The 55,481-nt window shown below is 71.2% G+C and carries 56 protein-coding genes and 3 tRNA genes (2 of these 59 only partly in view); 31 read left to right on the top strand and 28 right to left on the bottom strand.

Annotation, left to right across the window (positions count from 1 at the left end):
* The 10 genes from HNR73_RS12405 to HNR73_RS12360 all read left to right on the top strand — a co-directional run.
* On the top strand, positions 1–607 hold the 3' portion of the coding sequence (locus HNR73_RS12405) for an IclR family transcriptional regulator (protein ID WP_184787907.1). Its footprint begins 80 nt before the window's first position; only the last 607 of its 687 coding nucleotides appear in the window; the start codon falls outside the window, past its left edge; it ends in the stop codon at positions 605–607.
* A gap of 81 nt (positions 608–688) precedes the next feature.
* Positions 689–760 (top strand) — tRNA-Gln (locus HNR73_RS12400).
* A gap of 325 nt (positions 761–1,085) precedes the next feature.
* Positions 1,086–2,888: a hypothetical protein gene (locus tag HNR73_RS12395; RefSeq protein WP_184787548.1), complete on the top strand. Its 1,803-nt coding sequence runs from the start codon at positions 1,086–1,088 to the stop codon at positions 2,886–2,888.
* 111 nt (positions 2,889–2,999) lie between these two features.
* On the top strand, positions 3,000–3,278 hold the full coding sequence (locus HNR73_RS12390) for a hypothetical protein (protein WP_184787547.1): 279 nt from the start codon (positions 3,000–3,002) through the stop codon (positions 3,276–3,278).
* Between the two features lie 81 nt (positions 3,279–3,359).
* Positions 3,360–3,435 (top strand) — tRNA-Glu (locus HNR73_RS12385).
* Between the two features lie 373 nt (positions 3,436–3,808).
* Positions 3,809–3,979: a hypothetical protein gene (locus HNR73_RS12380; protein ID WP_184787546.1), complete on the top strand. Its 171-nt coding sequence runs from the start codon at positions 3,809–3,811 to the stop codon at positions 3,977–3,979.
* 86 nt (positions 3,980–4,065) lie between these two features.
* Positions 4,066–4,138: transfer RNA gene (locus HNR73_RS12375), tRNA-Glu, on the top strand.
* Between the two features lie 284 nt (positions 4,139–4,422).
* Positions 4,423–5,448, top strand: coding sequence for a Bug family tripartite tricarboxylate transporter substrate binding protein (locus HNR73_RS12370; protein WP_239122263.1), 1,026 nt, complete (start codon positions 4,423–4,425; stop codon positions 5,446–5,448).
* Positions 5,448–6,038: a tripartite tricarboxylate transporter TctB family protein gene (locus HNR73_RS12365; RefSeq protein ID WP_184787545.1), complete on the top strand. Its 591-nt coding sequence runs from the start codon at positions 5,448–5,450 to the stop codon at positions 6,036–6,038. The genes HNR73_RS12370 and HNR73_RS12365 overlap by 1 nt, the downstream gene beginning before the upstream one ends.
* The gene (locus HNR73_RS12360; protein ID WP_184787544.1) at positions 6,035–7,591 is read left to right on the top strand and encodes a tripartite tricarboxylate transporter permease; all 1,557 of its coding nucleotides are present in this window, start codon (positions 6,035–6,037) and stop codon (positions 7,589–7,591) included. Before HNR73_RS12365 ends, HNR73_RS12360 begins: the two co-directional genes overlap by 4 nt.
* Positions 7,592–7,651: 60 nt before the next feature.
* Here the strand turns inward: HNR73_RS12360 and HNR73_RS12355 are convergent, their stop codons facing one another.
* Entirely contained in the window at positions 7,652–8,104 is a 453-nt protein-coding gene (locus tag HNR73_RS12355; protein WP_184787543.1) for a MarR family winged helix-turn-helix transcriptional regulator, read from the bottom strand.
* Positions 8,105–8,217: 113 nt separating this feature from the next.
* Between HNR73_RS12355 and HNR73_RS12350 the strand changes: the two genes are divergently transcribed.
* Entirely contained in the window at positions 8,218–9,288 is a 1,071-nt protein-coding gene (locus tag HNR73_RS12350) for an alkene reductase (protein ID WP_184787542.1), read from the top strand.
* A 99-nt stretch (positions 9,289–9,387) separates the two neighbouring features.
* On the opposite strand, the gene HNR73_RS12345 is transcribed toward HNR73_RS12350, so the two are convergent.
* The 3 genes from HNR73_RS12345 to HNR73_RS12335 all read right to left on the bottom strand — a co-directional run bounded on the left by HNR73_RS12345 (position 9,388) and on the right by HNR73_RS12335 (position 12,215).
* Positions 9,388–9,552: a hypothetical protein gene (locus HNR73_RS12345; protein WP_184787541.1), complete on the bottom strand. Its 165-nt coding sequence runs from the start codon at positions 9,550–9,552 to the stop codon at positions 9,388–9,390.
* Positions 9,553–9,987: 435 nt separating this feature from the next.
* Positions 9,988–10,659: a response regulator gene (locus HNR73_RS12340; protein WP_184787540.1), complete on the bottom strand. Its 672-nt coding sequence runs from the start codon at positions 10,657–10,659 to the stop codon at positions 9,988–9,990.
* On the bottom strand, positions 10,656–12,215 hold the full coding sequence (locus HNR73_RS12335; protein WP_184787539.1) for a sensor histidine kinase: 1,560 nt from the start codon (positions 12,213–12,215) through the stop codon (positions 10,656–10,658). Before HNR73_RS12335 ends, HNR73_RS12340 begins: the two co-directional genes overlap by 4 nt.
* Positions 12,216–12,293: 78 nt before the next feature.
* Here HNR73_RS12335 and HNR73_RS12330 point away from each other — a divergent pair, with 78 nt between their 5' ends.
* Positions 12,294–13,250 carry a Bug family tripartite tricarboxylate transporter substrate binding protein gene (locus HNR73_RS12330; RefSeq protein ID WP_184787538.1) on the top strand — a complete coding sequence of 319 codons (957 nt, stop codon included), beginning with the start codon at positions 12,294–12,296 and terminating at the stop codon, positions 13,248–13,250.
* A 57-nt stretch (positions 13,251–13,307) separates the two neighbouring features.
* On the opposite strand, the gene gltX is transcribed toward HNR73_RS12330, so the two are convergent.
* Together gltX and HNR73_RS12320 are read right to left on the bottom strand one after the other, a co-directional pair.
* The gene (gene gltX, locus HNR73_RS12325; RefSeq protein WP_184787537.1) at positions 13,308–14,777 is read right to left on the bottom strand and encodes a glutamate--tRNA ligase; all 1,470 of its coding nucleotides are present in this window, start codon (positions 14,775–14,777) and stop codon (positions 13,308–13,310) included.
* A complete protein-coding gene (locus tag HNR73_RS12320) occupies positions 14,770–15,564 on the bottom strand; it encodes a fumarylacetoacetate hydrolase family protein (RefSeq protein WP_184787536.1) in 795 nt (264 codons plus the stop codon). Before HNR73_RS12320 ends, gltX begins: the two co-directional genes overlap by 8 nt.
* Before the next feature lie 196 nt (positions 15,565–15,760).
* On the opposite strand from HNR73_RS12320, the gene sigJ reads away from it, so the two are divergent.
* Positions 15,761–16,705 carry an RNA polymerase sigma factor SigJ gene (sigJ, locus tag HNR73_RS12315; protein WP_184787535.1) on the top strand — a complete coding sequence of 315 codons (945 nt, stop codon included), beginning with the start codon at positions 15,761–15,763 and terminating at the stop codon, positions 16,703–16,705.
* 81 nt (positions 16,706–16,786) lie between these two features.
* Positions 16,787–17,962, top strand: coding sequence for an NAD(P)/FAD-dependent oxidoreductase (locus HNR73_RS12310; RefSeq protein ID WP_184787534.1), 1,176 nt, complete (start codon positions 16,787–16,789; stop codon positions 17,960–17,962).
* 44 nt (positions 17,963–18,006) lie between these two features.
* Here the strand turns inward: HNR73_RS12310 and HNR73_RS12305 are convergent, their stop codons facing one another.
* A complete protein-coding gene (locus tag HNR73_RS12305) occupies positions 18,007–18,630 on the bottom strand; it encodes a response regulator (protein WP_184787533.1) in 624 nt (207 codons plus the stop codon).
* A complete protein-coding gene (locus HNR73_RS12300) occupies positions 18,627–19,745 on the bottom strand; it encodes a sensor histidine kinase (protein WP_203686670.1) in 1,119 nt (372 codons plus the stop codon). The genes HNR73_RS12305 and HNR73_RS12300 overlap by 4 nt, the downstream gene beginning before the upstream one ends.
* Before the next feature lie 174 nt (positions 19,746–19,919).
* Here HNR73_RS12300 and HNR73_RS12295 point away from each other — a divergent pair, with 174 nt between their 5' ends.
* From HNR73_RS12295 to HNR73_RS12285, 3 genes are all read left to right on the top strand, one after another.
* Positions 19,920–20,495, top strand: coding sequence for a GlcG/HbpS family heme-binding protein (locus tag HNR73_RS12295; protein WP_239122264.1), 576 nt, complete (start codon positions 19,920–19,922; stop codon positions 20,493–20,495).
* 128 nt (positions 20,496–20,623) lie between these two features.
* Complete coding sequence (gene mdlC / locus HNR73_RS12290; protein ID WP_184787532.1) at positions 20,624–22,195, top strand: benzoylformate decarboxylase; 1,572 nt, start codon at positions 20,624–20,626, stop codon at positions 22,193–22,195.
* A complete protein-coding gene (locus HNR73_RS12285) occupies positions 22,192–23,640 on the top strand; it encodes a cytochrome P450 (protein ID WP_184787531.1) in 1,449 nt (482 codons plus the stop codon). Before mdlC ends, HNR73_RS12285 begins: the two co-directional genes overlap by 4 nt.
* Before the next feature lie 343 nt (positions 23,641–23,983).
* Here HNR73_RS12285 and HNR73_RS12280 read toward each other — a convergent pair whose 3' ends face one another.
* From HNR73_RS12280 to cimA, 4 genes are all read right to left on the bottom strand, one after another.
* A complete protein-coding gene (locus HNR73_RS12280) occupies positions 23,984–25,390 on the bottom strand; it encodes a hypothetical protein (RefSeq protein ID WP_184787530.1) in 1,407 nt (468 codons plus the stop codon).
* A complete protein-coding gene (locus tag HNR73_RS12275) occupies positions 25,387–25,728 on the bottom strand; it encodes a hypothetical protein (RefSeq protein ID WP_184787529.1) in 342 nt (113 codons plus the stop codon). The genes HNR73_RS12280 and HNR73_RS12275 overlap by 4 nt, the downstream gene beginning before the upstream one ends.
* Before the next feature lie 72 nt (positions 25,729–25,800).
* On the bottom strand, positions 25,801–26,127 hold the full coding sequence (locus tag HNR73_RS12270) for a hypothetical protein (protein WP_184787528.1): 327 nt from the start codon (positions 26,125–26,127) through the stop codon (positions 25,801–25,803).
* Between the two features lie 39 nt (positions 26,128–26,166).
* Positions 26,167–27,780, bottom strand: coding sequence for a citramalate synthase (cimA, locus tag HNR73_RS12265; protein WP_184787527.1), 1,614 nt, complete (start codon positions 27,778–27,780; stop codon positions 26,167–26,169).
* A gap of 354 nt (positions 27,781–28,134) precedes the next feature.
* Between cimA and HNR73_RS12260 the strand changes: the two genes are divergently transcribed.
* The 3 genes from HNR73_RS12260 (at position 28,135) to ahpD (ending at position 30,364) form a co-directional block, all read left to right on the top strand.
* A complete protein-coding gene (locus tag HNR73_RS12260; protein ID WP_184787526.1) occupies positions 28,135–29,085 on the top strand; it encodes a ribose-phosphate diphosphokinase in 951 nt (316 codons plus the stop codon).
* 188 nt (positions 29,086–29,273) lie between these two features.
* Entirely contained in the window at positions 29,274–29,825 is a 552-nt protein-coding gene (locus HNR73_RS12255; RefSeq protein WP_184787525.1) for a peroxiredoxin, read from the top strand.
* Between the two features lie 5 nt (positions 29,826–29,830).
* Positions 29,831–30,364, top strand: coding sequence for an alkylhydroperoxidase, AhpD family (gene ahpD / locus HNR73_RS12250; protein WP_184787524.1), 534 nt, complete (start codon positions 29,831–29,833; stop codon positions 30,362–30,364).
* 58 nt (positions 30,365–30,422) lie between these two features.
* Here ahpD and HNR73_RS12245 read toward each other — a convergent pair whose 3' ends face one another.
* From HNR73_RS12245 to HNR73_RS12230, 4 genes are all read right to left on the bottom strand, one after another.
* Positions 30,423–31,385, bottom strand: a complete 963-nt coding sequence (locus tag HNR73_RS12245; RefSeq protein WP_184787523.1) for a hypothetical protein — start codon at positions 31,383–31,385, stop codon at positions 30,423–30,425.
* Between the two features lie 62 nt (positions 31,386–31,447).
* Positions 31,448–31,765 (bottom strand): hypothetical protein, encoded by a 318-nt coding sequence (locus tag HNR73_RS12240; RefSeq protein WP_184787522.1) that lies wholly within the window; start codon positions 31,763–31,765, stop codon positions 31,448–31,450.
* 122 nt (positions 31,766–31,887) lie between these two features.
* A complete protein-coding gene (locus tag HNR73_RS12235) occupies positions 31,888–32,553 on the bottom strand; it encodes an NUDIX domain-containing protein (RefSeq protein WP_184787521.1) in 666 nt (221 codons plus the stop codon).
* Between the two features lie 9 nt (positions 32,554–32,562).
* On the bottom strand, positions 32,563–34,149 hold the full coding sequence (locus HNR73_RS12230; protein WP_184787520.1) for a carboxylesterase/lipase family protein: 1,587 nt from the start codon (positions 34,147–34,149) through the stop codon (positions 32,563–32,565).
* Positions 34,150–34,243: 94 nt separating this feature from the next.
* On the opposite strand from HNR73_RS12230, the gene HNR73_RS12225 reads away from it, so the two are divergent.
* Positions 34,244–34,828 carry a TetR/AcrR family transcriptional regulator gene (locus HNR73_RS12225; protein WP_184787519.1) on the top strand — a complete coding sequence of 195 codons (585 nt, stop codon included), beginning with the start codon at positions 34,244–34,246 and terminating at the stop codon, positions 34,826–34,828.
* Here HNR73_RS12225 and HNR73_RS12220 read toward each other — a convergent pair.
* The gene (locus HNR73_RS12220) at positions 34,825–35,997 is read right to left on the bottom strand and encodes an amidohydrolase (RefSeq protein WP_184787518.1); all 1,173 of its coding nucleotides are present in this window, start codon (positions 35,995–35,997) and stop codon (positions 34,825–34,827) included. The two genes, HNR73_RS12225 and HNR73_RS12220, sit on opposite strands and share 4 nt — an antisense overlap.
* A gap of 102 nt (positions 35,998–36,099) precedes the next feature.
* On the opposite strand from HNR73_RS12220, the gene HNR73_RS12215 reads away from it, so the two are divergent.
* Positions 36,100–36,822 carry a GntR family transcriptional regulator gene (locus tag HNR73_RS12215; RefSeq protein WP_203686672.1) on the top strand — a complete coding sequence of 241 codons (723 nt, stop codon included), beginning with the start codon at positions 36,100–36,102 and terminating at the stop codon, positions 36,820–36,822.
* On the opposite strand, the gene HNR73_RS12210 is transcribed toward HNR73_RS12215, so the two are convergent.
* The gene (locus tag HNR73_RS12210) at positions 36,795–37,421 is read right to left on the bottom strand and encodes a YigZ family protein (RefSeq protein ID WP_184787517.1); all 627 of its coding nucleotides are present in this window, start codon (positions 37,419–37,421) and stop codon (positions 36,795–36,797) included. The genes HNR73_RS12215 and HNR73_RS12210 overlap by 28 nt on opposite strands.
* Before the next feature lie 1,658 nt (positions 37,422–39,079).
* Here HNR73_RS12210 and HNR73_RS12205 point away from each other — a divergent pair.
* Genes HNR73_RS12205 through HNR73_RS12195 form a run of 3 tightly spaced genes read left to right on the top strand, consistent with a single transcriptional unit; the run spans position 39,080 to position 41,800 of the window.
* Entirely contained in the window at positions 39,080–39,862 is a 783-nt protein-coding gene (locus HNR73_RS12205) for a tyrosine-protein phosphatase (RefSeq protein WP_184787516.1), read from the top strand.
* 36 nt (positions 39,863–39,898) lie between these two features.
* Positions 39,899–40,213 carry a DMT family transporter gene (locus tag HNR73_RS12200; protein WP_184787515.1) on the top strand — a complete coding sequence of 105 codons (315 nt, stop codon included), beginning with the start codon at positions 39,899–39,901 and terminating at the stop codon, positions 40,211–40,213.
* 3 nt (positions 40,214–40,216) lie between these two features.
* Positions 40,217–41,800, top strand: coding sequence for a Na+/H+ antiporter (locus HNR73_RS12195; protein WP_184787514.1), 1,584 nt, complete (start codon positions 40,217–40,219; stop codon positions 41,798–41,800).
* Here HNR73_RS12195 and HNR73_RS12190 read toward each other — a convergent pair.
* From HNR73_RS12190 to HNR73_RS12180, 3 genes are all read right to left on the bottom strand, one after another.
* A complete protein-coding gene (locus HNR73_RS12190) occupies positions 41,745–42,389 on the bottom strand; it encodes a Pr6Pr family membrane protein (protein WP_184787513.1) in 645 nt (214 codons plus the stop codon). The genes HNR73_RS12195 and HNR73_RS12190 overlap by 56 nt on opposite strands.
* A 97-nt stretch (positions 42,390–42,486) precedes the next feature.
* A complete protein-coding gene (locus HNR73_RS12185; RefSeq protein WP_184787902.1) occupies positions 42,487–43,338 on the bottom strand; it encodes a haloalkane dehalogenase in 852 nt (283 codons plus the stop codon).
* Positions 43,339–43,343: 5 nt separating this feature from the next.
* Positions 43,344–44,168 (bottom strand): NAD(P)H-binding protein, encoded by an 825-nt coding sequence (locus tag HNR73_RS12180; protein WP_184787512.1) that lies wholly within the window; start codon positions 44,166–44,168, stop codon positions 43,344–43,346.
* Positions 44,169–44,254: 86 nt separating this feature from the next.
* Between HNR73_RS12180 and HNR73_RS12175 the strand changes: the two genes are divergently transcribed.
* Positions 44,255–44,650: a winged helix-turn-helix transcriptional regulator gene (locus HNR73_RS12175; RefSeq protein WP_239122413.1), complete on the top strand. Its 396-nt coding sequence runs from the start codon at positions 44,255–44,257 to the stop codon at positions 44,648–44,650.
* Positions 44,651–44,764: 114 nt separating this feature from the next.
* Positions 44,765–45,199: an ABA4-like family protein gene (locus HNR73_RS12170; protein ID WP_184787511.1), complete on the top strand. Its 435-nt coding sequence runs from the start codon at positions 44,765–44,767 to the stop codon at positions 45,197–45,199.
* Here HNR73_RS12170 and HNR73_RS12165 read toward each other — a convergent pair.
* Positions 45,192–46,478: a DUF2254 domain-containing protein gene (locus tag HNR73_RS12165; protein WP_184787510.1), complete on the bottom strand. Its 1,287-nt coding sequence runs from the start codon at positions 46,476–46,478 to the stop codon at positions 45,192–45,194. The genes HNR73_RS12170 and HNR73_RS12165 overlap by 8 nt on opposite strands.
* 245 nt (positions 46,479–46,723) lie before the next feature.
* Between HNR73_RS12165 and HNR73_RS12160 the strand changes: the two genes are divergently transcribed.
* On the top strand, positions 46,724–48,430 hold the full coding sequence (locus HNR73_RS12160) for an ABC transporter ATP-binding protein (protein WP_184787509.1): 1,707 nt from the start codon (positions 46,724–46,726) through the stop codon (positions 48,428–48,430).
* On the top strand, positions 48,430–50,067 hold the full coding sequence (locus HNR73_RS12155) for an ATP-binding cassette domain-containing protein (RefSeq protein WP_184787508.1): 1,638 nt from the start codon (positions 48,430–48,432) through the stop codon (positions 50,065–50,067). Before HNR73_RS12160 ends, HNR73_RS12155 begins: the two co-directional genes overlap by 1 nt.
* Here the strand turns inward: HNR73_RS12155 and HNR73_RS12150 are convergent.
* Both HNR73_RS12150 and HNR73_RS12145 read right to left on the bottom strand, forming a co-directional pair.
* On the bottom strand, positions 50,054–50,395 hold the full coding sequence (locus HNR73_RS12150; protein WP_239122414.1) for an MGMT family protein: 342 nt from the start codon (positions 50,393–50,395) through the stop codon (positions 50,054–50,056). The two genes, HNR73_RS12155 and HNR73_RS12150, sit on opposite strands and share 14 nt — an antisense overlap.
* Positions 50,392–51,282 (bottom strand): DUF2867 domain-containing protein, encoded by an 891-nt coding sequence (locus tag HNR73_RS12145; protein WP_184787506.1) that lies wholly within the window; start codon positions 51,280–51,282, stop codon positions 50,392–50,394. The genes HNR73_RS12150 and HNR73_RS12145 overlap by 4 nt, the downstream gene beginning before the upstream one ends.
* 59 nt (positions 51,283–51,341) lie before the next feature.
* Between HNR73_RS12145 and HNR73_RS12140 the strand changes: the two genes are divergently transcribed.
* Both HNR73_RS12140 and HNR73_RS12135 read left to right on the top strand, forming a co-directional pair.
* Positions 51,342–51,926, top strand: a complete 585-nt coding sequence (locus HNR73_RS12140) for a TetR/AcrR family transcriptional regulator (protein WP_239122415.1) — start codon at positions 51,342–51,344, stop codon at positions 51,924–51,926.
* A gap of 15 nt (positions 51,927–51,941) precedes the next feature.
* Positions 51,942–52,145, top strand: a complete 204-nt coding sequence (locus HNR73_RS12135) for an FmdB family zinc ribbon protein (RefSeq protein WP_184787504.1) — start codon at positions 51,942–51,944, stop codon at positions 52,143–52,145.
* On the opposite strand, the gene HNR73_RS12130 is transcribed toward HNR73_RS12135, so the two are convergent.
* From HNR73_RS12130 to HNR73_RS12115, 4 genes are all read right to left on the bottom strand, one after another.
* Entirely contained in the window at positions 52,142–53,377 is a 1,236-nt protein-coding gene (locus HNR73_RS12130) for a PrsW family intramembrane metalloprotease (RefSeq protein ID WP_184787503.1), read from the bottom strand. The genes HNR73_RS12135 and HNR73_RS12130 overlap by 4 nt on opposite strands.
* Positions 53,367–53,975, bottom strand: a complete 609-nt coding sequence (locus HNR73_RS12125; RefSeq protein ID WP_184787502.1) for a hypothetical protein — start codon at positions 53,973–53,975, stop codon at positions 53,367–53,369. The genes HNR73_RS12130 and HNR73_RS12125 overlap by 11 nt, the downstream gene beginning before the upstream one ends.
* Positions 53,976–54,095: 120 nt before the next feature.
* Positions 54,096–55,193, bottom strand: a complete 1,098-nt coding sequence (locus tag HNR73_RS12120) for a branched-chain amino acid aminotransferase (RefSeq protein WP_184787501.1) — start codon at positions 55,191–55,193, stop codon at positions 54,096–54,098.
* Between the two features lie 211 nt (positions 55,194–55,404).
* Positions 55,405–55,481, bottom strand: the end of a protein-coding gene (locus HNR73_RS12115; protein WP_184787500.1) for a 3-isopropylmalate dehydrogenase. 964 nt of this gene lie beyond the right edge of the window; 77 of the gene's 1,041 nt are visible here — the last part of the coding sequence; the start codon falls outside the window, past its right edge; the stop codon is at positions 55,405–55,407.

Here is a 55,481-nt window from a genome sequence, read left to right as displayed (position 1 = left end):
CGAGCACACCGGGTTGCCGCGCGCCACGGCGCACCGGCTCGCGCAGGCGCTTGAGGCGCACCGGATGCTCGTGCGCGACCCACGCGGGCGCTGGCACCCCGGCCCCCGGCTCGGCGAGTTGTCGAACGCCACACCCGACGTGCTGCTCACCGCGGCCGAGCCGGTGCTGACCGTGCTGCGCGACCAGACCGGGGAGAGCGCCCAGCTCTACCGCCGCCGCGCCGACGAGCGCGTCTGCGTCGCCGCCTCGGAACGGTCGAGCGGACTGCGCGACACGGTGCCGATCGGGTCGGTGTTGCCCATGTCGGCCGGTTCCGCCGCGCAGATCCTCCTCGCCTGGGAGCCGGCCGAGGCCGTCCTGCCGCTGCTGCCGCGCTGCAAGTTCACCGGCCGCACCCTCGCCGAGGTCCGCCGCCGCGGATGGGCGCAGAGCGTCGCCGAACGCGAGGCCGGAGTCGCCTCGGTGTCGGCGCCGGTGCGCGACCGCACGGGCCGCGTCATCGCCGCGATCTCGGTGTCGGGACCGATAGAGCGTTTCGGTCGCCGCCCCGGCGAACGGCACGCGATGGCGGTCATTCGTGCAGGTCAGCGCCTGTCCGGACTGTAGGGGGAATACCGCTTTGGACGCACCGGAGGTACTCCGGTACAGTCTTGTCCGGTGCGTCGAACGGACTCCGACGACGCGCGATGGGGTATGGTGTAATTGGCAACACGGCTGATTCTGGTTCAGTTGTTCTAGGTTCGAGTCCTGGTACCCCAGCGTTGACGATCCTCCGGCCCACGGCCGGGGGATTTTGTTTTGGTCTCGGGGCCGTGGCGGGTTCATCCGAGGCGACCGTCCGGCCGCCGTTCGCGTGACCCCCGCTCCGCGACAGGGGCGACGTCGCGGTCGACACTCTGAGGCCCGAGGCGCCGGAGACCGCTTCTCATTGCACTGAACGAAACCGTGCCGATCCCAGACCAACAAGGGAAACCCGTGCGGCCCATTCGGGCAAAACGCCAGGGCAATACCCATCCGACCGTGCGGCATTCAGTGAACGATCATTCGATGTCGATTTGCAGAGTTGATCATTACAGTCGGTTGTATGGATACTGAACGAACCTATTCGGAGACCGGAACCGTCGCCATGAGTCTCGGACAGGCGCTCGGTGTCATGCTTCGATTCCCATTCGCCTGCCTTCTCGGGATCGTCACCCTCATCGGATATCCCTGGCCCGCTTCTTTAACGTGGCATCTTCGACCCTTGCTGTTCGCCGGCGCAGCGGCATTGGTCATCTGGGACATCCGGCAGCGATATGTCCGCCCACTCGAAGCCTCACATCGCAAGACGCGTATCATCGACCTTCCCGACGAGCAGCCTGAGATACTTCAGCGCAGCGCTGCGGGCTCGGACGACGAGCATACATTCGACGCGGTTCAATGCAGGATCTTTCTCTACGGACTGCTATACCCGAACCGACTGCGCCAACGGCTGACCGAGCGCTATGCCCTCAGTCCGACGACGCTGAAACAGTCCGTGACGATAGACGTGCACATTCCCGAGATCATGCTCGTCACCGCAGGAAAAGGCGACTCGCCGGAAAAGGAACCCGAGCGGGTCGACCGGGTGCTCTTTCCGGTCCTCGTCCCCGCCAAGGGGGCGATGCTCGACGACCTGCGCGTCCTTGCCGCCGACCACAGCGACCTCCCCGCCCTGGCCCACCGTGAGTACCTGCAACTCGTTGCCCGCACCCTTCGACTCTTGATGGTCGTCGCCTACGGCGGAGGGCAGTTGAGTCCGGCCACTCACTGGTGGGCGTTGCGAGCAGAGCGCCTGGCCCTGCAGACGATCCTCCACCAAGCCGACACTCCGCCCCCGAAGGAGGCCCCCGGGGAGTCCCTCCGTGCGCTGCTGAGCATCCCGCCGGGGCAGAATCCGCCGATCGTCGATCGAGACGCGATCGAGTCGGCGGTGATGCTGGTCAAACTTCTCGCCGAGCACTACGTCGTCGTGACCTCGGTGCCATGCCCTCGCGACGGCCGCATGGTTGTCGCCTACGAGCGGTTGACCACCCGCAAGCCGACGAAGGAGGCCTCGGGCACCCACCTGTTCAGATTGCGGCCGCTGCTGTCGGGAACCGCCGCGAGCTATCACCTCATCGTCGAAGGACCGGAGGGCGTCTACCTCATCAAGCAGGGTTCACCGGGACTCACCGACTACTTCGGCGCACACTGGGCACAGATCGAGCAGGAGAACAAGGCGGCGATGTCAGCTGGTCGCCTCATCGATTCACCTCCTCCGCCCTATTACCGATTCGGCTCTCGCAAAGGCCAACGATTCGCGCACTTCTACACCCGCTTCGCGCCGATGCCGAGCAGCCCCGTCGGCTACGGAGACAATCCACCGAACATCCATCTACTGTTCCGCGAATCTCCCCCGGGTGAATCGTTCCGTGCGGCCATTACCTCCAGCGCGGCGGCCGTACTCATCTGGCTGGTCGGGTTCGTGATGTCGCGGGGCATGCTCACTAAGGTGCCGTTCACATTGGACTCGGATGCACCCGCGATCCTCCTCGTCTTTCCGGCACTCGCGGCCACCTGGCTGGGTGTCGAACAACGGACTCAGAACCTCATCGGACGAACGAAGACCACGTTCACGACAATGCTCGTGACCGTGTTCACGTCCATTGCCGCCAGCGGTGTCTTCATGATGAACAATTCGGCGATCACCTACCTCGCCTGGCGCAATCCCGGGAATGCCAACTTCCTCGGCATTCAGCACCTCCCCTGGAGCCTGCTCGCCTTGGCGGCGATCGTCAACGCCATCGTCGCGATCCGCTCGTGGCAGGGCCATTCGCGGGAGTACCGGCATCTGCGAACCCGCCGCGGGTCCCCCCATACCGACTAACTCACACTTGTCCCCAACCTGCCCATCGTGGTACCTTCGATACAGACTGTGACATGCATCACAGGATCTATCGCGCGGTGCAGCGTTCATCGAGAACGTGAGGAACCGATCATGACCTCCCCCGCCACCTCCGAAGACGCGCAGAGGATTCCATCAGTGATCATCAACAACGACGTCGACGCGGACCTCTGGGGCACCGAACGAACGGCCCTGGTCGACATGCAGGACTGGCCCGTGGAGGTCCTCGCGAAGGACACCCCGCCCAGCGCACGACGGGGTGTCGATCTCGTCATGAAGTTCACGGGCGAGACGCTGGCGACCGCCGTCGACGGACTCAAGACCGCGGGAAGCTGCGCCGGACAGCCCCGCCCGTCCTCCGCGCAGAGCTAGCCCGCCAAGCCCGCACCGCGCATCCAACCCCGCCGAGAAGCGCGTGAGGCCACCTGTAGACTTGCGCAGGTTGTTCCACAAGCCCCCGTCGTCTAGTGGCCTAGGACGCCGCCCTCTCAAGGCGGTAACGGCGGTTCGAATCCGCTCGGGGGTACCAGCAAGAAAGCCCGGACTCAGGTCCGGGCTTTTCTCGTTGGCGTCCGCCCGCGCGGCCCCGTCGAATCGGACGCGCGGAAGCGCCCGAACACTGAACAGCCGTCCACTGTGCACGATCATGCGATGCCGTCGCGCCCCCGGACTCTTACTCTCGGTCACGTGGACGTCGCGTCCGCCGGGGCCGATCTCGACCACGCGTAGCGACGTCGTCGCATAGGCCCCCACATGACCTTGCCCACCACTCGATCGCGTGATACCTTTCGTACCCTGTGAGCCAGCTCACAGAAGGTTTCACGTTCCACCGGACGTGAGGAGCCCCGAAAACGGGCACCCCCACCACCGCAGCATCCCCTGACACGCAGAGGACTCAGACCGTGGGATTCAAGAAGACGCGAGACCGCTCCACCGGCGTGCCGACCCGCACCCGCCGACCGGGCACGCACCTCGGCACCAGGCTCAACACCCTGATCGGAGCCACTGCCTTCCGGCTCGCCGTCGTCGGCCTCGAAAAGACGCCACGGACCCCCGAGACCCCCGGCGACTAGCCCCACCATCCGCGTCGCCCCTCACCCGATATCCCCTTGCATCCCCGCCCGGACGTCCCTGTAAGCTTGCGCAGGTTGCTACGCAAGCCCCCGTCGTCTAGTGGCCTAGGACGCCGCCCTCTCAAGGCGGTAACGGCGGTTCGAATCCGCTCGGGGGTACAAGACCGAAAACTGCATCATGTGAAGGGTTCGGCGACGACTCACATTAAGTCCGGCGCCACCTTCACCCACCCCGCCCGAGGTTGAGACGGACGGGGTAACGGAGAGGCCCACCTGACGCATCAGGTGGGCCTCTCTCGTACCCGCCGAAGATCCGCGAAGATCCGCGACCACAACGACCACAACTAACTCCACGACCACAACCGTGACCACCGTCACCGCACGGCGCGAACATGTCCCGGTAACCCCGCCGCAACGGCCGGGAAACGATCGAGGGAGAAGTCGTGTCACACACCTTTGGCAGGCGGCGAGTGCTCACCCGCGGGCTGGCCCTGGCCTGCGCGTCGCTGCTCGCCGTCACCGCCTCCGCCTGCGAGAAGGCGGGCGACGGCGGGGATGCCGACTACCCCAGCGACACGCTGCAGGTCATGGCCCCGGCGGCCGCCGGCGGCGGCTGGGATCTCACCGCCCGCTCCATCCAGCAGGGGCTCACCGACTCCGGCCTGGTCACGTCGGCCGTCGAGGTCTACAACGTCGAAGGCGCGGCCGGGACACTCGGGCTCGCCCAGCTCGTCACCAAGAACGAGGGCGACCCCCACCAGCTCATGGTCATGGGCCTGGTCATGATCGGCGGCGTCGTCACCAACAAGTCCCCCGTGAACCTCACGCAGGTCACCCCCATCGCGACCCTGACCGCCGAGCAGGAGGTCGTCGTCGTCCCCGCCGACTCCCCCTACGAGAACCTCCAGCAGCTCATGGAGGCCGCGAAGGCGACCCCCGACGCGATCAACTGGGGCGGCGGCTCGGCCGGCGGCACCGACCAGATCCTCGTCGGCCTGCTCGCCAAGGCCGCCGGCGCCGACCCGCGCGCCATGAAGTACCTGCCCTACTCCGGCGGCGGCGAATCGAAGGCCGCGCTCCTCTCCGGCGACCTGACCGCCGCCGTGTCCGGCGTCAGCGAGTACGCCGACCTGGTCGCCGCAGGCGAGGTCCGCGTGCTCGCGGTGTCCGGCCCGACCGGCGTCGACGCCGGCGAGGGCAAGCCCTCCCCGACCATCAAGGAGGCCGGTTACGACGTCGAGCTGATGAACTGGCGCGGCATCGTCGCTCCCCCCGGGATCGACGACGACGAGCGCTCCGCCGTCATCGCCCTCGTCGACAAGCTGCACGCCTCCACGCAGTGGCAGCAGACCCTGGCCGAGCAGGGCTGGGACGACTTCTACAAGAGCGGTGACGAGGCCGCCGCCTTCTTCACCTCCGAGACCGAGCGCATCACCGCCGTCCTCACCGACATCGGCCTGGCGGGCTGATGCCGGAGACGACACCCGAACCGGAGCCGGGCCCGTCCAACACGGACGGGCCCGGCCCCGGCCCGGCGGTGGAATCCCGCCGCCGCGCGCCGATCGGCCCACGCGTCGTCGGCGCCGTCCTGCTCCTGACCGGCCTCTACCTCCTCTGGGAGGCCTGGAAGGCCGTCGGCGACGACGAACTGACCATCATCAGTCCCCGCATCGCCCCGCTCATCGTGACGGGCATGTGGGTCCTGTTCGCCGCGATCTACCTCGTGCGGCAGCTGATCGACCCCACAGCCGACTACCCGGTGCCCGAACCGTCCGACGAGGACGACGACGCGCACGCCGCCACCGACACCGTTCACGACCCCATCGACTGGCGCACACCCGCCCTGGTCGCGGTCCTGCTCGTCGCCTACGTGCTCCTCCTGGAGCACGCCGGGTTCGTGCTGTCGACGGCCGTGTTCTACCTGGCCACCAGCCGCGTCCTGGGCAGCCGCAAGTGGATCCGCGACATCATCGTCGCCGTCGTCCTCGCGCTCGGCGTGTACCTGGCCTTCACCCGCCTGCTCGACATCGTCCTGCCCGAGGGGGTGCTCCCGCTGTGAGCTTCCTGTCCGACCTCCTCGGCGGCTTCGCCACCGTCCTGTCGCCGGAGAACCTCCTCTACGCGGCCATCGGCGTCACCGTCGGCACCTTCGTCGGCGTCCTGCCCGGCATCGGCCCGGCGCTCACCATCGCGCTGCTGCTACCGATCACGTTCAGCCTGGACAGCCCGACGGGCGCGTTCATCATGTTCGCCGGGATCTACTACGGCGCCATGTACGGCGGCTCGACCACCTCGATCCTGCTCAACACACCCGGCGAGTCGGCATCGGTGGCCTCGGCGATCGAAGGCCATCAGATGGCCCGCCGGGGACGCGCGAAGGCGGCCCTGGCGACGGCGGCGATCGGTTCCTTCGTCGCCGGAACCATCTCCACCATCGGCCTGACGCTCTTCGCCGAACCCGTGGCCTCCCTCGCGGTCACCTTCCGGGCCTCCGACTACTTCGCGCTCGCCGTGCTGGCCATGGTGTCGGTGACCGCGCTGGTCGGGCGTTCACTGGTGCGGGGACTGATGTCGCTGTCGCTCGGGCTGTTCATCGGCCTCATCGGCCTCGACCAGCTCACCGGGCAGGCCCGCTTCACGTGGGACTCGATGCAGCTGTTCGAGGGCATCGACATCGTCATCGTCATCGTCGGTCTCTTCGCCGTCGGCGAGACCCTGCACGTCGCCGCCCGCCTCGGCCGCCTGCCGGAGACGGTGGCGCCGCTCGGGCCGAGCGGCAAGGGGTGGATGTCGCGCGAGGACTGGTCGCGGTCGTGGCGGCCGTGGCTGCGCGGTACCGCCGTCGGTTTCCCCTTCGGCGCGCTGCCCGCGGGCGGCGCCGACATCCCGACCTTCCTGTCCTACACCTTCGAGAAGAACCTGTCACAGCGCTCACAGAAGATCAAGAGCGACAAGGCCCAGTTCGGCAAGGGCGCCATCGAGGGCGTCGCCGGTCCCGAGGCGGCCAACAACGCCGCCTTCTCCGGCGTGCTCATCCCGCTGCTGACCCTCGGCATCCCGACCTCGGCGACCGCCGCGGTGATGCTCGCGTCCTTCCAGGGCTTCGACATCCAGCCCGGCCCGCAGCTGTTCGAGAAGTCCTCGACGCTGGTGTGGGCGCTGATCGCCTCGCTCTACATCGGCAACCTCATGCTGCTGGTGCTGAACCTGCCGCTGATCCGCATCTGGATCAAGGTCCTGAAGATCCCCCGGCCCTCGCTCTACGCCGGGATCCTGGTCTTCGCGACCCTCGGCGTCTACGCCGTCTCCGGCAGCGTCGACCAGGTCCTGATCGCCTACGGCGTCGGCGTCCTCGGGTTCTTCATGCGCCGCTACGAGTTCCCGATCGCGCCGGTCATCCTCGGCGTCATCCTCGGGCCGATGATGGAGCTCCAGTTCCGGCGGGCGCTGACGGTCTCCAACGGCGATCTCTCGGTGTTCTACACCCGGCCGCTGACGGTCGCGCTGCTCGCGCTGGCCGCCGTGGCGATCGTGCTGCCGTACCTGCCGCGCATCATCGCCAAGGCGCGCGGGCGCAGCGCGAAACGGCTCGCGTTCGGTGAGGACGACTGAGCCCACCGCCGGCGATCGGGCGCCGCTTCGGGTTTTGTCCCGGGGCGGCGCCCTTTGCGGTCAGCAGGTCTCGGGCCCGGGCCTGGGCGCGTCGGGATCGTGGAGCGTCTCCAGGAGCGGCCCGAGGACCGCGCGCTCCCCGTCGGTGAGGCGGCGCATGATCATGTTCTCCTCGGCGATCGCCCGTGAGATCTCGTCGCGCACGGCGACCCCCGCCTCGGTCAGCGCCAGCAGTTTCACCCGGCGGTCGGTGCCCGGCACGCGCTCGACCAGGCCGCGCTCGTCGAGCCGGTCGGCGAGCGCGGTGATGTAGGAGCGGTCGCAGGCGAGCCGTTCGGCGAGGTCGCGCATCGGCGCGGGTTCGGTGAGCAGCACGATCGCCCGGGCGAGGTGCACCGGCAGGCCGAAACGTGCCACGATCCGCGCGAAGTCGGCCTTGGCCTGCTCGCCGATCTCGATGAGCAGCCGGGCGAGCCGGCCGGCCTCGGCGAGGCGGTCCTCCTGTTCGGTCATGTATCCCACGTTACTACAGAGAGTCAATAGTTGACCCACTCACGCATTTCGGTCTATCGTCGATTACGTGAGCGACTCAACCATTGGCTCGATCAACTAACGCGGGAGCGCACATGACCACCGCCTTCGACCCCGTCCGCATCGGCGCACTGGAACTGGCCAACCGGATCGCCATGGCCCCGATGACCCGCAGCCGCGCGCACGGGCCCGGCGCCACGGCCACCGAGCTGATGGCGACCTACTACGAGCAGCGCGCCGGAGCCGGGCTGATCATCACCGAGGGCGCGCAGCCGTCGGTCGTCGGACAGGGCTACCCCGACACTCCGGGCCTGCACACCGCCGAACAGGTCGAGGCCTGGCGCGCGACGACCGACCGCGTGCACGCCGCCGGAGGCGCGATCTTCGCCCAGCTCCTGCACACCGGCCGCATCGGCGACGCCGCCCTCCTGCCCGGCGAGCTCATCCCGGTCGCCCCGTCCGCGATCCCCGCCGCCGGACAGGTCTACACCCACGAAGGCCCCAAGCCCTACCCGACACCGCGGGCGCTGACCGAGGCCGAGATCGCCGAGACCGTCGACGACTTCGCCCGCGCCGCCCGCAACGCCGTCGAGGCCGGCTTCGACGGCGTCGAACTGCACGGCGCCAACGGCTACCTCATCCAGCAGTTCCTGTCCTCGAACGCCAACCGGCGCACCGACGGCTGGGGCGGCACGGTCGAAGGACGGATCCGCTTCGCCGCCGAGGTCACCGCGGCGGTCGCCGGGGCCGTCGGCGGCGACAAGGTCGGCCTGCGGATCTCACCCGGGAACACACTGCACGACATCGCCGAGGACGACGTCGAGCAGACCTACAAGGCCCTCGTCGCCGACATCGCCGGTCTCGACCTCGCCTACCTGCACATCATGGAGAGCGCGGGCATGCGCGACCTCACCGCCAGCCTGCGCGCGCGGTTCACCGGCCCGCTGATCCTCAACCCGAACACGCTCCCGGAGCCGACCGGCCCCGACGCGCTGTCGCTGATCGAGGACGGGACCGCCGACCTGGTCTCCTACGGCGCGCTGTTCCTGGCCAACCCGGACCTGCCCGCACGACTGGCCGCCGGCGGCCCGTTCAACGCTCCGGACCGGGGCACGATGTTCGGCGGCGACCAGCACGGGTACACCGACTACCCGACGCTCACCTGAGGAAGACCATGGCCTTCACATCCGAAGAGGTCGCCACCGTCTCCGGCGGCGGGCCGGTCAAGCCGCACAAGACCGTCCACGGCTCATGAGCGCCCGCGCTCAGCCGAAGCGCGTGCTCTCGGCGAGCACGCTCGGCACGGCACGCACGAGAGATCCGGTGCGGCGCCACGCGCGCCGGTGGACCAGCGCGGGCATGACGACGAGGTGGCCCGCGAAGAAGAGCGGCTCGTAGAGCCACTCGACGTCGCGGGCGCCTCGCGGCACGACGATCCCCCCGGGAGACGTTCGGACACCGTCGGCAGCCCCACGCACGCGTCCACCGGCAAGCCGAAGGGGTGGACCAGCGCACGCCAGAGGGCCACCGGGGCCGCGACGGCGGCCGGCACGATCACGGCGACGTCGGGGCCGGGTCCGGCGGGTCGCCTAGGGAGCGCGCCCACGCGACCATCCGGCGGCCTTCAGGCCGGCCGGGGCACCCACGACCATCGCGCCGGTCAGTCACCAGACGAACCAGCCGTCGAGGAACCACCAGTTGTCACCACGGTCGGTGGAGCCGCGACAGGTCGCGCCCTGCCGGCTCACCGTGCCGGTCCAGGCCGACAGGAGCGGCTGACCGGCCCCCAGCGAGGCGGCGACGACCGCGGGGCGGTGCCCGTCCCTAAAAGGACTCTCGAACGCATCTGAGGACCGCCAGGCGCGCTACCGCGCCGCCCATCGGTACCGGCGCTCCGGCCTGCCCGCCGAGCCGTAACGCAGCCGCACGGCCGCCTTCCCCTCGGCGACGAAGTGCTCCAGATACCGGCGCGTCGCGACCCTGGAGAGGCCCGCCAGGCCCGCGCATTCGGCCGCGGAGAGCTCGTCCGCGGCCTTCTTGAGCGCGGCCCCGACCAGGTCGGCGGTGTCGGCGTTGAGGCCCTTGGGCAGCTCGACACGGGCCGGGCGCATCGCCACGAAGAGCCGGTCGACGTCGTCCTGCCCGATGTCGCCGTCGGCGGCCAGGCCCTGATGCGCGATCGCGTAACGCTCAAGGCGCTCGCGCATGCTGTCGAAGGTGAAGGGCTTGATCAGGTAGTGCACGACCCCGCCGCGCATCGCCTCCCGCACCGTCTCCACGTCCCGGGCGGCGGTCACGATCAGCACGTCGACGCCGACCTTCCCGTCGCGCAGGCGGCGCAGCACCTCCAGTCCGGTGAAGTCGGGCAGGTAGATGTCGAGCAGGACCAGATCCGGCGCGAGCCGCTCGATCTCGGCGAGCGCACCGGCCCCGGTGTGGGCGAGGCCGACGACCTCGAAGCCGGGCACGCGGGACACGAAACCGCGGTGGACCTTGGCGACCATGAAGTCGTCGTCGACGATCAGGACGCGGATCACGACTGGTCTCCCGTCGCCGGAATCCGGGCGGTGAACACCGATCCGGACACGCTCACGTCTCCTCCACGCTGGGTGCAGATCAATCGGGTCAGGGCGAGGCCGAGACCGTGGTGCCCGTCGGTCGCGGGTTTGGTGGTGTAGCCCTGGCGGAACACCTCCTCGGCGAGTTCGGGCGGGACGCCGGGGCCGGTGTCGGTGACCGTGGCCAGGACGGCTCCGTCGGCGTCGGTGCGGACGTCGACCTCGACGCGTCCGCCGGGGCCGATGGCGGCGAGGGCGTTGTCGACGAGGTTCCCCAGGACGGTGCCGACGTCGGTGGCGAGATGGTCGTCGAGGGACGGGAGGTCGCTGCCGGGTGAAAGGGCCAGTTCGGCGCCCTGTTCGGCGGCGACGCTGGCCTTGGCGATGAACAGCGCGGCCAGGGAAGGGTCGCGGACGAGGCGGGTGACGTCGCGGTTGAGTTCCTCGGCGACCTGACTGACGCGGGTGATGTAGCCGACGACCTCGTCGTGCTCGCCGAGTTCGACGAGCCCGGCGATGGTGTGGAGCCGGTTGGCGAACTCGTGCGCCTGGGCGCGGAGGGTGTCGGTGGTGTGGCGGCTGCGGTCGAGTTCCCGCCGCAGGGCGGTGAGTTCGGTGCGGTCGCGGAGGGTCGTGACGGAGCCGACGCGGCGGCCGCGGACGACGACGGGTTCGCGGTTGAGGACGACGACGCGGTCACCGGACAGGACGACGCGGTCGGCGCCGGTGACCTTGCCGGTGAGGACGTCGCGGAGGTGGGGGTCCATGGGCTGCTGGTGGAGGCTGCGGCCGGTCTGCCCGCCGGGAAGGCCGAGGAGGCGGGCGGCCTCGTCGTTGATGAGGGTGACGCGGTCGGCGGTGTCGGTGCCGACGACGCCTTCGCGGATGCCGTGCAGCATGGCCTCGCGGTGTTCGACGAGTCCGGTGATCTCGACGGGTTCGAGGCCGAGGGTCTGGCGTTTGACACGGCGGGCGAGCAGCAGCGACCCGGCGACGCCGACGGCGGCGCCGATCGCGAGGTAGGTGAGCAGGTCGGAACCGGCCGAGACGAAGCGTTCGGGGAGCGTGGGGTAGGTGTGGCCGACGAGGACGAGGCCGAGCAGGTCGCCGTGGTCGTCGTCGAGGACGGGGACGTGGGCGACGAGGAAGGCCGAGCCGTCGTCGATGACGCCGATCCAGGAGCGGCCGGCGAGGGCGTCGCTGGCACCGAGGGCGGCGGGGCGGCCGGCGTCGGGTCCGGTGAGGAGTTTCCCGGCGGCGTCGGTGACGACGACGTAGGCGGCGCCGGATACCGCGCGGGCGCTTTCGGCCGCGGCGGCGAGCGCCTCGGATTCGCTGTCGGTGCCGAGGCTGAGCCGGACGGTGCTGTTGACGGCGAGGTTCTCGCCGACCGAGCGCAGCCGGGCGCCTTCCTGGGTGCGGAAGTCGGCGTCGGATTCGGCGAGGGACACCGCGGCGACGGCGCTGACCACGAGCAGGACGATGCCGAGCTGGAGGACGAGCAGCTGACCGGCGAGGGTGAGGCTGCGGCGCACGGTAGTCTTCCTCCTCCGGTGGGACCCTGGTGACCTGGCGCACAGGCGATGGGTTTGGAGACTACGCGGAGGTGCGCGATGCGGCGAAGGCTGTCCGTGGTCCTCGCCGCCGCGCTGGTCCTGAGCGGCTGCTCGGCGGGCGAGACCGAGCCTTCCGAGCTGCGGGTGATGGTGCCCAACCCGCCCGGGAGCGGTTACGACGTGACGGCCCGGACGGCGGCGCGGGCACTGGGGGACGCCGGTATCGAGCGTGATGTCGAGGTGTTCAACCTGCCCGGGGGCGGTGGCACGGTCGGGCTGCGCAGGCTCATGTACGAGGAGGGCAACGCCGATCTGCTGATGCTCATGGGCCTCGGCGTCGTCGGCAGCGAACAGACCTCCGGCGCGCCGGTCTCCCTGGCCGACACCACGCCCATCGCGCGGCTGATCGCCGAGCCGGGGATCATCGTCGTCCGCGCCGACTCCCCCTACCGCGACCTCGCCGAACTGATCGCGGCCTGGCGCGCCGACCCGGCCGCGGTCGCCGTCGGCGGAGGGTCGTCGCTCGGCGGCCCCGACCACCTCGCGCCCATGCTGGTCGCCGACGAACTCGGCATCGAACCGTCCGATGTGGACTACCAGCGCTACGACGGCGGCGGGGACCTCCTCGCGGCCATCCTGAGCGGCCAGGTCGCCTTCGGCGTCTCGGGCGTCAGCGAGTACCCCGACCAGGTGCGCTCGGGGCAGCTGCGCGTCCTGGCGGTGACCGGCGAACAGCGCGCCCCGGGCATCGAGGCGCCGACGCTGCGCGAGTCGGGGATCGACGTGGTGTTCACCAACTGGCGCGGCATCGTCGCGCCGCCCGGCCTGACGGCCGAGCAGGTCGAAGAGCTGACGTCGACGGTTTCCCGCCTGCACGACTCCGACCAGTGGCGGGCGGCGCTGGACCGGTACGGCTGGGCGGATGCGTACCTGGAGGGCGACGAGTTCGGGAGCTTCATCGCCGAGGAGTCGACGCGGCTGTCGGAGACGCTAACGGGCCTGGGGCTGGGTTAGGCGCACAACGGAAAAGGCCCGCCCGGTCACCCGGGCGGGCCGCACTTCCCGACGCGGCTAGAGCGTCGCCCGCGCCGCCCGCAGACGGTCGAGCGACACCTCGCGCCCCAGCAGCTCCATCGACTCGTACAGCGGCGGCGACACGGCCTTGCCCGTCGCCGCGACGCGCAGCGGGCCGAAGGCCTTGCGCGGCTTGATGCCCATGTCGTCGATGAGGGTCGCCTTGAGGGCGGTCTCGATCGCCTCGGTGGTCCACTTCGGGAGCGCTTCGAGGGCCGTGATGGACGCGTCGAGGATGGCCGGCGCGTCGTCCTTGAAGTTCTTCGCGGCGCTGTCGGCGTCGATGGCGAAGTTCTCGCCGGCGAACAGGAACCGCATCATCTCAGCGCCCTGCACCAGCGTGCCCGTGCGCTCCTGCACCAGCGGCGTCGCCACCGACAGCACGTGCAGCTGCTCCTCGGTCGGCTCGGCGCCGAGCAGGCCCATGTCCTGCAGGAACGGCAGGATGCGACCGGCGAGGTCCTCGGGCGCGAGCATCCGGATGTGGGATCCGTTGATCGCGTCCATCTTCTTCTCGTCGAAGCGCGACGGGTTGCTGTTGACGTCGGCGATGTCGAAGGCCGCGACGAGCTCCTCGGGGCTGAACACGTCCCGGTCGGGGCCGATCGACCAGCCGAGCAGGGCGATGTAGTTCAGGATCCCCTCGGGCAGGTAACCCTTGGTGCGGTAGGCGAGCAGGTCGGAGCGCGGGTCGCGCTTCGACATCTTCTTGCGCGTCTCGTCGACGACGAGGGGCGCGTGCGCGTAGGCCGGGACGGCCTCGGCGACGCCCAGCTCGATGAGCGCGCGGTACAGCGCGATCTGGCGCGGCGTCGAGGAGAGCAGGTCCTCACCGCGGATGACGTGCGTGATGCGCATCATCGCGTCGTCGACCGGGTTGGTCAGCGTGTACAGCGGCGTCCCGTCGGCGCGGGTGATCGCGAAGTCGGGGACCATCCCGGCACGGTAGGTGACCTCGCCGCGGACGAGGTCGGTGAAGGTGATGTCCTCGGCGGGCATCCGCACGCGCAGGACCGACGTGCGGCCCTCGGCGCGATAGGCGGCCTTCTGCTCCTCGGTGAGGTCGCGGTCGAAGTTGTCGTAGCCGAGCTTCGGGTCGCGGCCGGCGGCCTTGTGCCGGGCCTCGACCTCGGCGGGCGTCGAGAACGCCTCGTAGGCGTAGCCGCCGTCGAGGAGCCGCTTGGCCACGTCGAGGTGGATCTGGCGGCGCTCGCTCTGCCGGTAGGGCGCGTGCGGGCCGCCGACCTCGGGGCCCTCGTCCCAGTCGAAGCCCAGCCACGCCAGCGCGTCGAGGAGCTGGTCGTAGGACTCCTGGCTGTCGCGGGCGGCGTCGGTGTCCTCGATGCGGAACACGAAGGTCCCGCCGTGGTGGCGCGCGTAGGCCCAGTTGTACATGCAGGTACGCGCCAGCCCGATGTGTGGGACGCCCGTCGGGGACGGGCAGAAACGGGTGCGGACTTCAGTCAAGATCGATCACCTGGTTCGTGAGCGTGCCGATCCCCTCGATCGACACGGATACCTTGTCACCGGCCACCATCGGCTCGACGCCTTCGGGGGTTCCGGTGAGGATGATGTCGCCGGGGAGCAGCGTCATCACGTGCGACACGTACGACACGAGCGTCGCCGGGTCGAAGACCATGTCCTTGGTGCGGCCGAGCTGGCGCACCTCGCCGTTGACCTCGCAGCGGACCTCGACGTCGGCGACGTCGACGGCCGTGTCGATCCACGGCCCGAGCGGGCAGAAGGAGTCGAAGCCCTTCGCACGCGTCCACTGGCCGTCCTTGGCCTGCAGGTCGCGGGCGGTGACGTCGTTGGCGATCGTGTAGCCGAAGATGGCGCGCGCGGCGGCGCTGCGCTTGATCCGGCGCGCGCCGGAGGCGCCGATCACGATGGCCAGCTCGGCCTCGTGCTCGACCTGACGGGACACCGGCGGGATGCGGATGGCGTCGTCGGGACCGATGATCGACGTCGACGGCTTGAGGAACAGCAGCGGCTCGGCCGGGACCTCGGCGCCGTGCTCGGCGGCGTGGGCGGCGTAGTTACGGCCGACGCACACGACCTTGCTGGGCAGGATCGGCGACATCAGCCGCACGTCGGCGAGGGCCCAGCGCTGGCCGGTGAAGGTGATGTCGCCGAAGGGGTGACCCTCGATCTCGGCGACAGTGAGGCCGCCTTCCCCGCCGTCGGCGCCCATTTCGCCTTCGATGACGCCGAACGACATGCCCCTGGGATGGGCGACACGCGCGATACGCAAGATGCTCCCCTTCTGCGGCCCGGGCCGTCGGGCCGTGTGACGCTCGATGCGTCCACCGTCACGGATGAGGCGGCCCGCGGCCAACCTCTTTTCGCCAACGAGCCTAGTCGTGGGCGAGGTGACGGCTGCGCCACACCTGGAGACCCGCGCCGAAACGAGCGGCACCCGCCCCAGCGACATGGCTAACCTTCGATGCATGGCGTTGAGCACCCACGAGGTCGACCTTTTCGAGGGCGAGCGAGCGCGCCTTGAGGCGATCGCCTACCGGCTGCTCGGTTCGGCCGGCGACGCCGAGGACGTCGTGCAGGACACCTTCCTGCGCTGGCAGTCCGCCGACCGCGAGCACGTCGAGGTCCCCGCGGCGTGGCTGACGAAGGTGCTCACCAACATCTGCCTCAACCAGCTCACCTCGGCGCGCGCCAAGCGGGTCAGCTACGTGGGCCAGTGGCTGCCCGAGCCGGTCCTGTCCGGCGACCGCATGCTCGGCCCGGCCGACACCGCCGAGCAGCGCGAGTCGGTGTCCTTCGCCGTGCTCACGCTCATGGAGCGGCTCTCGGCCAACGAACGCGTCGTCTACGTGCTGCGCGAGGCCTTCGGCCACCCGCACGCCGAGATCGCCGAGATGCTCGACACCAGTGAGGCGAACTGCCAGCAGATCTACCGGCGCGCCAAGCAGCATCTGGCGACCCGGCGCGCGCGTGCCGAGGTCGACCGGGCCGCCGCGCACAAGATCGCCGAGGAGTTCCTCGCGGCGGCCGTCAGCGGGCAGACCGCACTCCTCGTCCGGCTGCTGACCGACGACGCCCGGAGCATCGGCGACGGCGGCGGCAAGGTCCCGGCGCGCACGACCCCGATCATCGGCGGCCTGACCGTCGCGCGCTTCCTGCGCGGACTGTTCAAGCCCAGCGCGGCCAAGCGCGCCATGACCGGCGGAAGCCCCGCCGCCTACGCCGAGGTCGTGAACGGCGAACCGGCCGTGGTCGTCCTCGTCGGCGAGCACGTCATGGGCGTGGCGACGCTGGAGCTGACCGACGAGGGCATCACCGCCGTCCACCTGCAGGTCAACCCCGACAAGCTCGCACGGATCACGCGGCAGTGGGCCGCGACCGAGCATGAGGAGCCCGTCCACATCCTCTGGTGACTCAGGTCACACTCCACTTCTGTCAGGAATCGCGCCGCCGTCCGGTTCAGGAGGCGAAGCCACGCCAGACAGGAGCACACCATGAAGCACCGCATCGTCGTCCTCGGAGCCGGATACGCCGGAGCGAGCGCCGCCGGACGCCTCGCCAAGCGCCTGCACGCCGACGACACCGAGATCACCATCGTCAACGGCGACGCCGACTTCGTCGAGCGGGTCCGCATGCACCAGCTCGCCACCGGGCAGGAGCTCAAGCACCGCCCGCTCGCCGGGATGTACAAGGGCACCGGCGTCGCGGTCCGCGTCGCGAAGGTGGCCGCCGTCGACGTCGAGGCCAAGACCGTCGCCCTCGACGACGGCGAGATCGCCTACGACACCCTCGTCTACGCCCTCGGCAGCGCATCGACCGACCACGGCGTCCCCGGTGTCGCCGAGCACGCCCACGACATCGGCGGGAAGGGCTCGGCCCTGCGCCTGCGCGAACGCCTCGCGGCGCTGCCCGCGGGCGGGACCGTGGTGGTCGTCGGCGGCGGGCTCACCGGCCTGGAGGGCGTCACCGAGATCGCCGAGAGCCGTCCCGACCTCGACGTGGCGCTGGCCGCGCGCGGCGAACTCGGCGACTGGCTCAACGACAAGGCCCGAACGCACCTGCGCGGGGTCTGCGAGCGGCTCGGCATCACCGTCCACGAGCACACGAGCGTGACGGCCGTCGAGACCGGTGGTGTGATCACCGGCGACGGTGAGCGGATCGCCGCCGACGTGACGGTCTGGACCACCGGTTTCGCCGTCCACCCGATCGCCAAGGCCACCGCCCTTGAGGTCTCCGACACCGGCCGGATCGTCGTCGACGGGACCATGCGCTCGGTCTCGCACCCCGACGTCTACGCGGTCGGCGACGCCGCCCTCGCCCCCGGCGCCGGCGACAAGCCGCTGCGGATGTCGTGCGCGTCGGGCGTCCCGATGGCCTGGCGGGCCGCCGACACGATCGCCGCGCGACTCACCGGCGGCAAGATCGACACCGCCCCGCTCGGCTACACCCAGCAGTGCGTCAGCCTCGGCCGCCGCGACGGCGTCATCCAGTTCGTCACCGCCGACGACAAGGCCAAGCCCGGCCTGCTCAAGGGCAGGTTCGCCGCCCGCTACAAGGAGCTCATCTGCAAGAGCGCCGCCTGGGGCGCCGCCAACCCGACCCTGGGCATGCCGGTCCGCCGCCGCCGGGTCACCGCCGAGGGCACGGCCCTGCGCGAGGCGACGGCGTGACGTCGGGGGCGAAGGGGCGGGAGCCGCGGCTCCCGCCCCGGCCCCTACGTGATCCGGATCAGTTTCCGCTCCACCGCCGTGGTCACCGCGGCCGTGCGCGTCTCCACGCCCAGCTTGGCGTAGATCCGCTGAAGGTGCGTCTTGACCGTCGCCTCGGTGATGAACAGCCGCTTGCCGATCTCGCGGTTGCCCGCCCCCTCCGCCAGCAGCCCGAGGATCTCGACCTCGCGCGGCGACAGCGCCGGGAGCGGGTCGCGCATCCGGCGCATCATGCGGCTGGCGACCTGCGGCGACAGCACGCTCTCGCCCCTCGCGGCGGCGCGGACGCCGCGGAACAGCTCCTCGGGCGGGCCGGCCTTGAGCAGGTATCCGGTCGCGCCGGCGTCGATGGCGCGGGCGATGTCGGCGTCGCTGTCGTAGGTGGTCAGGACGAGGACCTGCGGCGGTTCGGGAAGCGCGCGCAGGCGCCGGGTGGCCTCCACCCCGTCGACGCCGTCGCCGAGCTGGAGATCCATCAGCACGACATCGGGCCGCGCCACGGCCACCGCCCGCAGGGCCGTCTCGGCGTCCCCGGCCTCGCCGACGACCTCGATCCCGTCCTCACCGGCGAGCAGCGCCTTGACCCCGGCCCGCACGACGGCGTGGTCGTCGACCAGATAGACCTTCATTCCGCTCCCCCCACCGGCGTTCCCACGGGAATCGACACCGACACGGCCGTCCCGTCGCCGGGCGCGGTCTCCACGGCGAAGTAGCCGTCGAGGGCGGCGGCCCGTTCCCGCATCGCCGACAGGCCGTAACCCCGGCCGGGCTCCGGGGCCGTCGCGGCCGGGTCGAAGCCGGTCCCGTCGTCGCGGACGTCGAGATTGACGTGGTCGCCGATCCGGGAGACCGTCACCACGGCGTTGCGCGCGCGGGCGTGCTCGCGGACGTTGGCCAGCGCGCCCTGCGCCACCCGCAGCAGCGTCGCCGAGGTCTCCGGCGGCAGATCGCCCAGGTCACCTTCGACGTGCACCCGGACGTCGGCGCCGCTGACCGCGCCGGTCTCGGCCGCGAGCGCGGTGAGCGCGTCGAGCAGCGGGACGTCGACGCTGAGGTCGCGGACGAAGGCACGCGCCTCGGCGAGGTTGCGGGCCGCCATGTCCTCGGCGAGGCGGACGTGTTCGCGCGCCTTGCCGGTGCCCCACGAACGGTCGGCGTTCTGGAGCAGCAGGACGATGCCCGACAGCCCCTGCGCGAGCGTGTCGTGGATCTCGCGCGCGAGTCGCGTCCGCTCCTCCAGCACACCGGTGCGGTGCTGGGAGGCGGCGAGCTCGCCGCGCGTGTGCTTGAGCTGGAGGACGGTCGCCACGGTCATCCCCGCGATGGCGATGGGCACCAGGACGAGACTCGGGTCGACGACCTCGTTGAGCGCGAGCAGCGCGACGATCACCGCCGCGGTCAACAGGGCGCCGACGATCACGGTCGCGCGCGGGGAGAGCAACCGCAGGCACAGGAACAGCAGCGGCACGGCGACGACCGCGAAAGAGGGCGCGCGGTAGGTCAGCGCGAGCCAGCAGATCAGGACCGCCGCGAGCCAGCTAAGCGACCAGACGCGCCCGAGCCGGGACCAGCCCCACACGCCGGTGGCGTAGACGACGGCGGTGACGGCGGCGAGGGTCAGGTCGATGACCATGACGTGGTCGAAGGGGTGGCGGATCAGCAGCCTCGACGCGCCCGCCGCCATGAGCAGGAAGAAACCGGCGTGCATGGCCACGTCGAGCAGGTTCGGTTTCTCCCGGGGCATGCACGCACCATATCGGCCGGTCAGTGCCCCCGTGTCGGTCAATCGGATGACAGCGGGGGACGTCCACACGGATCGCGGGGTTCACGCCCGTGCCGGACACCGCCGACCCCGAGGACGCGGAGTGTGGAGGACGTAAGCGAGAACGCCCCGCACCACTTTCGGTTGGAGAACCCCGTGAAGAAGCCGCTGCTCATCAAGACCATCGCCGCCACCACCCTCGGCCTGAGCGTCATCGGCGGCCTCGCCGCCACGGCGAGCGCCAACGTCGACGATTCCGCGACCACGGTCGCCGCCGCCGAGGCCGCCGCGAACAAGCCCGGCAAGGACGACGGCGTCGTCGAGACCGACACCATCTCGGCCAAGACCGCGATGAAGGCCGCCCAGGCCGCCCTCAAGGAGGCCGAGAAGCAGGGCCAGCGCGTCACCATCGCGATCGTGGACCGCTCCGGCGCGACCCGCCTGATCATCCACGGCGACCAGGCCGGCCCGCAGACCGAGGAGTCGGCGGTCCGCAAGGCCTTCACCGCGGTGTCCTTCGGCCAGCCGACCAGCAAGCTCACCGGCGGCGCGACCGGCGACGCCCCCAACATCTCCGACATCCCCGGCACCCTGTTCCTCGCCGGCGGCGTGCCGGTGGCCGTCGACGGCCTGGCCATCGCCGGGATCGGCGTCGGCGGCGCCCCCAGCGGCGACATCGACGAGTCCATCGCCAACGCCGGCCTCGCCGCGATCGCCGGGGACCTGAAGTAACCCATCGCCTCCCCCAGCAGGGCCGGGACACCGTCGTGTCCCGGCCCGCAAGGCGCGAAAAGGCTGCGGACCCGGCCCGGCGTTGACCATGATGGGACGAGGTCGCGCCGACCGTGAGGGGGACGTTCATGGCCACGATCCGCGAGCTGGTGCTCGGCCAGCTCCGCCGGTGGAGGATGACCACGATCTTCGGCGACCCCGGCTCGACCGAGGCCTCCTTCGCGCACGACCTCCCCGCGGACTTCCGCTACGTCCTCGGCCTCCAGGAGGCCGTCGTCGTCGGCATGGCCGACGCCCACGCCCAGGTCACCGGCACCCCGACGCTCGTGAACCTGCACGGCACCGCCGGGCTCGGCGACGCCATGGGCGCCATCGTCAACGCCGCCCGCAACAAGAGCCCCCTCGTGATCACCGCGGGAGGGGAGGGCACTCCGCACTCGGAGCCCCTGTTCGCCCCCACCGCCGTGAAATGGGTCCACGAGCCGCACCGCGCCGAAGACGTCCCCGCCGCGCTCGCCCGCGCCCGGCTCATCGCCGACACCCCACCGCGCGGCCCGGTGATCCTGTCGCTGCCCGCGCACGACCTCGACACCGAGGTCGACGAGGCCCGAGCACGGGCCGCCGAGACCCTCGCCGAACGGCACGTCGCGGTCGCCGCCGCCGGAGACCCGCAGGCCCTCGCCGCGCTCGCCGAACGCCTCACCCAGGCCGAGAAACCGGCCCTGATCTGCGGTTCCGAGATCGACGCCGACGGGACCTGGGAGGACGCCGTCGCCCTCGCCGAACGCCTGCGCACCCCGGTCTGGTCGGCCCCCGCCGAAAGCCGCGCCACCTTCCCCCAGGACCACTGGCTGTACCAGGGCGCGCTGCCGCCCGACATGGGCCCGCTCGACGAGACCCTCGACGGCCACGACCTCGTCGTCGTCCTCGGCGCGCCGGTCTTCCGTCGCCGGCACCCCGTTCCCGGCGACTACCCGCCCGCCGGGACCACCCTGGTGCAGCTCACCAGCGACCCCGGCGAGGCGGCCCGGGCACCGTTCGGCGACGCCGTCATCGCCGACGTCGGTTACGCCCTCCAGACCCTCCTCGACCTGATCGAGGACCCCAAGCAGCCGAACCCGCGCGCCGAACCGGCCGAACGGCGGCCCCTCGACCCGGGCGGCACGAAAGGCTCCCCGCTGGACCCGGCGGCGGTCTTCACCGCGCTCGCCCGTTCCGCGCCGGCGCACACGCGCTGGGTGCACGAGGCGCCCACGCACGCCGATTTCTTCCCCCGGCACGTGAAACTGACCAGGCCCGGCTCGTACTTCGCCGCCGCCGACGGCGGCTCCGGCTTCGGACTGCCCGCCGCCGTCGCCGCCCAGCTCGCCGACCCGTCGCGCCCCGTCATCGGCCTCATCGGCGACGGCCCCGTCCAGTACGCCGTGTGCGCGCTGTGGACGGCCGCGGCCTACCGGGTGCCGGTCACGATCGTCGTCACGGTGGACGGGGAGAGCGCGTTCCCCGGTGCGCCGGGGCGCGGGATCGACGTCTCCGCCATCGCCACCGGCTACGGCGTGCGCGCCCACCGCGCGGTCGACGCCGTGCACCTCGCCTCTCTCCTGGAGGAGGCCACCACGAGCAAGGACGGGCCGACACTCATCGAGGTCCCGGTACGGACCGTTTTCCCCGGCACGCAGAACGGAAGGGACGAGCGATGAACGACCCCACCTTCCCGCAGGTGTCCACCTTGGACCAGTTGCGGCTGCTGTTCCTGCACAACGCCAACAACCTCGGCCGCGGGGTCGTGCTCGCCCGCCCGCGGGTCAACGCGCTGTTCACCAGGCTCCAGGCCGACCGGCGCCTCGTCCGGCTGCTCGACCGGCTCCACGAGGACCACGCCGGCCAGCCGGTGTGGACCAACGGGATCACCGGCGCGACGCTGCTGGTCCTGTCCCGCTCGGACGTGCGGCGGGTCCTGTCGGGCTCCGACCGCCTCTACGCGATGGCCACCCCCCTCAAACGGCGCATGATGGGCCACTTCCAGCCCGACGGCGTGATCCTCACCGAAGGCGAACTGCGCGAGAGCCGCCGCCGCTTCAACGAGGTCGTCCTCGACTGGGGCCGCGACGCCCACCGCGAGGCCGCGCGCTTCGCCACGGTCGTCAACGAGGAGGTCGAGGCACTGCTGACCGGGCCGCGCGCGACCGGGCGGCCGCTGAGCTGGCGCGCGCTGCGCCGGGCCTTCCAGCGCGTCGGGCGGCGCTGCGTCCTCGGCGACGTGGCGGCCGAGGACGTCGAGGTCAGCGAGCTGCTGGAGACGCTGCGCCGTGAAGGCAACTGGATGGGCCTGCGGGTCTGGCGGCGGGGACGGATGCACGCCCTGCGCGCCCGCTTCGACGACCGCGTCCACCGCTACATCGACGTCGGGCAGTCGGGGAGTCTCGTCGGGCGCTTCGCCGACCTGCCGATCGAGGCCCGCGTGCACCCCTCGGGACAGGTCGCGCAGTGGCTCATGGGCTTCGACACGATCGCCCCGCTCGCCGCGCGGACCCTCGCGCTGCTGTCGACCCACCCGTGGTTCCTGACCGCGATCGAGGAGGAGATCGCCGACGCCGACCGCTTCCACCACGCCGGTACCGCCGACTCCGTGCTGGCCATGCCGCACCTGAAGGCGACCGTGCTGGAGTCGGCGCGGCTGTGGCCGATCATGCGCGACCTGGCCCGCGTCGTCACCCGCGACACCGACTGGGACGGCGCGCTCGTTCCCGAGGACGCCGAGGTCGCGATCTCGCTGGTCTACCACGGCAGGGCCGCCTATCGTGGTCGCGCCGCCCACCGCTTCACACCACAGCAGTGGCTCGACGGCAGCGCCGACAACGACTGGGCGCTGTCCCCGACGAGCCGCGGCCCGGCCGCCTGCCCCGGCGGTGACCTGGGCGTCTTCATCGCCACCACCGCGATGGCGGCCTTCCTGCGCGAGGCCCGGTTCCGGCTGCTGACGCAGGAACTGCGACCCGACCAGCCACTGCCGTACGGCTTCGACCCGTTCCGGATCAAGTTCGCCGTCGCCGACCGGCCCGACACCCCGCCGACGGTGATGGTGCCGATGGGGCCCGGCGGCTTCGGGGACTTCGGGGACTTCGACGAGGAAGGCGAGGACTAGGCGGCGTCGTCTGGCGGAACGCCCCGGCGTTCCGCGAGCACCAGTCGGCGAAGGTCCCCGGGGCGCGGCCGAGTAGCCGTCGCACGGTGTCACCGCGCACGCCTTCGGTGTCGGCGCGCATGAGCGTCAGACCCTCGACGATCGCCGCCGCGAGTGCCGGCGGAGCACCGTCGGGGTAGCGAAACCGGACCGCCTCGGCCGGGGTGGCGATCTCACGGACGGCGATGTCGCGGCCGGTCGCGGCGGCCAGGTCCCGACCTGTTTTGCGAGGGTGAGGGGCCTCCTCACCGGGCAGCGGGAAGCCCCCGGCCAATCCTGCCCCGAACCCAGGAGACCGAAGCCCTCAGTCGCTCAACCTGAACGCCCGCGTCTCCACGATCTCACCCCGGTAGCGCGCGAGCTGGCGGTCGATGTGCGCCGCCGCCTCCGGAATGTCCGTCTCCAGGTTCTCGGCGTAGCGGGCGGCGCCGTGGCAGGCCGGGAAGCCGTGCCGTCCGTCGGCGTAGTCGACCTCGTACCAGTCGGGGTGCGGGTCGTAGGGCGAGCCGAAGCCGCGGCCGTCCAGGGTCGGCACGATGTCGTGCTGGTTGGTCACGCTGGCCACCCACAGGGACGCGTCCAGCGGGCTGCGGTAGTCGATGGGGGCGCCGACGGCGACGAGGTGCGTGAACCGGTAGCGCTCCACGAGTTCCTCGTCCTCGACCAGGTTCATCGCCACGACGCCGCCCTGGCTGTGGCTGATCAGCGCGACCTCGGCGCCGGCGGGTACACCGGCCTGCGCGAAGAGCGAGCGCATGGCCCGCGTGTAGGCCGCGTCGGTCAGCTGGGTGTTGCGGATGGCGCCGACGAGGTCCATGGCGGCGTCGCCGTCGACGGTGTCGGCGGTCAGGCCGGGCAGCACCAGGACGAAGCGTTCGGCGCCGTCGCGGCCGCGGATCCGGTGCAGCAGGGCATACCCGAAGGGCCGCATCAGCCTGATGTTGCGCATGTGCGCCACGATCGTTCCGTCGTCCTCGATCAGCGAGGCGACCGCGGGCGTCAGCTCGACGGGTTCGGCGCTGCCTCCGCCGTGCTCCAGGGCCGAGCCCCAGGTCAGCGGCATTCCCAGGACCGGTTCGCAGGTCATGGGCTTGCCGGTGGCGAAGTTCCAGCCGACGGCGTCGTTGAAGGGGTTGTCGTCGAGCAGCGCGATCAGCCCGGACAGCTCGATGAAGACCGGCGCGATCGCCCCGAGCGCCTCACCCGTCCCACGTTCGGCGAGCATCCGGCGGAAGCGTCCGACGGCCTCGGCCTGCCGGTCGCCTTCCACGGCGTCGATCAGCGCGGCCATGTCGTGGTCGGCGAACAGTTCGGGGTGCATGCGCGCCAGGCCCCGGATGCGCGCCTTCAGCGCGGTGGCCGCGACCAGCGCGGGCAGGCTCTCGCCGCCGCCGGCGCCGGTCAGCATGGCGACGACCTTGCCCAGCTTCGTCGTCTCGGTCCCGCAGCCGAGGCCTTCGGCTCCGGCGATGATCCTGGTCAGCAGCGCGGTGACCCGCGCTCCCGTGCGGGGACTGGCCGCCAGCGAGCGCAGCAGCGCCGGGTCGCCGAGCAGCGCGGTGAGGCGGCCGGCGGTCGTCGCGATCTGTTCGGCGCAGACGCCCAGGTCGCGGGCCAGGAGCATCAGCTCCTCGGTCTCGTGCGGCGCCGACTCGCCGGGCTCGTGGCCGTGCAGGTGCCGGGTGTGGACGTGCGCGTGGCCCTGGCTCATCGGCTTCCCCGGCTCTTCCGCCGTGAGCGGTGAAGCGCGAAGGCCCCCGCCCCGAGGACGGCGCCGATACCGGCCACCGCGGCCAGTTCGGGCAGGTGGCGCCGGTAGGCGGGTTCCTCGATCGCGCGGGAGTGCTCTTCGAGCACCTCCGCCAGCCGGTCGAGCTGCCGGGCCACCGACTGGCAGCGGGCGCTGTGGGCGTCGAGTTCGGCGCTGAGCACCGGGTCGGGCGCCGCGGCCGGCATCTCGGTGAGCGCCACCGCCTGCCGGAGCATGCGGTCGGCCTCGGCCGAGACGAGTTCGGACATGGTGAGCACGCGTCTCGGATCTGCTGGCATGGCTGTCCCCCCGGGTCGCCGACCATCGGCCTAGGGTGACGCTAATGCCCCACCCGCCCGGTTCACCCTAGTTCACCCGAAAGCGGCGCATCCTCCGGCGAGCAGGAGCGTCCCGACGACGGCGCCGACGAGGACGCCGACGCCGAGCTGGCGGGTCTTCGGGCTGAACATCAGGCCGAAGGCCGCGGCGAAGCACAGGGGGGTGGCGACGAGGCTGGAGAAGGAGCCCATCGCGAAGAAGTCGCCGATCGTGCCGCCCGAGACGGCCAGGAGGCCGAGGATCGTCGCGAGCACCACCTGGGCGATGAGGCCCAGGAGGGCGCCCGCGACGATCCGGCGACGCGCCAGGGTCGGGTCGGGGCGTGCGGCATAGCCGTAGCGGCTGTCGTTGTGGACCACCCGCCTACCGTACTCAGCGCCGCCAAACCCGCCCTCGCCTCAACGGGCGGCGGGAGCCGGCGCCAGGGCGTAGGTGAGGGCGTCGACGAGGGCGTGCCAGCTGGCCTCGACGACGTTCTCGTGCACGCCGACGGTGGTCCAGTCGCGGTCCTCGGCGCTGGAGTCGATCAGGACGCGCGTCACCGCGGCCGTCCCGTGCGAACCGGCGAGGATGCGCACCTTGTAGTCGGCCAGTTCGACCTCGGCCAGCGCCGGGTGGTGGCGCTGGAGGGCCTGGCGGAGCGCGGAGTCGAGGGCGTTGACGGGACCGTTGCCCTCGGCGGTGGCGATGACGCGTTCGCCGCGGACACGGACCTTGACGGTGGCCTCGCTGACCACGGCGCCGTCCTCGCGGTGTTCCACGATGACGCGGTAGGACTCCAGGGAGAAGGGCGCGGGGACCGTGTCGTCGAGTTCCTCGCGGACGAGGAGTTCGAAGGACGCGTCGGCGGCCTCGAAGGACCAGCCGGCGGCCTCCAGCTCCTTGACCTTGCTGGTGACCCGCGCGGTGACGTCGGGACGGCCGGTCAGGTCGAGACCGAGCTCGGCGCTCTTGAGCTCGATGCTGGCCCGACCGGCCATCTCGGTGACGAGGACCCGCATGTCGTTGCCGACCACGGCCGGATCGACATGGTTGTAGAGCTCCGGGTCCACTTTGATCGCGCTCGCGTGCAGTCCCGCCTTGTGGGCGAAGGCCGCGTGTCCCACGTACGCCTGATGGGTGTCGGGGGCGAGGTTGGCGATCTCGGCGATGGCGTGCGATACACGCGTCATCTTGGCCAGGCCGCCGCCGGGTAGGACGGGCAGCCCGAGTTTGAGCGCGAGGTTCCCGGCGACGGCGAACAGGTCGGCGTTGCCGGGACGTTCGCCGTAGCCGTTGGCGGTGCACTGGGCGTGCATGGCACCGGCCTTGACGGCGGTGACGGTGTTGGCCACGGCGCAGGAGGTGTCGTTCTGGCAGTGGATGCCGAGCCGGACGCTCTTCCCGGCGGGCAGGGTCCCGTCGAGCGCGGCACGCAGTTCGGTGACGATCTCGGTGACGTCGTGCGGGAGCATGCCGCCGTTGGTGTCGCAGAGGACGACGACGTCGGCGCCCGCCGTCAAGGCGGTGCGGACGACCTCGGTGCCGTGGCCGGGGTCGTCGCGGTAGCCGTCGAAGAAGTGCTCACAGTCGAGGAAGACCTTGCGGCCCTGGGCGACGGCGTAGGAGACGGTGTCGGAGATCATGGCCAGGTTCTCTTCGACCGTGGTGCGCAGGGCCCGCCGGATGTGGCGGACGTCGGACTTGGCGACCAGGCACAGTGCCGAGGTGCCGGCGTCGAGGAGGGCCTTGACCTGCGGGTCGTCCTCGACGGCGCGGCCCGCCTTGCGGGTGGCGCCGAAGGCCACCAGGGTGGCGTTCTTCAGGTCGAGTTCGTGGCGGGCCCGGCGGAAGAACTCGGTGTCGCTGGGCAGCGCTCCCGGCCAGCCGCCTTCGATGTAGTCCACGCCGAGGTCGTCGAGCAGCCTCGCGACGGCGAGCTTGTCGGCCACCGAATAGCCGATCCCCTCGCGTTGTGCGCCGTCGCGAAGGGTCGTGTCGTAGAGATGGAACTCGTCGGCGGGCTCGCTCATCAGGGGGCCGTCCTTTCGTCCGCTGCGGCCTTGCCGCGTTGACTCGTGCTTGCCTGAACCTGGAAAACAAGAAGACCCCCCGTGGTCACGGGAGGTCTGCGCGCTGTGGGTCTGTTCGACAGCGCGCTAAGGGCCGATAATGAGGTGGAGGCTCACGGCGACCACTATGCCAGCGGCTTCCAGATCTTGGCGAGAATTCCCACATCGCGGTATACGCGGCGTGTCGGGAACCCAACGCTTAGATCTTCCCGGGCATGCGATGATCCTCAGCGTGGCCGCGAGGATGAATGACGAAGCCAAACCCCCACGAAGAACAAGCCCGGGCGACAACGGGTCGCAGGGAGGCGGTGCGCGATGACACGCGATGACGATCTTCTGGTTTTCGGCGGCTCGGCGAGCCCGGTACTCACCGAGAACATCTGCCGGCACATGGGCATCCAGGCCGGTCTCGGGGAGGTCCTGCAGTTCTCCGACGGGAACCTCTTCGTCAAGGTCGGTGAGAACGTCCGCGGACGGCACGCCTATCTGGTGCAGTCGACGGTCTTCCCCGCCAACGACCACTTCATGGAGCTGCTGTTCTGGGTGGACGCCCTCAAGCGCGCGTCGGCCGCTTCGGTGACCGTGGTGATGCCGTACTTCAGTTATGCCAAGGGCGACAAGAAGGACGAGCCGAGAGTCTCGATCAGGGCCAGGGTCTGCGCCCAGTCCATCGAGGCCGCCGGAGCCGATCGCGTCGTGACCCTGGACCTGCACGCACCGCAGATCCAGGGTTTTTTCGGCATTCCGGTCGATGACCTCTACGCCCTGCCGACCCTGACCGAGGCGATCTCCGCCGAGGGACTCACCGACCTGGTCGTCGTCTCCCCCGACGCCGGTTTCGCCAAGAAGGCCCGCATGTTCGCCCGCAGGCTCGACGCCCCGCTGGCGATCGCCGACAAGGAGCGGGTCGACCACAGCGAGGCCGCGCGGGTGATCGACCTGATCGGCGACGTCCGCGACCGGCACGCGCTGATCGTCGACGACTTCACCATCACCGCCGGCACCCTCGCCGAGGTCGCCGAGTGCCTCATCGACAAGGGCGCCAAGTCGGTGCGTGCCGCGGTCTCGCACGGCGTGTTCACCGGCAAGGCCATGCACCGTTTGGACATGAGCCCGATCGAGACGCTGTGGGTGACCGACACCGTCGAGAACCAGCCGGTCGAGTTCTCCCCCAAGGTGCGCGTGGCCTCGGTCGCGCCGCTGTTCGCCGAGGCGATCTCCCGGATCCACCGTCGCGAGAGTCTGAGCGTGCTCTTCGACCAGTGACCCGACGACCGAGGGGCGCGGTGCCGGCCGGTGCCGCGCCCTTCGGCGTTCCCGGTGATCTCTCCCACTCGGCCCGACCGCGCCTTCGGCCGCGTCCCACCTTTACGGCATACTTTGGAACGACTCCAGAAAGCGACTTAACGCGCTGGCGTCTTCACCGATCGTCACCTTCCAAGGAGTGCCACAACGTGCTTACCGTCGGCGACCACTTCCCGGCCTACGAGCTGACCGCCTGCGTCTCGCTCGACCCCGAGAAGGCCTTCGAGACCATCGACAACAAGTCCTACGAAGGCAAGTGGCGCGTCCTGTTCGCGTGGCCGAAGGACTTCACCTTCATCTGTCCGACCGAGATCGCCGAGTTCGGCCGCCTCAACGGCGAGTTCGCCGACCGCGACGCCCAGGTGCTCGGCTGGTCGGTGGACAACGAGTTCGTGCACTTCGCGTGGCGCAAGGACCACCCCGACCTGCGCGAACTCCCCTTCCCGATGCTCTCCGACGTCAAGCGCGAGCTGACCGAGGCCGCGGGCGTCCTCGGCGAGGACGGCGTCGCCCAGCGCGCCACGTTCATCGTCGACCCGAACAACGAGATCCAGTTCGCCATGGTCACGGCCGGTTCGGTCGGCCGCAACGTCGCCGAGGTCCTGCGGGTCCTCGACGCGCTGCAGACCGACGAGCTGTGCCCGTGCAACTGGAACAAGGGCACGGACACCCTCGACGCCCAGAAGCTGATGGCGGGCTAGGTCCCATGGGCATCGACACGATCAAGGAATCCCTCCCCGCCTACGCCAAGGACACGCGGCTGAACCTGGGCTCGGTGACGACCACGTCGTCGCTGACGCCGCAGCGGCTGTGGGGCGCACTCGTCGCGACGGCCGTCGCGGCCCGCAACGCCGTCGTGCTGCGCGAGGTCGTCGAGGAGGCCGCCAAGAACGTCTCCCCCGAGGCGATCGAAGCGGCGAAGGCGGCCGCCTCGATCATGGCGATGAACAACATCTACTACCGGGGCAAGCACCTCATCGGCGATGAGGCCTACCAGTCCCTGCCCGCGCGGCTGCGCATGCAGGTGATCGGGAACCCGGGCGTCGACAAGGTCGACTTCGAGCTGTGGTGCCTGGCCGTCTCGGCCGTCACCGGCTGCGGGGTCTGCCTGGAGTCGCACGAGAAGGCGCTGGTCAAGGCCGGCGCCTCCCGCGAGCACGTGCACGACGCGCTGCGCGTCGCCGCGGTCGTGCACGCCGCCGCGGTCACGCTCGACGCAGAAGCCGCACTGGCCGGCTGAGAGGCCTTAGACGCACCGACGGCCCGCGTCCCGTGAGGGAGGCGGGCCGTCGGCGTGTTCACTGCATCGCGTTGCTGATGGCGGGATTGGACATCCCCGTGTTCGAGCCCGCCTCGGTCACGGCGCTGTTGACGACGTTGGGCAGGGCCTTGATGACGGCGAAGCCGTTGCCGAGCGCCTGGACGGCGATCTTGGCCTTGTCCAGGATCTTGGCGATCGCCTGGAAGATCTGGCTGCCCCGGCGCATCGCCGAGGTCACCTGGAGTACCGCGCGACTGTAGGACATCAGGCTCTCGGCGACGAAGACGCCGATGGAGCCGCCGAAGGAGATGCCCGAGGTGGCGGCGGCCACCATCCAGGCGATGATCCGGCCCGAGACCCACGAGCTGATGATGCCCTTGATGACGTCCTGGGCGACACCGGCGAGGGCCTTGGCGAGTTCGAGGACGCTCTCCAGGGAGGCGATCTGGCCGCCGACGGCGGCGATGGCGTCGCCGAACTCGTCGAGGCGCTTCTTGGCGATGGTCGCGGCCTCGCCGACCCAGCCGGGCATGTCCTTGGCGCCGACCTCCTTGACCTTCTCGGCCATGGGTTCCAGCGCGTCGCGCACGCGGCCCCACTTGTCGATCTCGGCGCCCATCCGCTCGGGGTTGCCGGTGACCATGCCGAGCATGTCCTCAAGGGGCTGGATGAAGTCGATGAGGAAGCCGATGCCCGCGTTGACCAGGAAACCGATCGGGTCGACCATGAGCAGGCCGATGTTGGCCGCCATGTCGGTGATCTGGATGCCGACGTCCATGACGCTGCCGGAGATGTCCTCGCCCTTGGCGAGGTTCCCGAAGGCGCTGCTCATCCCGTCGACGTTGCTGTACAGCGGGACGCTGTCCTTGAGGTTGTCGCCGCTGGTGTCGAAGTAGCTGTTTCCCGACCCGAAGTCACCGCCGAGCAGCGAGGGGGACGAGTCGCCGTGGCCCTCGTCGTTGGTGACGTCGGTGTCCTTGCTGGTGTCCGGTTCTCCCATGGCGGTTCCTTAGATGCGTTCGCGCGTGCCGGGTACGCGAGGTTCAGGCGGGGGCGGGGGTGTCACTTGCCGTCGAGCCGACGCTGGATGGCCTCCATCGTCGTCGTGTTGTCCTCTTCCTTGGTCCGGTAGGAGTCCGCGCAGATCTTGATGCGCTCGGCGTGGGCGTCGAGGGCCTCGTGCATGTCCTTGAGGTGCCCGTGGACGTCGTCGGCGGTCTGGAAGTAGGACGAGGCCAGGAACGACCCGAGCGCTCCCCAGACGAACCAGTCCGGGTTGGAGTCGGCGGCGAGGGCGGCGGCGGCCTCACCGTCCTTCGAGAGTCCGCGCAGGTTCGACTGCGCGGTGGCGAGCTCGTCGAGCTTCACGTGGAAACTCATGTGTCAACTCCGCTCTCTCGCGCGCGGCCGGCGCGCGGCGGGGGACGGCGCCGGGGGTACGCCGCACTCGGAACACCGTAGTGCTCCAAGACCATTTACGCACGCTCGGGCTCACGCGGATTTCACCAGCGGCATTCGCCCGAGAGGTCCTCGTTGCGGTCGGCGAGGTCGACGACGGTCTCCGGCCAGCCGTGCTCCCACCAGTGCGCGATCCGCCAGCGCAGGCGCCTCGGCCACACGGGCAGCCTCGCGATCTCGCCGACGGGCACCCATACCGGTTCCCCGCCGTCGAGGTCGAGGTCGGCGGGGTCGCCGAACTCGCCGCTGACCTCGGCGAGGAAGTAGTGGTCGAGGAAAAGGCCGGGCAGGCGCGCGCTGGTGCGCCAGACCCGGGCGATCCGCCGGCCGGGCACCGCGACCAGGCCGGTCTCCTCGGCGAGTTCGCGGCGGACGGTCTCTTCGAGGGTCTCGCCGTCCTCGACGCCTCCACCGGGGATCTCGTAGACGAGTCCCTGCTCGGTGGGGAGGGCGACGAGCAGCATCCGCCCGTCGCGGACCACGACGGCTCCGGCGCGCACGCGGGTGGGCGGCATCGGCTCGGGGTCGTCGGGGATGCCGTCGACGGCCGGTCCGCCGACGGCCTCACGGAGGAGCCGTTCGGCGGCGCCGAGGGGGCGGATCGCGGCGTGCAGGGCTTCGGTGAGGGGGACCCCGACGGCCTCGGTGAGACCGTCGGGGACGAGGTAACCGTCCCCGGTGGGGACGAGGTGAACGGTCGTTTCGGGCATCGGGCCAATCTAACCCTCGGCCGCGGCCCAGATCTCGCGCCAGAATCCGCAGCCGTGCCGGGCGTCCTGGTCGACCGGGGCGATCGCGCCCGGAGCGAGTGCGACGGGGCCCCCGTCGTCGTACACGGGCCAGGCGGGCAGTCCCCGGCCGTTGGGGTCGCCGTGGCGCGCGAAGTTCGACCAGTAGGCGACCATCCGCGCCGACAGCTTCTCCTGCGCGGGCGTCAGGTGGGGGTCGCCGGGTGCGGCCCACAGGTAGGCGAGGTCGGAGGCGTGGGCGGCCCCGAGCGGGAAACTCGGCGTGGTGGGCAGAGTCGAGGGCGCGTTTTCGTCGGCGAACTCGTAGGCGTAGAGCGTCCCGCCGAACATGTCGTGGCGCTCCAGGACCGGACAGGCCCACATCGCGGCGGTCATGGCCGCCGACCAGGCCAGCGGCGGGCTGTCGTAGTCGGCGAGGGGGTAGCGGTCGAGGACCTTCGGTGCGGCCGCGCCGAAGCCGAGGGTCATCAGCTCGCGATAGTTCCCGGCGGTGATCGGGTTCCCGGCGAACTCGTAGAAGGCGGCGGCGACGTAGCGGCTCTCGTCGCGCGTCGTGCCGGAGAGGACCGGCACGGGTTCGCGCCCGCCTTCGGCGAACACGACGCGCGGGTCCTCCGGCAGGGCAGGGGTGCCGTAGGCCGGGCTGGCGTAGGCGAAGAACTCGCCGGTGGTCACCAGTCGATCGGGAGTCTGCTGGCGGAGGCAGGTCACGGCGTCGGCGCGGCCCGGGCAGAGCCGCTCGGCGGTCGCCGCGCCTCGCGCCGCGACGGCCTCCTGCGGTGACCAGGGCGGGAGCGGCGGCAGTCCGGGCAGCAGCGCCCCGCCGGGCAGGTCGCGGGTGCACAGCCCGCTCTGGATGATCGCGCCCTGGTAGAGACCCGAGGCCGCCGGTGAGGCCAGGTGCCCGCAGACGCTCTGGCCGCCCGCGGACTCGCCGACGATGGTCACGCGCCCCGGGTCGCCGCCGAAGGCGCGGATCTCGCGTTGCACCCAGCGCAGCGCGGCCTGCTGGTCGGCGATCCCGAAGGAACCCGAGCCGGGCAGTCCGGGATGCGCGAAGAAGCCGAGCATCCCCAGGCGGTAGTTGACGGTGACGACCACGACGTCGCCGCCGACGGCGAGGCGGCGCGGGTCGTAGTCGCCCGCGGACTCCTGAATGAAACCGCCGCCGTGGAACCAGACCATCACCGGCTTCGGACGGCCCGTGGAGCGCGGTGTGGCGACCTCCAGGTAGAGGCAGTCCTCCGTGCGGCTCGCCTTCCCGCCGGCGCCCGGTTCCTGCACGCAGCGGGCGGTCTCACCGGTGGCGTCGCGCACGCCGGACCAGGAGCGCGCCGGTCGCGGGTCCTCCCAGCGCAGGTCGCCGACGGGCGGTGCGGCGTAGGGGATCGCGCGGAACCAGCGGTGGTCGGCGCCGGCCTCCCCGCGCAGCCATCCGGCCGAGGTCCGCACCACGGTGGAGCGGCCGGTCTCCGTCGTCACGTCCGCCACGGCCGTTCCGGCGAGCACCGCCGTGACCGCGAGCAGCGCGGTCACGAGGAAAGTTCGTCGTCTCATCCTGTCCTCCCAGTTTTACAATGCGATCGCATGGTAAACCGGGCGAGCCTAGAATGGCAATGCGATTGCATGGTGAAGGTCGAGGGAAGGCGGCATGATGCCCAAGCAGGTCGACCACGCCGAGCGTCGGCGTCACCTCGCCGGGGCCGTGTGCCGGATCATCGCCACGCGCGGGCTCGACGCGGTCAGCCTGCGCGACGTCGCCACCGAGGCAGGCGTGTCGATGGGCGCCGTCCAGCACTACTTCAAGACCAAGGAGGACATGCTGGTCTTCGCCCTGGAGGACGTCAACGAGCGCGGTGCCGCGCGGGTCGCCGCCTACCTCGCGGACATCCCGGACGCCACCCCGCGCGACACCCTGCGCGGGGTCCTGCTGCAGATCATCCCCGTCGACGAGGAGAGCGCCGAGGCCGTCGCCGTCGGTCTGGCCTTCTGGACGAAGTCGACGAGCAGCCCGCGCCTGGCGGAGCACCTGCGGGAGGGCTACGGGAAACTGCGCGACCTCATCGTGTTCCTGCTCGAACGGTCGGGAACGGCCCCCGGCGTGAACGTCGCCGACGAGGCCGACGCGCTGTTCGCCCTCGCCGAGGGCCTCTCCTCACATGTACTGGTGGGGTTGCGCGACCAGGAGACCGCGGTCCGGATCCTCGACGCGCAACTCGCGCGCGTCCTGACCTAGACCAGTTCGCCGTCGCGGGCGACGATCCGGCCCGCCTTGACGACCAGCGAACGCACCGGCCGCAGGACGACGGCCTCGGCGGCGTTGCGCACGTCGACGACGACGAGGTCGGCACGGGCGCCTTCGACGATGCCGTAGTCGCCGAGACCGGTGACGCGAGCGCCGCCGAGAGTGGCGGCGTCGACGGCGAGGGCGATGTCGGCGTCCTCGGCGAAGCCGGAGTGCTTGGCCTGGAAGAGGGCGCGCTCCAGCATGTCGCCGGTGCCGTACGGGCTCCACAGGTCGCGGACGCCGTCGTTGCCGAGGGTGACCGGGACGCCCGCCTCGTACAGCGCCTTCAGCGGGAGCGCCGGGGAGGGCGCGGTCGTGGCCAGGCTGATCCCGGCACCGGCGAGCCCGGCGACGAGGCGGTCGCGGGTCTCGGGGTCGGCGCCCGCGAGGGCGAAGCCGTGGCTGATGGTGACCTTCCCGGCGAGCCCCAGGGCGCGCGTGCGCTCGATGATCAGCTCGAACTGGAAGACGCCGAGCGTCCCGCGATCGTGCAGGTGGATGTCGACGCCCGTGCCGTGCCGCGCGGCCAGCTCGAAGATGACGTCGAGGTGCTTGACCGGGTCGCGGTCGACACCGGCCGGGTCGATGCCGCCGATGTGCTCGACGCCCTGCTTGAGGGCCTCTTCGAGGAGTTCGGCGGTGCCGGGGCTGATGAGCATGCCGGTCTGCGGGAAGGCGACGAGCTCGGCGGTGATGCGACCGTCGAGGCGTTCCAGGGCGGCGCGGACGGCGACGACCGAGCCGAGGCCGACCTCGGGGTCGACGTCGACGTGGGAGCGCACGTGGGTCGTGCCGAGCGTGACCATGTGGCTCAGCAGAGCGGTGATGTAGTCGGCGCTGGGGATGCCGAGCTCGGGGCGGCGGACCTGCCCGTTGCGGATCTTGTTCATCAGCCCGGGCGGCGCCGAGTGCGGCACCCACGGCCCGCCCCACAGGGTCTTGTCGAGGTGGGCGTGGCCGTCGACGAAGCCCGGCAGGACGAGACGTCCGCGCAGGTCCTCGACGGTCGCGCCGGGCGCGTCGATGGACGGCGCGATGGAGGCGACGCGGCCGTCGCGGAGCAGGAGGTCGGTGCGGACACCGTCGACGGTGGCGTCGCGCAGGAGCAGCTCGGTCATGGTGGTCCTCTCGCGGGGGTCGTAGAGTTAACGGTATACCACTATCCTCGGGGTGTGGACTAGTAGCGTCGACCCCCTCATCCGCCGGCAGCGAGGAACGACGTGACCGACAACGGACGACCGGGGGCACTGCGCGACCGCGTGTACGAGACCCTGCGCCGCCGCATCATCGAGGCGACCGCGCCGCCGGGGCTCCGGCTCGTCGAACGCGATCTGGCCGCCGAACTGGAGGTCTCCCGCATTCCCCTGCGCGAGGCGCTGCGCTTGCTGGCCGCCGACGGTCTCGTCGTCACCGTCCCGGGCCGCGGCACGATCGTGAGCCCTTTCACGCCCGACGACGTCCGTGATCTCTTCGACGTCCGGGAGAGCCTGGAGGCCCTCACCGCGCGGCTGGCCGCCGAACGCGCCGACGGCGAGGGCCTCGCCCGGCTGCGCGGTCATCTCGACGGGGCGCGGGCGGCCATGGCCGCCGGTGATCGCGCCGGGGTCACCGAGGCGAACGCCGACTTCCATGACGAGCTGGTCGCGATCGCGGGAAACGCCCTGCTCAGCACGCTCGCCCGGCCGCTGTCGGGCCGTTTGCGCCGGCTGTTCCATCTCACCGCCGACCGCGACCAGGCCGTCCAGTGCACCGAGCACGAGGAGCTGTACGCGGCGATCGCCGCCGGGGACGCCGGGCTGGCCGCGGATCACGCCGCGCGTCATGTCGCCGGTGGTCGTGAGCATTCGCTGGCGGCCGCGGCGGACTGGTCGCGTCTGGACGCGGAGAGCCTGACGCGCACTCGCCGTCGCCGGGCTCAGCCTTCGACGGGGATCTCGACGTAGGTCGAGGCGCCTCGTGTGAGGACGGCCTGTCCGGCGGTGGCTTCGGCGGCCCAGGTCGTGAAGGCGTGGAGTTCGTCGTCGGGGACGTAGACGTCTTGTGCGACGCCGGTGCCGTAGCGGGTGTCGCCGAGCCGGTGGCCGCGTGCGTGGAGGTCGCCGATGAGGCGTCCGGCGCGGGTGTGGTCGACGTCGATGGTCACGATGGTGACGGGGACGCGTTCGACGGCGCCGACGTCGTCGAGGGCGGCGGTGACGGATTGGCCGTAGGCGCGGACGAGGCCGCCGGCGCCGAGTTTGACGCCGCCGAAGTAGCGGGTGACGACGGCGACGGTGTCGGTGAGGCCGCGCCGGTGGAGGACTTCCAGCATGGGGACGCCGGCGGTGCCGGCGGGTTCGCCGTCGTCGTTGCTCTTGCCGAGTTCGGCGTGTTCGCCGAGGACGTAGGCGGTGCAGTTGTGGGTGGCGGCGCGGTGTTCGCGGCGTCGTGCGGCGATGAAGGCGGCGGCGTCGTCCTCGGTGGAGACGCGGGCGACGGCGCAGATGAAGCGCGAGCGCCGGATCTCGATCTCGGTGACGCCGCCGCGACTGATCATCCGCATGGCGCCATCATGCCGTGAGGCGACGGCGACGGTCGAGCGGTAACAGGGATGGGCTGGGGCGTGGCGGGGACCTGGCGTTGGTGCGAGCGCGAGTCGCACCGACTTCCGCCCGCCGACGCGGGGGGCCTCGCGCGTGGAGGCCCGGGCCGGGGATCCGGCTTCGCCGAGGCACCACGTCGGGGCCCGGCCGCAGGGGTCTCCTGTCTGGCGAGTCTCGCTTCGCTCGCGCACCCTGGCCGGGGACGCGGCACCGGCGGCGGGCCGCAGCCCGATCCCATGCCCGGCAGGCGGTTTCGTTCGCGCCGCCCGAACAGGCACAGGCCCTTAAAAGCCCACCCCCCAAGGCCGGGGACCCAAGACACACCCCACAAGCGTGAGCCTCGCTTCGCGGCCCACTCGGGCCCGGGAACCTAAGACGCGGCCCGGCGAGCGCGAGCCTCGCTTCGCTCACCCGCCCACCCACGCGGAGAACACAGCCACGTGTCCCACTCACGCCGAGACCCACCCGAACGCCCCCACTCAGGGCGAGCCTCGCTCCGCTCGCCCACGCAGGCCGGGAACCCGGCGGCGTTTCCGCGCCCTGGCCGGGGACGCGGCACCGGCGGCGGGCCGCAGCCCGATCCCATACCCGGCAGGCGGTTTCGTTCGCGCCGCCCCAACAAGCACAGGCCCTTAAAAGCCCACCCACCAAGGCCGGGAACCCAAGACGCCGATCCCACGAGCGTGAGCCTCGCTTCGCTCGCCCACGCAGGCCAGGGAACCCGCGCGCAGCAGTCTCACCAAGGCCGAGTCTCGCTTCGCTCGCCCGCCCACACAGGGAACCCGGCCGCAGCGGCCCCGCCAAGGCCGAGCCCCGCTTCGCGGCTCACCCACGCCGGGGACCCGGCACCGGCGGCGGGCCGCAGCCCGATCCCATGCCCGGCAGGCGGTTTCGTTCGCGCCGCCCAAACAAGCACAGGCCCTTAAAACCTCACCCACCCAAGACCAGGAACCCAGACACGGCCCCCGCGAGCGCGAGCTCCACTGCACGACCCACGCACGCCGGGAACCCGGCCGCAGCGCCTCCTCGATCGGCGAGTCTCGCTTCGCTCGCCCACCCAGGCCGGGTACCCGGCCGCGTTTCCGCATCCTGGCCGGGGACCCGGCACCGGCGGCGGGCCGCAGCCCGATCCCATACCCCTCAGGCGGTCTCGTTCGCGCCGCCCAAACAAACACAGGCCCTTAAAACCTCACCCACCCAAGACCGGGAACCCGGCCGCAGCCATCCCGCCAGGAGCGAGTCTCGCTTCGCTCGCCCACCCACGCCGGGAACCCGGCCGCGTTTCCGCACCCACGCCGGGAACCCGGCACCGGCGGCGTGCCGCAGCCCGATCCCACGCCTGGCAGGCGGTCTCGTTCGCGCCGCCCAAACAAGCACAGGCCCTTACAACCTCACCCACCCAACACCGGGAACCCACGACACGCCCCCACAAACCCGAACCTCGCTTCGCTCGCCCCCACCCCGGGAACCCGGCCACGCTTCCGCCCCCGCGCCGGGAACCCCGCACCGGCGGCGGGCCGAGCCCGATCCCATACCCTTCAGACGGTTTCGTTCGCGCCGCCCAAACCAGCACAGCCGCCCAAATCAGCACAGCCGCTCACATAGGCAAGGAGTTCCCATGCCCCGCCATTTCCCGCTCGAAGGCTCCCCCAATGTCCGTGACCTCGGCGGTTACCCGACTTCCAATGGCCGGGTGGTGGCCGAGGGTCGTCTGTTCCGTGCGGGTGCCCTCAATGCCCTCACGGATGACGACGTCATGGCTTTGGCGGGTCTGGGGTTGGCGTCGGTGGTGGATTTCCGTACTGCGGGTGAGATTCACGCGGCGGGTCCGGATCGTCTCCCTGATGGTCTGGAGGTCACGGCGTTGCCTGTTGGTGGTGGTGACCTCGACCGGTACTACAACGCGGCTTTCGATCCGGCTGAGCGCGCGCGGCTCTTGGAGGGGGGCCGCAATGTGGGGGCGCTGGTGTCGATCAACCGCTCGTTCGTGGCCGATGACGCGGAGCGCGCGCGTTTCGGTGACGCGGTGCGTCTGATCGCGGAGTCCGGTTCGCTGCCGTTGCTGTTCCACTGCACGGCGGGCAAGGATCGTACGGGTTGGCTCGCGGCGATCGTGCTGACGATCCTGGGTGTCGATCGGGAGACGGTCATGGCGGACTATCTCCTGTCGAACGAGTACTTCCTGCCGGCCGGGGAGAAGCTGATGGCGAAGTTCGCCGCTTCGGGTGTGGAGGTCGACACCGGGCTGTTCCGTCCGCTCATCGAGCAGCGTCCGGCGTACCTGGAGGCGGCGTTCGCCGAGGCGGAGGCTCGTTTCGGCTCCTTCGACGAGTTCCTCTACAAGGGACTCGGGCTCGACGACCGGACTCTCGGCGTGTTGCGCGCGGCTCTGCTCGACTGAGGGTCGCGCGACCGGTCGCTGACCTAGAGTGACCTCATGTCGTGGTTCCTGCTGGTGATCTCGGGTTTCCTGGAGACGGCCTGGGCGGTCGCCCTGGAGCGTTCGCAGGGCTTCACGAAGCCCGTGCCCAGCGCGGTCTTCGCGGTCGCGATCGTGTTGAGCATGCTGGGGCTCGGCCTGGCGCTGCGGGAGATCCCGGTCGGCACCGGCTACGCCGTGTGGGTCGGGATCGGCGCGGTCGGCACGGCGCTGATCGGGATGATCTGGCTGGGCGAGCCGGCGAACATCGCGCGCATCGTCTGCCTGGTCCTCATCGTGGCCGGCGTCGTCGGCCTGAAGGTCTTCCACTAGACCGTGAGCCAGTTGTCGGTCGTCTTCATCCTGATCCTGGGCGGGATCCTGCTGACGCCGGTCGCCGAGCGGCTGCGGGTTCCCGCGCCGGTGCTGACGACCGTCTTCGGTCTGGGGCTCGGTCTCGTGCCGTCGATGCCGGATCTGGCGATCCCGCCGGACGTGATCCTCCCGGCGCTGCTGCCGCCGCTGCTGTACGCGGCGGCGCGCCGGTCCTCGTGGCGTGAGTTCGCCTCGAACGTCAGGCCGATCCTGGTCTTGGCTGTCGTGCTGGTGTTCGTGACGACGGTGGCCGTCTCGCTGGTCGCCGCTTCGGTGCATCCGGCGCTGCCGATCGGCGCGGCGGTCGTGCTGGGGGCGATCGTGTCGCCGCCCGACGCGGCCGCGGTCACCACGATCGCCGGTCGTCTCGGCCTGCCCCGGCGGCTCGTCACGGTGCTGGAGGGCGAGGGTCTTTTCAACGACGTGACGGCGCTGACGTTGTATCAGGTCGCGGTCGCCGGGGTCGTCGCCGGATCCTTCTCGGTCTGGCGGGCCGCCGGGGAGTTCCTCTACGCGGGCATCGCGGCCGTGGCGATCGGGCTGCTGGTCGGCGTTCTCGCCAAGGTCCTCTTCGACCGGCTCTCCGACTCGCGGCTGACGACCGCGCTGAGCCTGCTCGTCCCCTATGTCGCCTACATCCCCGCCGACGAGATCGACGCCTCGGGTGTCCTGGCGGTCCTGGTGACGGCCTTCTACCTGGGCGCCCGGTCCACCGATCCCGACGACATCGAGGGCCGTCTGGTGCGCGGCTCCTTCTGGGACGTCACGGAACTGATGGTCACCGCGATCACCTTCGGGCTCATCGGCCTGGAACTGGTCGGGGTGTGGAAGGCGGTCGGGACGGCGGCGGCCTCGCTGATCTGGGTGGCGATCCTGATCGGCGTCGTGGTCATCGGCGTCCGGGCGCTGTGGATGGCGCTGGCCTACCTCTTCACGCGCGCCGGGCGGCTGTGGAGCGGGCGGGCGCTGGGGTGGCGGGACGCGGTCGTCGTCGGCTGGTCGGGGATGCGGGGCGTGGTCACGATCGTGACGGCACTGGCCCTGCCTTTCACGACCGACACCGGTGAGCCCTTCACCGGCCGGGACCAGATCCTCTTCGTGTCGATGGTCGTGGTCGTGCTGACCCTGCTGCTCCAGGGTTTGACGCTGCCCTGGCTGATCGGGCGGATCGGGCTGCGCGTCGACGCCGTGAAGGAGGCCGCGGCCACCCGCAAGGTCTACGACGTGGCCCGCCGGGCCGCCGAGGAACGGCTCGACGAGCTGCTGGCCGAGTACAAGCTCCCCGCCGAGGCCGTCGACCGCTTCCGCGCCCGCTACCGGCTGATGTTCGCCGACGAGGAGGAGGAGCTGCCCGATCCCGCGCAGCGCGACGAGCGGCAGGAGATGATCGCCCGCCGCGACAAGCTGCGCACGGTGGAGCGCGAACTGCTGTCGGCGGCCCGGCACGCCCTGGTCGCCGCGCGGGCCCGGCCCGGTTTCGACCCGACGGTCATCGACCAGGTGATGTCGGAAGTGGACGTCCGGTCCGCGGCGCTCGGTTCCTGAGCAGGTTCCCGATCCGGACGAGGGCGGCCGCGAGCGCCACGAACCACACGGTGATTCCGGCGCACATGACGGCGACGTGGCCGTAGCCCTTCTCGCGCGGGTCGATGAACGGGTAGGGGTACCAGTCGGCGAAGGGCCCGCGGATCAGCGTGTAGGCGGCGTAGGCGAGCGGGTAGATCAGCCAGGTCGCGGCGTCGGTGACGCCGAGCCGGTTCGCCGGCGGGACGATGAGCCAGTCGATGAGCATGACGACGGGCAGGATCTTGTGCATGACCACGTCGACGTAGCCGGGGGTGTCGAGGCCGGCCGGGTCCACGTCGGACAGCAGGACGACGACGACCACGCCGGTGGTGATCAGGTAGGTCGCGGCCGCCCCTCGCAGGGAGGAGAGGCCGCGGCTCTCCTCGCGTCCGCGGAGGATCGCGACGGCGCCCCAGACGAGCACGGCGCCGCCGATGACGTTGCTCTGGATGGTGAAGAAGGACAGGAGCCTGCCGAGGTCGGCGCCGGCGAACAGGCGCTCGACGAACACGCCGAGGGTGAGCAGGCCGAACAGCAGCCGGTAGGAGGCGACGAGTTTCCCGTACATGTTCACCCTCCGCTGCCGTCACCTGACACTGTGTCGCATCAGGGTAACCGCGACTTCCCCGCCCGCGCGGAGGGCGCGAGCGGGGAGATCGTCCCGGTCAGAGTGAGTGGCGGCCGAGCCACGCGTTGATCGAGGCGGCGATGGCGCCCGGCTGGTCCTCGGGCGAGTGGTGCCCGGCGACGAGGTCGTGGCGGTCGACGTCGAGGGCGGCGATGTTCGCCTCGCACCAGGCGATCATCTCCGGGTGCATCATCACGCCCGGCCCGGGCTTGAAGGCGATGAGCAGCTTGGGGACCTCCGGGGTCGTGGCGAACCACTCGCCGTAGGCCTCGGCGCGAGCGACGACGTCGGCGGGATCGCCGCCCAGCGGCATCGATCGCGCCCATTGCAGGATCGGCACGCGGCTCTCCCGGGTCGGGAAGGGCGCGCGGTAGATCTCGGCGTCCACCGTGGACAGCGGGTGCGCGACCGTCCCGTCGAGGTCGAGGAACAGGTTCCGGTCGAGCAGCATCTCCTCGCCGACGCCCGGCGTCTTGATGGCGGCGAAGAGCTCGCGGCCGCCGTCGGGGAACTCCTCCCAGGCCATCGGTTTCACGATGGTCTCGGTGAAGGCGACGCCCTTGACCAGCCCGGGTCGCCGGGCCGCGAGGTCGAAGGCGAGCGCGCCGCCCCAGTCGTGGCCGACGAGGACCACCTCGCCGAGGCCGAGGGCGTCGAGCCAGGCGTCGAGGTGGCGGGCGTGGTCGGCGAAGGTGTAGGCGAGGTCGGGTTTCCCGGACTCCCCCATGCCGATCAGGTCGGGGGCGAGGAGGCGGTGGCCGTCGACGGCGGGGAGGACCTCGCGCCACAGGTGCGAGGAGGTGGGGTTGCCGTGCAGGAAGACGACGGGGGCGCCGTCGCCGCGTTCGCGGTGGGCCATCGTCGTGCCCAGGACGGGGACGGTCCGCACGGCGCTCACCGGAAGGCCACGACGTTGCGGGCGACCCAGCCGGCGAAGTCGCCGGGTTCGCGGCCGAGTACGGCGGCGATGTCGGGGCTGACGGCCTGCTCGGCCGGGGTGGGCGAGCCGATGATGTCGAGGGTGGACTCGACGACCTCGGGCGGCATGAAGGTGAGCATCTGGGCGCGGGCCTCGCCGGGGGTCTGCTCGACGAGGCGGACGGGTGCGCCGACGGCTTCGGCGATCACGGCGGCGCGCTCGCGCGGGCTGAGGGCGGCGGGTCCGGTGAGGACGTAGGTCCTGCCGTCGTGGCCGGGTTCGGTCAGGGCGGCGGCGGCCACGGCGGCGATGTCGGCGGGGTCGACGAAGGGCAGTGCCACGTCGGCGAAGGGTGAGGGCGCCAGTCGCGCGGTCCGGACCGGTTCGGCCCAGGCGAAGGCGTTGGAGGCGAAACCGCCGGGGCGCAGGACGGTCCAGGACAGGCCGGAGGAGGTGACGGCGGCCTCGAAGGCGCGCAGACCGTGGTGGCCGGGGTTCTCCGGGCGGGTGCCCGCCCCCTGGGAGGAGAGCAGGACGACGCGGGTGATCCCGGCGGTCTTCGCGGCGGCGACGACCTCGGCGGGCCGGTCGCCTCCGCCGAAGAGGAAGAGCGCGTCGGCGCCGTCGAAGGCGGTGGCGAGGGTCTCGGGTCTGCCGAGGTCGGCGGCGCGGTGTTCGACGCCTTCGGGGAGGCCTTCGGCGGCGGTCCGCGACACGGCGACGATCTTCTCGCCGGTGTCGGCGAGGAGGCCGACGAGGACGCGGCCGACGTTTCCGGTGGCTCCGGTGACAACGATCATTGCTGGCTCCTTGGTGGCTTGTGGAGGCCAAAGTTAGGAAGCACGAGCGTTTTCCGGAAGGACTTACGTCGACGTAAGCTCACGACGTGGATGGCGGAGAACAGGTCATGGCGTGGGCGCCGCCGTCGGTGAGTGGCGCGTCTCACGCGAACTGCCCGGCACGTAAGGTGCTCGACAACGTCACCAGCCGCTGGGGCGTGTGGGTGCTGATCGCCCTGCGGGGCGGGGCGATGCGGTTCCACGAACTCCGCGACGAGATCCCCGGCGTGAGCGAGAAGATGCTGTCGTCGACCTTGCGGGCGCTGGTCCGCGACGGTCTGCTCTGGCGCGAGGTGGAACCGGCGACGCCTCCGAAGGTGACCTACGGCCTGACCCCGCTGGGTGTGGGGACGGCGGCGCCGTTGTCGGAGATGTTCGCGTGGCTGCGCGACAACGCGCTGGACATCCGCGCGACGCAGGAGGAGTACGACAAGGCGGGCTGAGGCCGAAGGCCGGCTCGGCGCGGATCAGCGTGACGCGCATATGGATAGCAGGTAGTATCAGTATCCACTCGCCATTCCGCTGTCCCATCCCATCCACCCCACCCGGAGCGCCCCATGGCCGAGCCCCTCTTCTCCCTCGTCTTCCTCACCGCCGCCCCCTTCTGGCTGCTCATGATCGTCCTGCCGACGTGGTCGTGGACCCGCCGGATCATCTCCTCACCGCTCATCGCCGCGCCCGCCGCCGTGATCTACGCCGTGCTCGCGCTCCCCCGGCTCGGCGAGCTGCTACCCGCCGTCGCCCAGCCCACCATCGACGCGGTGTCGGAACTCCTGGCCACGCCTGACGGGACGGCACTGGGGTGGGCGCACTTCATCGCCTTCGACCTGTTCGTCGGCCGCTGGATGTACCTCGACGCACGCGATCGCGGGGTCAGCGTCCTGCTGATGGCGCCGATCCTGGTCCTGACGATCCTGCTCGGCCCGCTGGGCTTCCTCGTCTACCTCGCCGTCCGCCACCTCCCGTTCTGGAAGCCGCGCGAGGTCAGCTGATCCCCTGCCGGTCCGGCAGCAGCGCGAACATCCGCTCCTCGACGCCGCCGACCGACGCCGCGACCCCCTCGGCCAGCAGCCGCTGCTCGCGCCGCAGGGGTTCGAGGTGTTCGGGCAGCGCGATCGACGCCAGATCCCCCAGGGCGGCGGTCAGCCGCCGCGTCACCTGCGGCGCCTCGATCCCGCAGCGCCGGATCTCGGTGAAGGCCTGCGCGACCATCCCGGCGAAACCCGGTTCGCTGATCACCACCCGCACCCGCCCTCGCCGGTCCCGCCACACGCTCGCGCTGTCCGGTTCGGTGGCCACCCGCGCGAGGACCTGGTGCAGCCGGTCGATCGCGGCGACGGCCGTCGTCGGGTCGTTGACGGCCGGGGAGAGCGCGCGGATCGCGATGTCGGTGAGCTGCCGCAGCCCGAAGCCGACATCCTGGTGCATGCTCCGTTCGGTTCCGACGCTCAGGCACCGCCCGAGCCCGCGCACCCTGAGGGCAGCGCCGTGCACACGGAACACCGGCGTCCCCGTGGTCAGGAAGTCGCCGACCTCGGGCAGGACCTCGACCACGGCGCCCGCCCGCCGTGCGACGCGGATCAGCCGCGGCAGGTGCACGTCGCGCAGGACCCCCGAACGGCCCGCGTGGCGCACGACGGTCCCGGTACCGGCCGGCGGCGAGGCGAAACCGGTGTCGAGACGCCAGTAGCGCAGGACCCGCATGGTCTCGCCGACGATCCGCTCCAGCACGAAGGTCACGCGCATCAGCCGCAGCGTCGCGTTCACGTACAGCACGAACAGCACCAGGCAGACCTGCACCAGGGCCAGTGCGACGGCCGCCGAGACGACCGGCACCGACACCACCAGCGCCGGATCCTTCTCGTCGTCGTATCCCAGTTGCGCGTACAACGCGAAGACGAAGGTCGCCAAGGTGACCGACAGCGTCGCCTTGGTGATCCGGCTGCGCACGTACAGGCGCAGCACGCGCGGCGAGAACTGACTCGACGCCATTTGCAGCGCCACCAGGGAAATGGAGAACACCACACCGACGAAGGTCAGCATCGCCGCGGCCACACCGGAGATGATCCCGCGCGCGGCGTCGGAGAAGGACTGCAATGAGGCGACCGCCTCCGCGCCACCGGAATCGCGGGCGGCGTCGACGAGCAGCTCGTCGGCCGAGATCGCGATCCCGACCAGGATCCAGGCCAGGGCCATCGTCGCCAGCGGCGCGAACCAGAACGTGTCACGCAGATGCTCGCGGATCGGCGAGCGCGGACGGCGGGACCACATGATCGAAAGGCTATGCGGCACCGGGCCGGGAATCAGGGTGAACGCCGCAGATTCGTCGGTGCGGCACAACGCGCGAAAGGCGCTCCGAAAACTCCCCCGATAAGTCAACGATAGCAGCGGATTCCCGCCCATGACAGGCTATCTTTCCGCAGGTCAGAGCCTTAAAGTTGGCATCGACGATTCCTTTAGCGCAGCCACCGCCGCAATCGCGGTGGCTTCCGCGTGCCCGAAAACCACGGAGGATCATGCTCACGCGACATATCCGTCCACATTGGCCGCTGGCCGCTCTCCTCGCCGTTCTCCTGCTCACCGCGACCGCCCTGCAGCTGGCCGGGCCGCGACTGCTCGGCGCTTTCGTCGACGGCGCCACCGGCGGCGAGGCCCTCACCGGCCTGATCGGCCTCGGCGTCTTCTACCTCGTCTCCGTCGCCCTCACCGGAGGTGTCGAGGTCGCCGCCGAGGCCATCGGCGGCCGGCTCGCCTGGCGTACCACCAACGAACTGCGCGCCGACCTGCTCGCCCACGCCCTCGACGCCGACCTGGAGTTCCACAGCGCCCACTCCCCCGGCGAACTCATCTCCCGCATCGACGGCGACACCGGCAGGCTCGCCGACTTCGCCTCCCGCCTGCTGATCCTCCTGGCCGTCAACGCGCTGCTCCTGCTCGGCGTCTGCGTGATGCTCCTGCTCGTCGACTGGCGGATCGGGCTCGGTTGCACCGCCCTGGTCGTCGCCGGACTGTCGCTGGTCCGGCGGATGGTCGGCTCCGCGGTGCCCGCCTCGGCGGCGGCGAGCGCGGCCGAGGCGGAGGTGAGCGGCTTCGTCGAGGAGCGGGTGCGCGGCGCCGAGGATCTGGTGCCCAACGGCGCGACCGCGCACACGCTGCACGGCCTGGTCACCCTCAACCGCGCGCTCTTCGAGGCCCGCAAGCGGGCGACGCTGGCACAGGTCCGCTGGCCGCGCACGGCCCAGCACCTCAACGCGACGGCGGTCGTGCTCGGGCTGGCGGGGGCGATCGCGCTGTACCGGGCGGACGCGGTCACGGTCGGCGAGGTGTACTCGGTGGTGGCGTTCCTGACGCTGATGCGGATCCCGCTGTTCGTCATCTCCAACAACATGTCCAAGGTGGACGACTCCCTCGCCGCGATCCGCCGGTGCCGGGAGCTGCTGGCCGAGCGGCCGACGATCACCCCCGGCGAGCGGGAGCTGCCGGACGGGCCGCTTCCGGTGGAGTTCGACGGTGTCGACTTCGACTACCCCGACCGGCGGGTCCTGCGCGGGGTGTCGCTGACGGTCCCGGCGGGCCGGCAACTGGCGCTGGTCGGCGTGTCCGGCGGTGGGAAGACCACGATCGCGCGACTGGCGGCGCGGATGCTCGACCCCGGCGCGGGCGTAGTCCGGGTCGGGGGGATCGACCTGCGGGAGACGAGCGCGGAGTCGCTGCGCCGGTCGGTCACCTACGTCACGCAGGAGGTGCGGGTGCTGGCGGTCTCGGTGCGCGACAACGTCGCGATCTTCGACGCCTCGGTGCCCGACGCGCGGATCGTCGAGGTGCTGACCGCGGCCGGTCTCGGCCGGTGGCTGGCGGGCCTGCCCGGGGGGCTCGACACCGTCCTCGGCTCCGGGCACGGCCTGTCCGCCGGGCAGGAGCAGCTCCTGGCGATCGCGCGGGTGCTGTTGCGCGACCCCGGCCTGGTGGTCCTTGACGAGGCGTCGTCGCGGATCCCGCCGGCCGACCGCGCGGCGGTCACGGCGGCCCTGCGCACCCTCCTCGCCGGGCGGACCTCGATCGTCATCGCGCACCGGCTCGACACCGTCGAGTCGGCCGACGAGGTCGCCGTCATCGAGGACGGCCGGGTCGCCGAACGCGGTGCCTACGCCGCACTCGCCGCCCGGCCGGACTCGCGTCTGTCCCGTGCCCTGCGCTCGGTGGGAAGCGAGGTGCGGGCCTGATGCCGGCGACCACCGCGCGTCTCACCCACCTGTTCACCCGGCACTGGCCGCGCTTCACCCTCCAGGTCGGCTTCGCGCTGCTCATCCGCGTCGCCGTCATCTCTTCGGGACTGCTGCTCAAAGTCGTCTTCGATCGCCTCGCCGGCGGTGGGGCGGTGTGGCTGCCGCTGGCCGCGCTCGCCGCCGTCAACCTCGCCTGGACGACGCTCTGGTTCGACCTGTCCATGGCCCGCTTCGAGGTCCGCTACATCGAGCGCGTCGCGGCCGGGCTGCGCACGAGCACCCTCGCGGGGATCCTGCGGCGCCCGGCCGCGGCGGCCACCGAGCACGAGATCGGCGACGTCGTCGACCGCTTCGGCCGCGACGTGAGCGAACTGCGCATCCTCCCGGCCTGGACGGCGAACAACGTGGGGCGGCTCGCCGGGGTCCTGCCCGTCCTGGCGATCATGCTGGCCATCAGTCCCGTCGTGACCCTCGGCGTGGCACTGCCCTTCGCGCTGGTCGTGGCCGTCGCGCGCATGTTCGACGGCCGCGTGCGCCGCCAGCGCGGAGCCAGCCGCGAAGCGGCCGCCGAGGTCGGCAGCATCATCGGCGAAACGGTGCGGGCCGCGGCGACCGTCCGCGCGCTCGGGCACCGCGAGCACGCCGTGGCGCGCCTGCGCGAACTGGGCCGGCGGCGGGAGCGGATCGCGGTCAGGGAGCAGACCTCGACGCAGATCCAGTCGGTCGTCTACCACTTCGCGATGAACGTCGCGGCGGGCCTGGTGATGGTCCTCGCGGCGAAGGAGCTGGCGGCCGGGACGCTGACGATCGGCGACATGGCGCTGTTCGTCTTCTTCGCCGCCGAACTCGGCGAGGTCGTCGCACTGGGCGGCGTGCTGCGTCAGCGGTTCCGGCAGGCGCGGGTCTCCCTCGACAGGCTCGCCGAACTCGCCGCACCGGCGCCGGTGACCGCCCCGACCCGGACCTGGCTGCGGACGCCCCCACCGGAGCCGCGCCGGGACACCGGGCCCGCCGAACCACTGGGTTCCCTCCGGGTCAGGGGACTCGCCTGCCGCCACGCCTCCGGCGGCGGTGTCGACGGCCTCGACCTGGATCTCACGCCGGGCTCGCTGACGGTCCTCACCGGGGCGGTCGGGACGGGCAAGACCACGGCCCTGCGCGCGATCCTCGGCCTGCTGCCCCGGCAGTCGGGCGCGGTCCGCTGGAACGGCACCGAGATCGAACCCGCCGAGTTCCTCATCGCGCCCCGCATCGGTTACGTGCCACAGGTCCCGCACCTGTTCACCGGAACCGTCGCGGACAACGTCCGGCTCGGCGCGGGCGGCGACATCGAACAGGCCGTCGGCGTCGCCGTCCTGTCCGCCGACCTCGACACCCTCCCCGAGGGCGCCGACACGCTCATCGGCGTCGGCGGGCGCAGGCTCTCCGGCGGACAGGCGCAGCGAGTCGCCCTCGCGCGCGCCTTGCAGCGCGAACCCGCGCTGCTCGTCCTCGACGACGTCGACAGCGCGCTCGACGCGGTGACCGCCCGCGAGCTGTGGGAACGGCTCCTCGGTGGGGACCGCACGATCCTCGCCGTCAGCCACAACCCCTACGCCCTCGGGCGGGCCACGCGGGTGATCACTCTGGGCTGACGTCCTCGGTGTGCCACCGGGCGCGGGCCAGGTCGAGCCTCGGCGCGTGCCCGGTGCTCGCCCGGTTCGCGTACCGCAGCGGCGTGCCCTCCTCGCGGTAGTGGGCGAGGGCGCGCTGCTCGTGGCCGGGGAGGAACCTCCCGTCGGCGCGCACGACCCGCCACCACGGGACGGCGGAGCCGTAGAGGGTCATGACGCGGCCGACCTGGCGCGGCCCGCCCTCGTCCAGCCATTCGGCGACGTCGCCGTAGGTCATGACCTTCCCCGGCGGGATCAGCTCGGCGGCGGCCAGGACCCGTTCGGCGTACTCGGGAAGCTCCTCGATCACCGCACCATCATGCCGCGCGCGGGGGCGTCCGGCCGCACGGGCGCGACGCACGCGCGGGCGACCGCGCGCCGCAGCATCGCCTTGACGAAGGCGCGGTGGAAGAGGGTCACGAAGCGGAAGTAGAGCCGCTCCCACGGGCCGCGCAGCCGCACCAGCGTGGACATGTGCAGGCGCTCGCCGTCGACAAGGACCGAGACCCGGAAGTCGACCGGCGAGGTGTCGCCGATGAGGACCTCACCGTCGGCGGCGGCGAACGTCGGGAACGGGCGGTGGAAGAAGATCGCCGACGCCCAGGCCGCCGGGTCCTCCGGCATCCCGGGGCGCAGCCGGATGCTGAACGAGTCGGTGTAGTCCGGCCGTGGGAAGGCCCCGTGGGCCAGCGCGGCCCGCTCGGGAATCGCCGTCGCGACCGGCTTGTCCCGCAGGAGGTAACGGCACAGGCGCACCCAGGGGCTCATCCGGTGAGGGCGGGCGAGGCGGCCGGTGGCGGCGTGTTCGGCGTTGTCGAGGGACGCCTGGATGAGGGCCTCGTGGCACCAGCGGATCATCAGCGGCCAGGTGACGCGACCGCTGCCGATGGCGCGGCCGGTGAGAGTGTGGGTGAGGACGCAGCGTTCGGGGCCGTCGGGGGTGACGGTGTACTCGTGCTCGCCTTCGAGGCGGACGGGCCGGAAGGCGAAGCGGACGAGGCCGGGCTCGCGGGCGGTGACGGTGTAGCGGACCGGGCCGTGGCCGCCGGACGAGCCGGGCGCGAGCGGGCCGTCGAGTCGCAGCGGCCACCAGGCCGGGCTCGGCCAGATCCGGTCGCCGGGAGTGGCGAGCGTGTCGAGGAGGGCGTCCACGACGTGGGCGGGGGCGTCGATGACGCGGGTCTGAACGTTTCGCATGAGGACCTCCCAGGTTCCATACGCGACCGTATGGTTTGACCGTACGCTAGCGTATGGTCATGTCGCAACGAGCTTCCCGTCTCACCGCGGGCGACTGGGCCGACGCCGCCCTCGACGCCCTCGCCCGGGGCGGCCTGGCCGCCGTCGCCGTCGAACCCCTCGCCGCCCGGCTGAACACGACCAAGGGCAGCTTCTACTGGCACTTCCGCAACCGCGACGCCCTCATCGAGGCGGCGCTGCTGCGCTGGGAGGAACGCGGCACCACCGAGGTCATCGCCGCCATCGAGACCGAGCCCGACCCGGTCGTGAAACTGCGCCGCCTCTTCGCCACCGTCATCGAACACGGGACCACCCACCGCATCGAACTGTCCCTGCTCGCCTCGGCCGGGCACCCCGCCGTCGGGCCGGTCCTGCGCCGCATCAGCGAACGCCGCGTCGACTACGTCGCGCGCCTCTTCGGCGAGGTGGGTTTCCCGCCCGGCGAGGCCCGCCGCCGCGCGGTCATCGGCGTCAGCGTCTACCTCGGCCACACCCAGCTCGCCAACACCGCGCCCGCGGCCCTCCCCGAAAGCGACGGCGAACGGCTGGCGCTGATCTCCTCGACGGTCGACGCGCTCCTGACGGGTGCGCCGGCCGCTCCGTGACGATACGATCGCCGCATGCCTCGCTACGACTACCGCTGCCGCGCCTGCGGAGCCACCTTCGAGCTCACCCGCCCGATGAGCGAGTCGAGCGATCCCGCGCCCTGCCCGCAGGGCCACGAGGACTCCGTAAAACTCCTGTCCACGGTCGGCCTGACCGGCGCCGCGGCCGCGCCGGCCGGTGGCGGCGGCGGTTGCTGCGGCGGAGGCTGCTGCTCCTAACGGGCCGGCGGCTCCCCGACGTCCTCGCCTTCCTGCTTGCGCGTCTTGAGCCCGATCCGCTTCTTCCCGGGGGCGTTGAGCTCCTCGCGGATCCCGACGATGTTCGCCCGCGCGAGTAGCACGTCCGGCGCCGACGCGAGGTCCCCGTCGGCGCGTTTGCACCGTGCCTTCGCCTCACCGAGAACGACCTGCGCGCGCTGCAGCCGGGTCATGATCCGCTTGCCGTACAGGCCGTAGTCCTTGGCGGCCTTCTTGCGCGCCAGGCGGCGGGTCCGCAGCGTCCGCATCGACTCCAGCTCCGCCGGAGTGATCACCGACTCGGGCTCGTCGTGCATGATCTCGGTGAACCAGTGCCACTCGCGCCGGGCCGAGATCCCGTACAGAATGAAGAAGAAGACCAGGATCAGCGCACCCTTGCCGTAGACGGCGAAGAAGGCCAGACCCTTCGGCAACCACGCCGGCAACGGCGAGTTCCACAGGAAGTGCAGCGCCCATGCCGCCAGGAAGCACGCGGCCGCCACCCCGTACCGCATCGCGCGCGTCCGGCCCGTCTGCGTCACCGCGAAGGCGATGCCCAGTCCGGCCACACCGCTGTAGACCGGGTGACTCCAGGGGCCCGCGATGAGGATCCGCAGCAGCGTCACCGAGACCGAACCCGCCAGGTCGCTGTTGGGATTGCTCACCGCGTTGTTGATCGCGTAGGTCAGGTTCTCCACGACCTGGAAGCCCAGCCCGACGAAGGCCCCGTAGATCAGGCCGTCCATCGAACGCTGGAAATGCTCGCGCACGATCAGCACGATGCAGACCACGCCGAGGGTCTTGAGCCACTCCTCGTTGATCGGGCCAGCGAGGGCCGCGCCCCACTTCGTGGCGAAGTTGACCCCGTAGAGCTTCGTGATCAGCGAGACCATCGCGTTGTTGGCGATGATCGCGAACGAGGTCGCGACCAGCGCGCCCCACAGCAGCGCCGCCGCCCGGACCGCCGCCGGCTCCCGCTCGAAGAGGTCCATCCGGCCCAGAATCCAGATGAACAGGGCCGCCAGCAGGCCGTTGAGCACGATCGGCACCCACAACGCACCCGCGAGATGACCGAAGGCGCCACTGAGCCGGTCACCGATGTAGAGCAGCCCGAAGGCGAGCAGCCCGACGTAGAGCCAGTACGCGGGCCGCCGGACCCGCACGAAGGTGCCCTGGCCCTCCATGACCACGCGCGTCATCACGTCACTCGACATCGCTCGCCTCCAAGGTCGCGAGGATGTTCGTGAGGTCGCCGAGCTGGTCCTCCAGACGGCCGAGGGGCGCCACCGCGACGATCACCGCGGCCACCTCGCCCCTGCCCACGACGATCAGCGCACCGCTGTACCGCTCCCCGGTGAGGTCACCCCAGTACCCGGTCAGACCCGTCGGGGTCACGTAGTCCCGCGAGCCCGTGGCGAACAGGACACGGTTGCCCATGCGCAGGTCACGGGCCTGCCGCTCGAAGAGGACGAGGATGTCGTCGACACCCCCGATGGCACTGGTCCGCACCACCACCGGCGAATGCACCAGCGTCACCGCGCTTTGCCGGTTCGCGCCCGTCTCGGTGACCCACCCGTCACCGGGGACGGTGAACCACACCCGGCCCTTGCCGACGGCGCCCGGATTGGAGCTCGCCTCCAAGGTGATGACGGTCCCCGACGGGACCGCCTCCTCACCGTCGACCGCCCCGTCCCACTGGGTCCACAACAGCGCCGGCGCGAAAACGGCCAGGGCCAGCAGCGCCGCCGACCAGAACCTCCCCCGCTCCAGGCCGAACCTGTTGAGACGTACCGCGCCTTCGATCACGTCCACCCCTCCGTGACGTTCGGTGCCGGTAGCTTATGTGCTCTTCGCGAGCCATTCGTCCCGCTCCGCGTAAAGGCGAAGGCCCCCGGCGAGTCGCTCGCCGGGGGCCGGGGGAAGTCTGCCCGATCAGGCGACGCGGGTGATCCAGCCGTGCCGGTCGGGACCGGTGCCGTGCTGGACGTCGAGCAGCGCCTGGCGCAGCCGCATCGTCAGCTCACCGGCCTTGCCGCCGCCGACCTCGATGTCGCCGTTGCGGCCCTTGGCCATGCCGATCGGGGTGATCACGGCGGCCGTCCCGCAGGCGAAGACCTCGGTGAGCGTCCCATCTGCGGCGTCGGCCCGCCACTCGTCGATGGAGTAGGCGCGCTCCACGAACTCGTAGCCGAAGTCGCGCGCGAGCGTCGCCACGGCGTCCCGGGTGATGCCGGGCAGGATCGTGCCCAGCTCGGGCGTGACGACCGTACGGTCGGCGTCGTAGACGAAGAAGACGTTCATGCCGCCGAGCTCGTCGACGTACTTGCGGTGCACCGCGTCGAGGAACACGACCTGCTCGCAGCCCCGCTCGATCGCCTCGGCCTGCGGCAGCAGGGAGGTCGCGTAGTTGCCGCCGCACTTGGCCGCACCGGTCCCACCGGGGGCGGCACGCGTGTACTCCTCGGAGACCCACACCGAGATCGGCTTCGGGCCCGCCTTGAAGTAGGCGGCGGCCGGGGAGGCGATCACGCAGTACAGGTACTCCTTGGCCGGGCGCACACCGAGGAAGGCCTCCGAGGCGAACATGAACGGCCGCAGGTAGAGGCTCGTCTCGGCGTCGCCGGGGATCCACTTCCGGTCGATGCCGACCAGCTGCTCCAGGGACTCCAGGAACAGCTCCTCCGGCATCTCCGGCATCGCCATGCGCCGTGCCGACTCGACGAAGCGGCGGGCGTTCTCCCGGGCGCGGAAGAGGGTCACGCCACCGTCGGCGGCGTGGTAGGCCTTCATGCCCTCGAAGATCTCCTGCGCGTAGTGCAGGACGGCGGTGGCGGGCGACAGGGACAACGGGCCGTAGGGCTGGACGGTCGCGCTGTGCCAGCCGATGCCCTCGGTCCACTTGATCGTGACCATGTGGTCGGTGAAGGTCTTCCCGAAGCCGGGGTCGGCCAGGATCGCGGCCCGCTCCTCGTCGGTGGCGGGTTTCGGGTTCGGCCGGATTTCGAATCCGAGCAGATCGGCACCGCTCATGCGTGGACCTCCGGAGGCGTCGTTCTCATGATGCGAGAAGGGCTTGACCCCGGCGCGAGTCGGGGCGGTGATGGTGTTTTCCATATCAACTTACCGTTCGTTCAGGAGCGCCGGAACACCCCACCACCGGTCGCGCACGCGAACGCGCCCGGCGGAAGGATCCGCCGGGCGCCCAAGGATGTTCTTACACGTGGGAGGGACGCGAGGCGGGTCAGCCGAGGATCTCGGCTACCCGCGCGGTTACTCGATCGCCGATCGCGTCGGTGCCGAGACGTTCGCCGGGGGTCC

The organism is Phytomonospora endophytica (genome assembly GCF_014202425.1).
Lineage (GTDB): Bacteria > Actinomycetota > Actinomycetes > Mycobacteriales > Micromonosporaceae > Phytomonospora > Phytomonospora endophytica.
Note: the sequence above shows the minus strand (reverse complement) of the source record. Positions and strands in the feature narration are given on the sequence as shown.

Bases quoted from the DNA above. Each gene is read 5' to 3' on its own strand.
- HNR73_RS12395 (WP_184787548.1), top strand. From the start codon at position 1,086: ATGGATACTGAACGAACCTATTCGGAGACCGGAACCGTCGCCATGAGT.
- HNR73_RS12390 (WP_184787547.1), top strand. From the start codon at position 3,000: ATGACCTCCCCCGCCACCTCCGAAGACGCGCAGAGGATTCCATCAGTG.
- HNR73_RS12365 (WP_184787545.1), top strand. From the start codon at position 5,448: ATGCCGGAGACGACACCCGAACCGGAGCCGGGCCCGTCCAACACGGAC.
- HNR73_RS12355 (WP_184787543.1), bottom strand. From the start codon at position 8,104: ATGACCGAACAGGAGGACCGCCTCGCCGAGGCCGGCCGGCTCGCCCGG.
- HNR73_RS12350 (WP_184787542.1), top strand. From the start codon at position 8,218: ATGACCACCGCCTTCGACCCCGTCCGCATCGGCGCACTGGAACTGGCC.
- HNR73_RS12330 (WP_184787538.1), top strand. From the start codon at position 12,294: ATGCGGCGAAGGCTGTCCGTGGTCCTCGCCGCCGCGCTGGTCCTGAGC.
- sigJ (WP_184787535.1), top strand. From the start codon at position 15,761: ATGGCGTTGAGCACCCACGAGGTCGACCTTTTCGAGGGCGAGCGAGCG.
- HNR73_RS12310 (WP_184787534.1), top strand. From the start codon at position 16,787: ATGAAGCACCGCATCGTCGTCCTCGGAGCCGGATACGCCGGAGCGAGC.
- HNR73_RS12305 (WP_184787533.1), bottom strand. From the start codon at position 18,630: ATGAAGGTCTATCTGGTCGACGACCACGCCGTCGTGCGGGCCGGGGTC.
- HNR73_RS12300 (WP_203686670.1), bottom strand. From the start codon at position 19,745: ATGCCCCGGGAGAAACCGAACCTGCTCGACGTGGCCATGCACGCCGGT.
- mdlC (WP_184787532.1), top strand. From the start codon at position 20,624: ATGGCCACGATCCGCGAGCTGGTGCTCGGCCAGCTCCGCCGGTGGAGG.
- HNR73_RS12285 (WP_184787531.1), top strand. From the start codon at position 22,192: ATGAACGACCCCACCTTCCCGCAGGTGTCCACCTTGGACCAGTTGCGG.
- HNR73_RS12280 (WP_184787530.1), bottom strand. From the start codon at position 25,390: ATGAGCCAGGGCCACGCGCACGTCCACACCCGGCACCTGCACGGCCAC.
- HNR73_RS12275 (WP_184787529.1), bottom strand. From the start codon at position 25,728: ATGCCAGCAGATCCGAGACGCGTGCTCACCATGTCCGAACTCGTCTCG.
- cimA (WP_184787527.1), bottom strand. From the start codon at position 27,780: ATGAGCGAGCCCGCCGACGAGTTCCATCTCTACGACACGACCCTTCGC.
- HNR73_RS12260 (WP_184787526.1), top strand. From the start codon at position 28,135: ATGACACGCGATGACGATCTTCTGGTTTTCGGCGGCTCGGCGAGCCCG.
- ahpD (WP_184787524.1), top strand. From the start codon at position 29,831: ATGGGCATCGACACGATCAAGGAATCCCTCCCCGCCTACGCCAAGGAC.
- HNR73_RS12245 (WP_184787523.1), bottom strand. From the start codon at position 31,385: ATGGGAGAACCGGACACCAGCAAGGACACCGACGTCACCAACGACGAG.
- HNR73_RS12240 (WP_184787522.1), bottom strand. From the start codon at position 31,765: ATGAGTTTCCACGTGAAGCTCGACGAGCTCGCCACCGCGCAGTCGAAC.
- HNR73_RS12235 (WP_184787521.1), bottom strand. From the start codon at position 32,553: ATGCCCGAAACGACCGTTCACCTCGTCCCCACCGGGGACGGTTACCTC.
- HNR73_RS12230 (WP_184787520.1), bottom strand. From the start codon at position 34,149: ATGAGACGACGAACTTTCCTCGTGACCGCGCTGCTCGCGGTCACGGCG.
- HNR73_RS12225 (WP_184787519.1), top strand. From the start codon at position 34,244: ATGATGCCCAAGCAGGTCGACCACGCCGAGCGTCGGCGTCACCTCGCC.
- HNR73_RS12220 (WP_184787518.1), bottom strand. From the start codon at position 35,997: ATGACCGAGCTGCTCCTGCGCGACGCCACCGTCGACGGTGTCCGCACC.
- HNR73_RS12210 (WP_184787517.1), bottom strand. From the start codon at position 37,421: ATGCGGATGATCAGTCGCGGCGGCGTCACCGAGATCGAGATCCGGCGC.
- HNR73_RS12205 (WP_184787516.1), top strand. From the start codon at position 39,080: ATGCCCCGCCATTTCCCGCTCGAAGGCTCCCCCAATGTCCGTGACCTC.
- HNR73_RS12200 (WP_184787515.1), top strand. From the start codon at position 39,899: ATGTCGTGGTTCCTGCTGGTGATCTCGGGTTTCCTGGAGACGGCCTGG.
- HNR73_RS12190 (WP_184787513.1), bottom strand. From the start codon at position 42,389: ATGTACGGGAAACTCGTCGCCTCCTACCGGCTGCTGTTCGGCCTGCTC.
- HNR73_RS12180 (WP_184787512.1), bottom strand. From the start codon at position 44,168: ATGATCGTTGTCACCGGAGCCACCGGAAACGTCGGCCGCGTCCTCGTC.
- HNR73_RS12170 (WP_184787511.1), top strand. From the start codon at position 44,765: ATGGCCGAGCCCCTCTTCTCCCTCGTCTTCCTCACCGCCGCCCCCTTC.
- HNR73_RS12165 (WP_184787510.1), bottom strand. From the start codon at position 46,478: ATGTGGTCCCGCCGTCCGCGCTCGCCGATCCGCGAGCATCTGCGTGAC.
- HNR73_RS12160 (WP_184787509.1), top strand. From the start codon at position 46,724: ATGCTCACGCGACATATCCGTCCACATTGGCCGCTGGCCGCTCTCCTC.
- HNR73_RS12155 (WP_184787508.1), top strand. From the start codon at position 48,430: ATGCCGGCGACCACCGCGCGTCTCACCCACCTGTTCACCCGGCACTGG.
- HNR73_RS12145 (WP_184787506.1), bottom strand. From the start codon at position 51,282: ATGCGAAACGTTCAGACCCGCGTCATCGACGCCCCCGCCCACGTCGTG.
- HNR73_RS12140 (WP_239122415.1), top strand. From the start codon at position 51,342: ATGTCGCAACGAGCTTCCCGTCTCACCGCGGGCGACTGGGCCGACGCC.
- HNR73_RS12135 (WP_184787504.1), top strand. From the start codon at position 51,942: ATGCCTCGCTACGACTACCGCTGCCGCGCCTGCGGAGCCACCTTCGAG.
- HNR73_RS12130 (WP_184787503.1), bottom strand. From the start codon at position 53,377: ATGTCGAGTGACGTGATGACGCGCGTGGTCATGGAGGGCCAGGGCACC.
- HNR73_RS12120 (WP_184787501.1), bottom strand. From the start codon at position 55,193: ATGAGCGGTGCCGATCTGCTCGGATTCGAAATCCGGCCGAACCCGAAA.